Source organism: Billgrantia desiderata (assembly GCF_900108215.1).
Classification (GTDB): Bacteria; Pseudomonadota; Gammaproteobacteria; order Pseudomonadales; family Halomonadaceae; genus Halomonas; species Halomonas desiderata.
Window position 1 is genome coordinate 56,615 of record NZ_FNVC01000011.1, and the last position, 53,972, is coordinate 110,586.

General features: G+C 66.1%; 48 protein-coding genes and 1 pseudogene (1 of these 49 cut by a window edge). 37 read left to right on the top strand and 12 right to left on the bottom strand.

Annotated features, from left to right (window positions below):
* The 7 genes from C4S71_RS11665 to C4S71_RS11695 form a co-directional block, all read left to right on the top strand.
* Positions 1 to 202 carry the final stretch of a class II glutamine amidotransferase gene (locus tag C4S71_RS11665; RefSeq protein WP_086508421.1) on the top strand. 629 nt of this gene lie to the left of the window's left edge, so the window shows 202 of its 831 coding nt (coding positions 630–831); its start codon lies beyond the left edge, outside the window; the stop codon is at positions 200 to 202.
* Between the two features lie 217 nt (positions 203 to 419).
* Complete coding sequence (locus C4S71_RS11670; RefSeq protein ID WP_086508420.1) at positions 420 to 2,093, top strand: AMP-binding protein; 1,674 nt, start codon at positions 420 to 422, stop codon at positions 2,091 to 2,093.
* A gap of 95 nt (positions 2,094 to 2,188) precedes the next feature.
* The gene (gene hrpA / locus C4S71_RS11675) at positions 2,189 to 6,235 is read left to right on the top strand and encodes an ATP-dependent RNA helicase HrpA (RefSeq protein WP_200825285.1); all 4,047 of its coding nucleotides are present in this window, start codon (positions 2,189 to 2,191) and stop codon (positions 6,233 to 6,235) included.
* A 78-nt stretch (positions 6,236 to 6,313) separates the two neighbouring features.
* A complete protein-coding gene (locus C4S71_RS11680; RefSeq protein WP_086508419.1) occupies positions 6,314 to 7,435 on the top strand; it encodes a beta-ketoacyl-ACP synthase III in 1,122 nt (373 codons plus the stop codon).
* A 36-nt stretch (positions 7,436 to 7,471) separates the two neighbouring features.
* The gene (locus C4S71_RS11685; RefSeq protein WP_103969224.1) at positions 7,472 to 8,278 is read left to right on the top strand and encodes an MlaA family lipoprotein; all 807 of its coding nucleotides are present in this window, start codon (positions 7,472 to 7,474) and stop codon (positions 8,276 to 8,278) included.
* 11 nt (positions 8,279 to 8,289) lie between these two features.
* Positions 8,290 to 9,495, top strand: a complete 1,206-nt coding sequence (locus tag C4S71_RS11690) for a PP2C family protein-serine/threonine phosphatase (RefSeq protein ID WP_086508417.1) — start codon at positions 8,290 to 8,292, stop codon at positions 9,493 to 9,495.
* Positions 9,482 to 9,994, top strand: a complete 513-nt coding sequence (locus C4S71_RS11695; RefSeq protein ID WP_086508416.1) for an STAS domain-containing protein — start codon at positions 9,482 to 9,484, stop codon at positions 9,992 to 9,994. The genes C4S71_RS11690 and C4S71_RS11695 overlap by 14 nt, the downstream gene beginning before the upstream one ends.
* 108 nt (positions 9,995 to 10,102) lie before the next feature.
* Here C4S71_RS11695 and tal read toward each other — a convergent pair whose 3' ends face one another.
* Together tal and C4S71_RS11705 are read right to left on the bottom strand one after the other, a co-directional pair.
* On the bottom strand, positions 10,103 to 11,041 hold the full coding sequence (gene tal, locus C4S71_RS11700; protein WP_103969225.1) for a transaldolase: 939 nt from the start codon (positions 11,039 to 11,041) through the stop codon (positions 10,103 to 10,105).
* Positions 11,042 to 11,073: 32 nt separating this feature from the next.
* A complete protein-coding gene (locus C4S71_RS11705; protein ID WP_235014348.1) occupies positions 11,074 to 12,747 on the bottom strand; it encodes a methyl-accepting chemotaxis protein in 1,674 nt (557 codons plus the stop codon).
* Positions 12,748 to 12,906: 159 nt separating this feature from the next.
* Here C4S71_RS11705 and C4S71_RS11710 point away from each other — a divergent pair, with 159 nt between their 5' ends.
* The 7 genes from C4S71_RS11710 (at position 12,907) to C4S71_RS11740 (ending at position 20,050) form a co-directional block, all read left to right on the top strand.
* A complete protein-coding gene (locus C4S71_RS11710) occupies positions 12,907 to 14,091 on the top strand; it encodes a multidrug effflux MFS transporter (RefSeq protein WP_103969226.1) in 1,185 nt (394 codons plus the stop codon).
* Positions 14,084 to 14,818: a sulfite exporter TauE/SafE family protein gene (locus tag C4S71_RS11715; protein WP_103969227.1), complete on the top strand. Its 735-nt coding sequence runs from the start codon at positions 14,084 to 14,086 to the stop codon at positions 14,816 to 14,818. The genes C4S71_RS11710 and C4S71_RS11715 overlap by 8 nt, the downstream gene beginning before the upstream one ends.
* A 137-nt stretch (positions 14,819 to 14,955) precedes the next feature.
* Positions 14,956 to 15,972 (top strand): substrate-binding domain-containing protein, encoded by a 1,017-nt coding sequence (locus C4S71_RS11720; RefSeq protein WP_086508412.1) that lies wholly within the window; start codon positions 14,956 to 14,958, stop codon positions 15,970 to 15,972.
* A gap of 72 nt (positions 15,973 to 16,044) precedes the next feature.
* On the top strand, positions 16,045 to 17,415 hold the full coding sequence (gene pstC, locus C4S71_RS11725) for a phosphate ABC transporter permease subunit PstC (RefSeq protein ID WP_086508411.1): 1,371 nt from the start codon (positions 16,045 to 16,047) through the stop codon (positions 17,413 to 17,415).
* A 6-nt stretch (positions 17,416 to 17,421) separates the two neighbouring features.
* On the top strand, positions 17,422 to 18,792 hold the full coding sequence (gene pstA, locus C4S71_RS11730; protein WP_086508410.1) for a phosphate ABC transporter permease PstA: 1,371 nt from the start codon (positions 17,422 to 17,424) through the stop codon (positions 18,790 to 18,792).
* Between the two features lie 2 nt (positions 18,793 to 18,794).
* On the top strand, positions 18,795 to 19,607 hold the full coding sequence (gene pstB, locus C4S71_RS11735; protein ID WP_086508409.1) for a phosphate ABC transporter ATP-binding protein PstB: 813 nt from the start codon (positions 18,795 to 18,797) through the stop codon (positions 19,605 to 19,607).
* A gap of 89 nt (positions 19,608 to 19,696) precedes the next feature.
* Complete coding sequence (locus tag C4S71_RS11740) at positions 19,697 to 20,050, top strand: metalloregulator ArsR/SmtB family transcription factor (protein WP_103969228.1); 354 nt, start codon at positions 19,697 to 19,699, stop codon at positions 20,048 to 20,050.
* 7 nt (positions 20,051 to 20,057) lie between these two features.
* On the opposite strand, the gene C4S71_RS11745 is transcribed toward C4S71_RS11740, so the two are convergent.
* Both C4S71_RS11745 and arsB read right to left on the bottom strand, forming a co-directional pair.
* Positions 20,058 to 21,260, bottom strand: coding sequence for an MFS transporter (locus C4S71_RS11745; RefSeq protein ID WP_103969229.1), 1,203 nt, complete (start codon positions 21,258 to 21,260; stop codon positions 20,058 to 20,060).
* A gap of 52 nt (positions 21,261 to 21,312) precedes the next feature.
* Positions 21,313 to 22,383, bottom strand: coding sequence for an ACR3 family arsenite efflux transporter (gene arsB, locus C4S71_RS11750; protein WP_103969230.1), 1,071 nt, complete (start codon positions 22,381 to 22,383; stop codon positions 21,313 to 21,315).
* A 131-nt stretch (positions 22,384 to 22,514) separates the two neighbouring features.
* On the opposite strand from arsB, the gene C4S71_RS11755 reads away from it, so the two are divergent.
* Both C4S71_RS11755 and C4S71_RS11760 read left to right on the top strand, forming a co-directional pair.
* Positions 22,515 to 23,135 (top strand): ABC transporter ATP-binding protein, encoded by a 621-nt coding sequence (locus C4S71_RS11755; protein ID WP_103969231.1) that lies wholly within the window; start codon positions 22,515 to 22,517, stop codon positions 23,133 to 23,135.
* Complete coding sequence (locus C4S71_RS11760; RefSeq protein WP_103969232.1) at positions 23,126 to 23,929, top strand: ABC transporter permease; 804 nt, start codon at positions 23,126 to 23,128, stop codon at positions 23,927 to 23,929. The genes C4S71_RS11755 and C4S71_RS11760 overlap by 10 nt, the downstream gene beginning before the upstream one ends.
* 91 nt (positions 23,930 to 24,020) lie before the next feature.
* Here C4S71_RS11760 and C4S71_RS11765 read toward each other — a convergent pair whose 3' ends face one another.
* Entirely contained in the window at positions 24,021 to 25,208 is a 1,188-nt protein-coding gene (locus tag C4S71_RS11765; RefSeq protein ID WP_103969233.1) for an acetyl-CoA C-acyltransferase, read from the bottom strand.
* 182 nt (positions 25,209 to 25,390) lie between these two features.
* Between C4S71_RS11765 and C4S71_RS11770 the strand changes: the two genes are divergently transcribed.
* The 5 genes from C4S71_RS11770 to C4S71_RS11790 all read left to right on the top strand — a co-directional run bounded on the left by C4S71_RS11770 (position 25,391) and on the right by C4S71_RS11790 (position 31,391).
* Positions 25,391 to 25,996, top strand: coding sequence for a TetR/AcrR family transcriptional regulator (locus C4S71_RS11770; protein ID WP_103969234.1), 606 nt, complete (start codon positions 25,391 to 25,393; stop codon positions 25,994 to 25,996).
* A 202-nt stretch (positions 25,997 to 26,198) separates the two neighbouring features.
* Positions 26,199 to 27,869, top strand: a complete 1,671-nt coding sequence (locus tag C4S71_RS11775; RefSeq protein WP_103969235.1) for an AMP-binding protein — start codon at positions 26,199 to 26,201, stop codon at positions 27,867 to 27,869.
* Positions 27,870 to 27,884: 15 nt separating this feature from the next.
* Entirely contained in the window at positions 27,885 to 28,652 is a 768-nt protein-coding gene (locus C4S71_RS11780; RefSeq protein WP_103969236.1) for an SDR family NAD(P)-dependent oxidoreductase, read from the top strand.
* Between the two features lie 82 nt (positions 28,653 to 28,734).
* Complete coding sequence (locus C4S71_RS11785; protein ID WP_103969237.1) at positions 28,735 to 29,187, top strand: MarR family winged helix-turn-helix transcriptional regulator; 453 nt, start codon at positions 28,735 to 28,737, stop codon at positions 29,185 to 29,187.
* A gap of 392 nt (positions 29,188 to 29,579) precedes the next feature.
* Complete coding sequence (locus C4S71_RS11790; RefSeq protein ID WP_103969238.1) at positions 29,580 to 31,391, top strand: acyl-CoA dehydrogenase C-terminal domain-containing protein; 1,812 nt, start codon at positions 29,580 to 29,582, stop codon at positions 31,389 to 31,391.
* 94 nt (positions 31,392 to 31,485) lie between these two features.
* On the opposite strand, the gene C4S71_RS11795 is transcribed toward C4S71_RS11790, so the two are convergent.
* Together C4S71_RS11795 and C4S71_RS11800 are read right to left on the bottom strand one after the other, a co-directional pair.
* Complete coding sequence (locus C4S71_RS11795) at positions 31,486 to 32,496, bottom strand: alpha/beta hydrolase (protein ID WP_235014350.1); 1,011 nt, start codon at positions 32,494 to 32,496, stop codon at positions 31,486 to 31,488.
* Between the two features lie 6 nt (positions 32,497 to 32,502).
* Entirely contained in the window at positions 32,503 to 32,811 is a 309-nt protein-coding gene (locus tag C4S71_RS11800) for a winged helix-turn-helix domain-containing protein (RefSeq protein WP_103969239.1), read from the bottom strand.
* A gap of 169 nt (positions 32,812 to 32,980) precedes the next feature.
* Here C4S71_RS11800 and C4S71_RS11805 point away from each other — a divergent pair, with 169 nt between their 5' ends.
* Complete coding sequence (locus C4S71_RS11805; protein ID WP_103969240.1) at positions 32,981 to 33,241, top strand: hypothetical protein; 261 nt, start codon at positions 32,981 to 32,983, stop codon at positions 33,239 to 33,241.
* A 24-nt stretch (positions 33,242 to 33,265) separates the two neighbouring features.
* Here the strand turns inward: C4S71_RS11805 and C4S71_RS11810 are convergent, their stop codons facing one another.
* Positions 33,266 to 33,736 carry a DUF721 domain-containing protein gene (locus C4S71_RS11810; protein WP_191223859.1) on the bottom strand — a complete coding sequence of 157 codons (471 nt, stop codon included), beginning with the start codon at positions 33,734 to 33,736 and terminating at the stop codon, positions 33,266 to 33,268.
* 60 nt (positions 33,737 to 33,796) lie between these two features.
* Here C4S71_RS11810 and C4S71_RS11815 point away from each other — a divergent pair, with 60 nt between their 5' ends.
* From C4S71_RS11815 to C4S71_RS11830, 4 genes are all read left to right on the top strand, one after another.
* Positions 33,797 to 34,192: a hypothetical protein gene (locus tag C4S71_RS11815; protein ID WP_086508390.1), complete on the top strand. Its 396-nt coding sequence runs from the start codon at positions 33,797 to 33,799 to the stop codon at positions 34,190 to 34,192.
* A 61-nt stretch (positions 34,193 to 34,253) separates the two neighbouring features.
* On the top strand, positions 34,254 to 36,992 hold the full coding sequence (gene secA, locus C4S71_RS11820) for a preprotein translocase subunit SecA (protein ID WP_086508389.1): 2,739 nt from the start codon (positions 34,254 to 34,256) through the stop codon (positions 36,990 to 36,992).
* 64 nt (positions 36,993 to 37,056) lie between these two features.
* Positions 37,057 to 38,286, top strand: coding sequence for a bifunctional glutamate N-acetyltransferase/amino-acid acetyltransferase ArgJ (argJ, locus tag C4S71_RS11825; protein ID WP_103969242.1), 1,230 nt, complete (start codon positions 37,057 to 37,059; stop codon positions 38,284 to 38,286).
* A gap of 79 nt (positions 38,287 to 38,365) precedes the next feature.
* Positions 38,366 to 39,325: a Nudix family hydrolase gene (locus C4S71_RS11830; protein ID WP_103969243.1), complete on the top strand. Its 960-nt coding sequence runs from the start codon at positions 38,366 to 38,368 to the stop codon at positions 39,323 to 39,325.
* A 218-nt stretch (positions 39,326 to 39,543) separates the two neighbouring features.
* Here C4S71_RS11830 and C4S71_RS11835 read toward each other — a convergent pair whose 3' ends face one another.
* Positions 39,544 to 40,446 (bottom strand): carbon-nitrogen hydrolase, encoded by a 903-nt coding sequence (locus tag C4S71_RS11835; protein ID WP_086508386.1) that lies wholly within the window; start codon positions 40,444 to 40,446, stop codon positions 39,544 to 39,546.
* Positions 40,443 to 41,504: an agmatine deiminase family protein gene (locus tag C4S71_RS11840; protein ID WP_103969244.1), complete on the bottom strand. Its 1,062-nt coding sequence runs from the start codon at positions 41,502 to 41,504 to the stop codon at positions 40,443 to 40,445. The genes C4S71_RS11835 and C4S71_RS11840 overlap by 4 nt, the downstream gene beginning before the upstream one ends.
* A gap of 389 nt (positions 41,505 to 41,893) precedes the next feature.
* Between C4S71_RS11840 and C4S71_RS11845 the strand changes: the two genes are divergently transcribed.
* Both C4S71_RS11845 and C4S71_RS11850 read left to right on the top strand, forming a co-directional pair.
* On the top strand, positions 41,894 to 43,135 hold the full coding sequence (locus C4S71_RS11845) for a lipoprotein-releasing ABC transporter permease subunit (protein ID WP_086508384.1): 1,242 nt from the start codon (positions 41,894 to 41,896) through the stop codon (positions 43,133 to 43,135).
* Positions 43,128 to 43,862 (top strand): ABC transporter ATP-binding protein, encoded by a 735-nt coding sequence (locus tag C4S71_RS11850; RefSeq protein ID WP_103969245.1) that lies wholly within the window; start codon positions 43,128 to 43,130, stop codon positions 43,860 to 43,862. Before C4S71_RS11845 ends, C4S71_RS11850 begins: the two co-directional genes overlap by 8 nt.
* Positions 43,863 to 43,912: 50 nt before the next feature.
* Here the strand turns inward: C4S71_RS11850 and C4S71_RS11855 are convergent, their stop codons facing one another.
* The gene (locus tag C4S71_RS11855; RefSeq protein ID WP_010627938.1) at positions 43,913 to 44,452 is read right to left on the bottom strand and encodes a DUF2062 domain-containing protein; all 540 of its coding nucleotides are present in this window, start codon (positions 44,450 to 44,452) and stop codon (positions 43,913 to 43,915) included.
* A 129-nt stretch (positions 44,453 to 44,581) separates the two neighbouring features.
* On the opposite strand from C4S71_RS11855, the gene C4S71_RS11860 reads away from it, so the two are divergent.
* From C4S71_RS11860 to murB, 9 genes are read left to right on the top strand one after another with little or no spacing between them, the layout of a single operon-like run.
* Positions 44,582 to 46,873: a DNA internalization-related competence protein ComEC/Rec2 gene (locus C4S71_RS11860; protein WP_307718943.1), complete on the top strand. Its 2,292-nt coding sequence runs from the start codon at positions 44,582 to 44,584 to the stop codon at positions 46,871 to 46,873.
* Between the two features lie 33 nt (positions 46,874 to 46,906).
* Complete coding sequence (locus C4S71_RS11865) at positions 46,907 to 47,575, top strand: MotA/TolQ/ExbB proton channel family protein (protein ID WP_200825286.1); 669 nt, start codon at positions 46,907 to 46,909, stop codon at positions 47,573 to 47,575.
* Entirely contained in the window at positions 47,572 to 48,000 is a 429-nt protein-coding gene (locus tag C4S71_RS11870) for an ExbD/TolR family protein (protein ID WP_103969247.1), read from the top strand. Before C4S71_RS11865 ends, C4S71_RS11870 begins: the two co-directional genes overlap by 4 nt.
* On the top strand, positions 47,997 to 49,754 hold the full coding sequence (gene msbA, locus C4S71_RS11875; protein ID WP_086508379.1) for a lipid A export permease/ATP-binding protein MsbA: 1,758 nt from the start codon (positions 47,997 to 47,999) through the stop codon (positions 49,752 to 49,754). The genes C4S71_RS11870 and msbA overlap by 4 nt, the downstream gene beginning before the upstream one ends.
* The gene (lpxK, locus tag C4S71_RS11880) at positions 49,751 to 50,755 is read left to right on the top strand and encodes a tetraacyldisaccharide 4'-kinase (protein ID WP_103969248.1); all 1,005 of its coding nucleotides are present in this window, start codon (positions 49,751 to 49,753) and stop codon (positions 50,753 to 50,755) included. The genes msbA and lpxK overlap by 4 nt, the downstream gene beginning before the upstream one ends.
* 53 nt (positions 50,756 to 50,808) lie before the next feature.
* Positions 50,809 to 51,018: a Trm112 family protein gene (locus C4S71_RS11885; RefSeq protein WP_086508377.1), complete on the top strand. Its 210-nt coding sequence runs from the start codon at positions 50,809 to 50,811 to the stop codon at positions 51,016 to 51,018.
* Positions 51,015 to 51,791 carry a 3-deoxy-manno-octulosonate cytidylyltransferase gene (gene kdsB, locus C4S71_RS11890; RefSeq protein WP_103969249.1) on the top strand — a complete coding sequence of 259 codons (777 nt, stop codon included), beginning with the start codon at positions 51,015 to 51,017 and terminating at the stop codon, positions 51,789 to 51,791. The genes C4S71_RS11885 and kdsB overlap by 4 nt, the downstream gene beginning before the upstream one ends.
* Before the next feature lie 9 nt (positions 51,792 to 51,800).
* Complete coding sequence (locus tag C4S71_RS11895; protein ID WP_103969250.1) at positions 51,801 to 52,280, top strand: low molecular weight protein-tyrosine-phosphatase; 480 nt, start codon at positions 51,801 to 51,803, stop codon at positions 52,278 to 52,280.
* Entirely contained in the window at positions 52,277 to 53,284 is a 1,008-nt protein-coding gene (gene murB, locus C4S71_RS11900) for a UDP-N-acetylmuramate dehydrogenase (RefSeq protein WP_103969251.1), read from the top strand. Before C4S71_RS11895 ends, murB begins: the two co-directional genes overlap by 4 nt.
* Before the next feature lie 70 nt (positions 53,285 to 53,354).
* Here murB and C4S71_RS11905 read toward each other — a convergent pair.
* Positions 53,355 to 53,972: pseudogene (locus tag C4S71_RS11905) on the bottom strand (hypothetical protein); the annotation flags it as partial.

Genomic DNA, 53,972 nt, shown 5'->3' on the forward strand with positions numbered 1-53,972 from the left:
CAGCGCCGAGCTCTCGGATGCCGAGCTGACGGTCAACTTTGCCGAGCATACGACCCCCGACGACATCGTCTCGGTGATTGCGACGGAGCCGCTGACCAGTAACGAGGCATGGGTTCGCATGGTGCCGGGTGAGCTACTGGTGTGGCGGCATGGGCGGATCGTGGCCCGCTTCGTGGCCGAGGCACCGACTGAACGAGACTGAGCCCTTTGCCCGCGCCGGCTTGCCTTTCTGGCCGATTTTGCCCAGCTTGGTAGACAAAGGAGCACCCTGAAACCGCGTATTCTTGTGTGAACGATCGTTTGAATCGTGCGTTTTACAGACGAGCGATGCCTGGTATATCGTACGGGCTTTGTCACAACAAGAACCGTCGGGGTCGAGGGTGAGTGACCGTGTCGACGAAGCTGTGGAGATAGCGCCTATGAATGAACAAGCCAACGCCGGTATTCTCAATGGACCTGAGCTGGAAGGCATGGATCGGTACCGGTCGCTGATGGACGTCTTCCATGAGGCAGTGAAACGTTTTGCCGACAATCCGGCATTCACCTGCATGGGTCAGACACTCACCTTTGCCGAACTCGACCGTCTCTCTGCCGATTTCGCCGCCTGGCTGCAGCACGAGACCGGGCTGCAGCCAGGCGATCGCATTGCGATTCAACTGCCCAACGTACTGCAGTTCCCTATCGCGGTGTTTGGCGCCTTGCGCGCCGGCCTGGTGGTGGTCAATACCAACCCGCTCTACACCGAGCGCGAGATGGCGCATCAGTTCAAGGACTCCGGTGCCCGGGCGATCCTGATTCTGGCCAACATGGCCAGCAAGCTCGAGAAGGTGCTCGATCGTACCGACATCGAGCACGTGCTGGTCACCGAGCTTGGCGACATGCACGGTTTCCCCAAGCGTTTTCTCATCAACGCCGTGGTCAAGTACGTCAAGAAGATGGTGCCCTCCTACTCGCTGCCGATGGCGATACCGTTCCGCAAGGCGCTGAAGGACGGTGCTTCGCGTCAGCATCGCGAAGTCGAGCGGGGGCTCGACGACATCGCCGCGTTGCAGTACACCGGCGGCACCACCGGCCTGCCCAAGGGCACCATGCTCACCCACTGCAACCTGGTGGCCAACATGCTGCAGGCTGACGCCGCCATTGGCCCGGGCCTGGATGAGGGCAAGGAGGTGGTGATCGCGCCGCTGCCGGTCTATCACATCTATACCTTCACCGTGAACTGCCTGTTCCTGATGAAGACCGGCAACCACTCGATCCTGATTCCCAACCCCCGGGACCTGGACAACTTCGTCAAGGAACTGCAGAAGATCAAGTTCACCGCCTTCATCGGTTTGAACACGCTGTTCAATGCGCTGTGCAACCGTGAGGATTTCCGCAAGCTCGACTTCTCGCAACTGCACCTGACCATCTCCGGCGGCATGGCGCTGACCAAGGCCTCGGCGGAACGCTGGAAGGAGGTCACGGGATGCGACATCGCCGAGGGCTACGGGCTCACCGAAACCGCGCCGGTGGTCAGCTTCAACCCCATCGACGCCATTCAGCTCGGCACCATCGGCAAGCCGGTGGCGGGCACCGCGGTCAAAGTGGTGGATAGCGACGGCAATACTCTGCCGCTGGGCGAGCCGGGCGAGCTGTGCGTGAAGGGTCCACAGGTGATGAAGGGCTACTGGAACCTGGATGAAGAGACCGCCAAGGTACTGAGTGACGATGGCTGGTTCTCCACTGGCGACATCGCCGTGCTGCAGGAGGACGGCTACATCAAGATCGTCGACCGCAAGAAGGACATGATCCTGGTGTCGGGCTTCAACGTCTATCCCAACGAGATCGAGGACGTGGTGGCCGGTCATCCGGGCGTGGTCGAGTCGGCGGCTGTCGGGGTGAAGGACGAGGACAGCGGCGAGGCGGTGAAGCTGTTCGTGGTCAAGCGCGACGAGAGCCTGGACGAGAAGACGCTGCGCGAGTGGTGCAAGAAGGAGCTGGCCGGCTACAAGGTGCCCAAGTTCGTCGAGTTCCGTGACGAGTTGCCCAAGACCAACGTCGGCAAGGTGCTGCGCCGTCAGTTGCGCGACGAGGAAGGCGACAGCAAGGAGTAGCACGGCCGCGATTGGCCGAACTCCGCTTCCCGGCGTTACAATGATCTGCCCGCTCCGGTGGCCTGGAGCGGGCAGGTTTTTTCCATGGCAAGAGGATGGCTGTGAGCACCGCAACCCCTACTGGTTCTGCCAATGCCGCCGACAGGGCTGCGCTGGAGCGTCTGGAGCGCGCTTTGGATGAGGTCATGCTGCGTGATCGCGAGCCGCTCACGCGCAGGCTCAAGGGCCTCGAGCGACGCCTGCGGGAGGGTAAGCCGGTGGATCGCGGCCTGGCCGAGGTGGTGCGCGGCATCGAGCGTTCCGCGGCGCTGGTGGCCAGGCGCCGCGCACAGACGGTAACGCTCGACTATCCCGCCGAGCTGCCGGTAGCGGAACGGCGAGACGAGATTCTCGCCGCGCTGTGCGAGCATCAGGTGGTGGTGGTGGCCGGGGAGACCGGCTCGGGCAAGACCACCCAGCTGCCCAAGCTGTGCCTGGAGCTGGGCCTGGGACGGCGCGGTTTGATCGGCCACACCCAGCCGCGGCGGCTGGCGGCGCGCTCGGTGGCCACGCGTTTGGCCGAGGAGCTCCAGGTCCCGCTGGGCGAGCAGGTGGGCTATCAGGTGCGCTTCACCGACCAGAGTAGCGACGACACCCTGGTCAAGCTGATGACCGACGGCATCCTGCTGGCCGAGACCCGCCACGACCCGGATCTGACCCGCTACGAAGCGATCGTCATCGACGAGGCCCACGAGCGCAGTCTCAACATCGATTTCCTGCTCGGCTACCTCAAGCGGCTGCTGCCGCGGCGGCCGGAACTCAAGGTGATCATCACCTCGGCCACCATCGACGTGGCGCGCTTCGCCGAGCACTTCGCGCTGCCCGGGAAGGATGGCGTGCCCCGACCGGCGCCAGTGGTAGAGGTGTCGGGACGTACCTACCCGGTTGAGGTACGCTACCGGCCGCTGGTGCGCGAGGAGGAGGACGAGGCCGACCGCACCCTGCAGGAGGGCATTCTCCACGCGGTGGAGGAGATCGAGCAGATCGAGCGGGAAAAGCGCTGGTTCCACGGCCCGCGGGACATCCTGGTGTTCCTGCCCGGCGAGCGCGAGATTCGCGAGACTGCCGATACGCTGCGCCGCGCCGACCTCAAGGCCACCGAGATCCTGCCGCTCTACGCGCGGCTCTCCAACGCCGAGCAGAACCGCGTCTTCGCCCCCCACGCCGGACGGCGCATCGTGCTGGCCACCAACGTCGCCGAGACTTCGCTCACGGTGCCGGGCATTCGCTACGTGATCGACCCGGGGCTGGTGCGCATCAGCCGCTACAGCTATCGCTCCAAGATCCAGCGGCTGCCGGTGGAGCCGGTCAGCCAGGCCAGCGCCGACCAGCGCAAGGGGCGCTGCGGGCGCGTGGCGGAAGGGCTTTGCATCCGCCTCTACGATGAGGAGGATTTCCTCTCCCGTCCCGAATTCACCGATCCCGAGATCCGGCGCACCAACCTGGCCTCGGTGATCCTGTCGATGCTGTCGCTCAAGCTCGGCGACATCGAACGGTTCCCCTTCGTCGACCCGCCCGACTCGCGCTTCATCACCGACGGCTTCCGCCTGCTGTTCGAACTGGGTGCGGTGGACGAGAGCAATCGTCTGACGGCGATAGGGCGCAAGCTCGCCCGGCTGCCCATCGACCCGCGCCTGGCGCGCATGGTGCTGGCCGGCGCCGAGCAGGGCAGCCTGCGCGACGTGCTGGTGGTGGTCTCGGCGTTGGCGGTGCAGGACCCGCGCGACCGCCCGGCGGAGAAGCGCGAGGCCGCCGATCAGGCCCACCGCCGCTGGCACGACCCGGACTCCGACTTCGTCGCCCTGCTCAACCTGTGGCAGGGCTTCGAGGCGGCCCGTGAGGAACTCTCGGGCAACCGCCTGCGACGCTGGTGCAAGGAGCGCTACCTCAACTACCTGCGTCTGCGCGAATGGCACGACACCTTCCGCCAGCTGCGTCAGCTGCTGCGCGAGATGGAGATCGAGGTGCCGCCGCCCACGCCGCCGCCCGAGCCCGCCGGTGAAGGGGAGACCCTAGACCAGGCCCGACAGCAGGCCCGCCGGCAGAACGCCGTGCAGCTGCACAAGGCGCTGCTGCCGGGGCTGCTCTCGCATCTGGGCATGCTCACCGAAAACCGCGAATACCTGGGCGCACGTAACCGCAAGTTCGTCATCCACCCCGGCTCCGGGCTGGCCAAGAAAGCGCCCAAGTGGCTGATGGCCTTCGAGCTGGTGGAGACCACCCGGCTGTTCGCGCGAACGGTGGCCAGGATCGAGCCGCAGTGGATCGAACCCGTGGCCGGGCATCTGGTCAAGCGCAGCCATAGCGAACCCCACTGGGAGATGAAGCGTGCCCAGGTGGTGGCCAAGGAGCAGGTCACCCTGTTCGGTCTGCCCATCGTCAGCGGGCGCAGCGTGCACTATGGGCCGATTGCGCCGCAGGAGTCGCGCGAACTGTTCATCCGCCGCGCGCTGGTGGAGGGGAATTTCCGCACCAAGGGTGAGTTCTTCGACTACAATCGCGCTCTGGTGGAGGAGGTCGAGGAGCTGGAGGATCGCGCCCGCAAGCGCGACATTCTGGTCGACGAGGAGACGCTGTTCGCCTTCTACGACGAGCGCATCCCCGAGGATATCGTCAACGGCAAGGGCTTCGAGGCGTGGCGCAGCAAGGCCGAGGCCAAGGATCCCGCCATCCTCAAGTTCGACCGCGCCGCGCTGCTGGCCCGGGAGGCCGCGGAGGTCACCCAGGCTCAGTACCCCGATGAGCTGGTGCTCGGTGGAGTGCGTTATCCGCTTGCCTACCGCTTCGAACCCGGCGCGCCGGACGACGGCGTGACGCTGACGGTGCCGGCGGCAATGCTGCCGCAGCTGCCGCGGGCACGGCTCGAGTGGCTGGTGCCGGGGCTGCTGCGCGAGAAGTGCATCGCCCTGCTCAAGTCGCTGCCCAAGTCGATCCGCCGCCAGGTGGTGCCGATTCCCGACTGGGTCGACGCGGCGCTGGAGACTCTCACGCCCGACGACGTGCCGCTCAGCGAGGCGCTGGGGGAGTTTCTGCGCCGCCGCACCGGGGTGCGCGTGCACCCCGACGATTGGCGCTACGACCAGCTCGAGCCCCACCTGATCATGAACGTGCGTGTCGTGAATCATGAAGGCAAGGAGCTTGGCCAGGGGCGTGACGTGCGCGAGCTGGAGCGACGCTTCGAGGCGGCAGCGGGCGAGGGTGCCCGGGCGCTGGCGGCCGAAGTCAGCGACGCACCGGACGTCGCCGGGCTACCCGACACCCCGCTGCCCGCGTCGCGGGTGACCACTCAGGTGGGTATCCGGGTCGAAGCGTATCCGGCGCTGGTGCCGGAAGGAGACGCCTTCCGCATCGAGCTGTTCGATCACCCCGGCAAGGCCGAGCAGGCCCATCGCCGCGGCGTGGTGCGGCTGGCCATGACCCGCCTGCCCGAGCAGGTACGTGTCATCCAGCAGCTCAAGGGGCTTGACGCTTGCGCCCTGCTGTTCACCAAGGTGGGCAGCAAGCGGGTCCTGGTCGACGACGTGGTCGAAGCAGTCTTCGCCCGTAGCATGGGCATGGCACCGTTGCCGCGCAGCAACGCCGAGCTCGACGCTCGCCTCGCTGCGACCCGCGGCGAACTGGTGCCCACTGCCGAAGCGCTGGTTGCCACGCTCAAGCGAGCGTTGGAAGGCCACCTGGCCGTGACCAAGGCGCTGAAGGGCAACCTGAACCTGGCGCTGGCCTTGGTATACAGTGATTTGAAGGCGCAGATGCAGCGGTTGGTGCACCCCGGCTTCGTGAGCGAAGCCGGGGAATGGCTTGAGGAATACCCGCGTTACATGGAGGCGGCCCTGATTCGCCTGGAGAAAGCCCCGCGCGAGCGCATGCGCGATCAGATGCACATGCAGGAGGTGCAGGACTTCGAGGCGCGCCTGGCCGCGCGCCGTGAGAGTCAGCGCCGCGGTGGCCACGAGGATCCCGAGCTGGTGGAATTCGGCTGGTGGATCGAGGAACTGCGGGTGTCGCTGTTCGCCCAGCAGTTGGGCACCCGCATGCCGGTTTCCGTCAAGCGCCTCGAGCGACGCTGGACGGAACTGACAGGACACGGTCAAGGTGGGGCCTGACCCGCCGATAAACGAGACATGAGGCATCGGTTCGCCGATGCCAGCCAGCGGTCAGCAGGCCGCATGAGGGAGAAACTGATGACAGACGTCGTGATTACCGGTACGGGACTCTTCACGCCGGAGCACGCCATCGACAACGATGCGCTGGTCGCCTCGTTCAACGCCTGGGTGGATATCGAGAACGAACGCCATGCCGCCGCCATCGCGGCCGGCGAGCGCGAACCGCTGGCATATTCGAGCAGCGAGTTCATCGTCAAGGCATCGGGGATCCACAGTCGCTACGTGCTGGATGCCGAGGGCATTCTCGACCCCGAGCGCATGCGTCCGCGTCTGCCCCAGCGCAGCAACGACGAACCCTCCATCCAGTGTGAGATGGGGCTTGCGGCCGCGACCCAGGCCCTCGCGGCCGCCGGTGTCGAGGCCGGTGACATCGACATGGTGATCGTCGCCTGTTCCAACCTGGAGCGCCCCTATCCGGCGGTAGCGGTGGAACTGCAGGCGGCGCTGGGCACCACCGGGCATGCGTTCGACATGAACGTGGCCTGCAGTTCGGCGACCTTCGCCATCGACCTGGCGGCAGGCGCCATTCGCGGCGGCAACGTCAAGCGCGCGCTGGTGGTCAATCCCGAGATCTGCTCGGCCCACCTCAACTTCCGCGACCGCGACAGCCATTTCATCTTCGGCGATGCCTGCACCGCGATCGTGCTGGAGAGTGCCGAGCTGGCCACCGCCGAGAGTCGCTTCGAGATCCTCGGGACGCGCCTGGCCACTCGCTTCTCCAATGCCATTCGCAACAATGCCGGCTTCCTCAATCGTGTCACCGACAGCGACCCGCTGGCCAGCGACAAGCTGTTCGTGCAAGAGGGGCGGCGGGTGTTCAAGGAGGTCTGTCCCATGGTGGCGGCCATGATCAGCGATCATCTGGCCAGCCTCGACCTGTCCGGCGACGACCTTGCGCGCCTGTGGCTGCACCAGGCCAACCACCATATGAACGACCTGATCGCCCGGCGGGTACTGGGCCACGATCCCGAACCCGGACAGGCACCGATCATCCTCGATCGCTATGCCAACACCAGCTCCGCGGGTTCGATCATTGCCTTCCATCTGCACCGTGACGACCTGACCTCGGGCGACATAGGGGTGGTCTGCTCGTTCGGCGCCGGGTACAGTGCCGGCTGCGTGGTGGTGCGCCGGCTGTGACGCACCCCCTATGAGAATCTTCAGGAGACGTAGCCGATGGTCGTGAAGCAGACCGGCTTTTTCACACGGGCCCTGGTCGCCATGTCGCTGTTGGCCATGCTGGCGGGCTGTGCCGGACGGGTGGCGGTGGAGGATCGCCATCCCGACGACCCCTGGGAGGGTTTCAATCGCCGGGTGTTCGCCTTCAACGAGGCGGTCGACCGGGCCGTACTGCGGCCGGTAGCGCGCGGCTACCGCACCGTCACGCCACAGCCGGTGCAGACCGGGGTCGGCAACTTCTTCTCCAACCTCGGCGAGATCCGCACCGCGCTCAACAGCCTGCTGCAGGGCAAGCCGGCCAACGCCGGTCTCGCGACCTCGCGCTTCGTGATCAACTCCACGGTGGGTATTGCCGGTCTGTGGGACTTCGCCACCCATATGGGCATCACCGTACAGGACGAGGATTTCGGCCAGACCCTGGGCGTCTGGGGGGTATCGGAGGGGCCTTACCTGGTGTTGCCGTTCCTGGGCCCCAGCACGGTAAGGGACACCGCCGGCCTGCCGCTGGATACGGTGACCTATCCGCTCTACTACGTGGAAGACGACAAGGTGCGCTATGGCCTGACCGCGCTGCGTGTCGTCGACGTGCGCGCAGGCTTCCTCGATCAGGAGGAGTTGATCCGGGGGGACCGCTATGTCTTCATACGCGATGCTTACCTGCAGCGTAGACGCTTCGAAGTCAGCGACGGCGAGCTGGGCGACGACCCGTTCGCCAGCGATGAGTTCGACTTCGATTTCGATGACGCCGACTTCGACGATGCCTTCGAAGAACCCGAGAGCGACGATGCCGATATCGCCGATTGAGGTCTGAGCCGATGGATCTACCCAAGCCGTTGATTGGCGTTCTCGACGAGCCCGGTGCCTACCGGGACGCCCTGGCGGAGACCATCGCCCGGGACGGCCTGGCGGTGTTCGCCGCCGAGCGCCTCGAGGATCTGCCCAAGGAGACGGTCTTGGTGGTGGCCCATGCTCAGGCGATTCCCAGTCTGGCCTGGTCGAGCCTGACCGAGCGCTTGCCCACCGTGGTGGTGAGCGACTCGCGGCTCGATGCCGATCTGCTGACCGCCGTCGACGTGGGCCTGGTGGATTACGTGGTCGAGCCGATGCGTCATGGGCAGCTGTTGCGACGCATGATCCGCAAGGCCATCGAGCTACGGCGGTTGGAAGATCAGCGCAAGCACGACCGCGAGCGACTCGCCCAGCTCAACGCGCACCTGGAAGAGTTGAACGAGAGCCTGGAGACGCACCTGGCGCTGCTGCGACTCGACCAGCAGGCCGGTGGGCAGATTCAGCGCAAGCTGCTGCCGCCTCACCCGCAGACCATCGAAGGGGTGACCTGCGATTACTGGCTGATTCCCTCGCTCTACCTGTCGGGAGATTTCCTCGATTTCCAGCGTCTGGACGATCGTCACATTCTTTTCTATTTTGCCGACGTGTCCGGTCACGGCGCCTCTTCCGCGTTCGTCACCGTGCTGCTCAAGTATCTGTTCAACCGCTGGTTGGCGGCCTGGGAGGCGGGCCAGCCGGCAGAGATGCCGGCGCGTTGGCTGGCGTCGCTCAACCGGGAATTGTTGGACACCGGGATCGGCAAGCACGCCACCCTGTTCGTTGGTGTCATTGACCGGCAGACCCGCGAGCTTCACTATTCGCTTGGCGCCCAACTGCCGAAGCCGCTGTTGGTAGCCGACGGGACGGTGAGCGAGCTGCCCGGTGAGGGTATGCCGGTGGGTCTGTTTCCGGACGTGGAGTATCCACGTTTGACGTATACGCTACCGTCGAACTTCCGGTTATGGTTGTGTTCGGATGGAATACTGGAGTGCCTGCCGGGCGAAACGCTCGACACGCGGCTCAGGGAACTCGAGCAACGTGTTTTGAACTGTGCGACGTTGGAGCGGCTTCGCGACAGCCTGATGCTGGACACTCCCCGCGACATCGATGCCGAAGGGGATGGCGGCGGACAGGAACTGCCCGATGACCTGACGATCATGATGTTGAGCGGATTTGGCAATGATCACGAATGAAGGCCGCGTCAAGGCGGCGTTCGACTCTGGTGTCTTCGTGCTCAAGCTGTGCGGTGACGTACGCTTGACGCTCTGCGCGACCCTCGACAGTCAGGCTCAGCAGCTGGCCCGAACGCCGGGGCTGCAGTCGCTGATAATCGACCTGCGCGAGGCCACCAACGTGGACTCCACCGCTCTGGGCTTCCTGGCCAAGGTCGCCATGGCGGTCAAGGACCACATCCTCTACAAGCCCACCATCGTGGTGGATAACCCCGATGTGCAGCGCATGCTCGAAGTGATGGGCTTCGCTCAGTTCTTCGCCATGGTGAAAGCGCCGCTGACTGAAACCTGTGAGCTGTGCGAGCTACCTGAAATTCCCGCCGACATGGAAGAGATGCGCAAGCGCATCCTGGAAGCGCACCGCATCCTGATGCGCATGAACGAGCACAACCGGGAAGAGTTTCAACCGCTGGTGGAAATGCTCGAGGCGCAGGAGACCTCACACTCCCACAAGGATTGAGCTTCCCAGGGGCTGCCCAGACAGGACCAAGCCCCCAGGATAGACCCGCCTGCGGCCGGCATGGCGTCGCTGCCATGCCAACCGCACCCATCGTCGTCAAGCCGCTGCTCAGCCTTGACGCAGCTCGCCCAGCAGTTTCTCCAGCTTGCGCTGATCGTCGGCGAACTTGCGGATCCCCTCGGCCAGCTTCTCCGTGGCCATGGCGTCTTCGTTCATCGCCCAGCGGAACTCGGCTTCGTCCTGAGGCTCGGGCGGCGACGTCTCGGCGTCGACCGGCGACAGGCGGCGCTCGAGCCGGTCTTGGCGCTCTGCCAGCTCGCTGAGCAGGGCAGGCGAGATGGTCAGGCGGTCGCAGCCGGCCAGGGCCAGGATCTCACCGGTGTTGCGGAAGCTGGCGCCCATCACGATGGTCTTGTAGCCGTGCCCCTTGTAGTGCTCGTAGATGCGCTTGACCGACTTCACGCCGGGGTCGTTGTCGCCGCTGAAGTCGGCATCCGGCCATTTCTCGCGATTCCAGTCGAGGATGCGGCCGACGAAAGGCGAGACCAGGGTCACCCCGGCATCGGCGCAGGCCTGGGCCTGGGCGAAGCTGAACAGCAGGGTCAAGTTGCAGTGGATACCCTCGCGCTCGAGCTGGCGGGCGGCGCGAATGCCCTCCCAGGTCGAGGCGATCTTGATCAGGATGCGCTCGGCCCCGATGCCGTGGCGCTCGTAACGTTCGATCAGTGAGCGGGCGCGGGCCAGGGTCGCCTCGGTATCGAAGGAGAGCCGGGCGCTGACCTCGGTGGAGACGTAGCCGGGCACGAGACCGCTGATCTCGCTGCCGATCTCCACCGCCACGGCGTCCAGCGCATCGTCGATGTCGGTGGCCTGCCGGGCGATCTCTGCCAGCCGCTCGCGTCGGCCCTCATGCTGGGCTGCCTGCAGAATCAAGGTGGGATTGGTGGTCGCATCGGTGGGGGCAAAACGACGAATGGCATCGATGTCGCCGGTGTCGGCCACGACGGTACTCATCGTCTTGAGTTGGGTAAGCAGATCCTCGGCCATGGGACTCCCTTCGTCGGCGTGATGGTGTCATGTCACTTTAACAAGGCGGCGCTGCTTTCTGTACCCCGCAGGTGGGGTGGAGCATTGATGACGCGAGGCTGCCAGACATCGGCATGAAGGACAGGCTCGGACTCTGGAAGACTTTCCTGGGCTGCAGTGATGCGGAAGCGGCCGGCGTGGGCCTGCATGTGCTCGGCCTTCTCGCGCAGTGCGTGGGCACTTTGGGTAGAGAGAATCACCAACTGCTGGTTGTCCAGGGTTACCCTGGTCATGTCGTCCATGGCCTGGTTGAGCTGCGCGATGCCGTCATGCTGCTGATGTGACGCGCGTTCGATGTCCTCCATCAGTCGGTTGACTTCGTCGATTGCCTGCACGATCTCCGTCATGCCCTGATTGGCGTGGCTCGAGAGTTCGTTACCACGCCGAGTGCTGTTGCGGGAGGCGCCGAGAAGGTCGCGAATGCGGTGGGCGGCCTCGGCACTGCGAGAGGCCAGCGAGCGCACCTCGCCGGCAACGACGCCGAAGCCACGGCCCTGGTCGCCGGCCCGGGCGGCCTCCACCGATGCATTGAGCGCCAGGATGTTGGTCTGGAAAGCGATCGAGTCGATCAGGTCTACGATTGAGTTGACCTGGGTCGCGTGCTCGTGGATCTCTTCCATCGTCCTGATGAAGCGCTGCATCACGACTTCTCCCTGCTGCGCCTTGTCGAGAGCCGTATTGGTCAGTGTTCTGACCTGGTTGGCGCTTTCGGCATTGTCCGCCACGTTGTCGGTCAGCTCACGCAGGTGCGAGGCGGTCTTTTCGAGGGCTGCGCCCTGCTGGCGAGTGCGTACGGCAAGCGACTGGTTGCTCTGCGCCAATCGCTCGGCGCTGTCGAAGACGTGATGGCTGGTGTCGTGCAGATGGCTAACCGTCTCTACCAGCGATTGCTGCATGCCCGAAAGTTCGTGGAAGAGCTGTCTGATCTCCTTGAAGCCGCTGGCCACGACAGGCTCGGTCAGGTTGCCCTTGGCGATGGTGCGGAAATGGACTACGACGTTCTGCAGCGGGGTAAGAACGCAGCGCTGACCCAGCCAGGCCATGAGAACCAGGACGACGAGGGTCAGAGCGAGACCGGAGGTCAGCAGCCAGGTGAACAGCTGGGCCTGACCTTCCGCATGGTGCAGCAGCGCCACACCCTGTTGGTCGGCCAAGGCATAGAAGTGCCGCGCGCTCTCGGTCAGGGCTTGGCTGTTATCCACGGCTTCCAGGGTCAACTGCCGGTAGGCGCTGCGATCGCCTGCTCGTATGGCCATGAGCTGTTGCTGCATCGTTTCGATCAGCCTCGTGGCGTCAGCGTCGAGGGTATCGCGCAAGGCGCCATGCGGCGTAGAGCGTGTAGCTTCGAGGAAGGAAGTAAGGCTAGTCGTCATTTCTTCGAGTTCGGCTTCTATCGCTTGCAGAGCCGCCAACGGGTCACCCAAGGAGGGGCGCAGCTGTCGCTCCAGGGCGCGGTCCATGCGATTGAGCCCCTCGAGGCTGGCGATATGCATGCGGTTGAGCGTCGAAGCCTGCTCTACGTTGATCCGTTCGAGCGCGGCAAGGTCGAGCCGGCTCTGCTGCATCACTTTCCAGGTCAGCGAAGCGAAAGCCAGCAGCAGCAGGGTTACCAGGCTCAGCATGGCAAGGCTGGTTTGACGGATGGAGAGGTTCTGAAGGCGCGTCACATGGTGCTCCCTGAAGACGTCTGATCGAATTCAGGGAAAGGGTAAAGCGCTAATATTACATTTCATGACAAAGGCGGCTTCGCTTCGAGGCGATCTTCCCCAAGCATGCTAGTATCATTAGCGACCTATCTTTCTGCCATTCGAGCATAGGGAGTTGCCTTGACCCTGACGCCTGGAAGAGTCTCTCTGCTGGTTGCTATCAATACCGCGCTGGCTCCCTTTGCCATCGATGCCTATTTGCCGGCCATGGGCGTGCTGGCGGCCAGCATCGGGGCCAGCATTCACCATACCGAGCTCTCGATCAGCGTGTTCATGGCCGGCTTCGCCATCGGCCAGCTGCTGTTCGGCCCGGTGTCAGACCGCCTGGGGCGCAAGCCGGTGCTGCTGTCGGGGCTGGTGGTGTTCCTGCTGGCCAGCCTGATGCTGGCCACGGTCGGCACCCTGACGGAGCTGCTGGCATGGCGTTTCGTGCAGGCTCTGGGCGGTGGGGCCTGCGTGGTCAATTCGGCAGCCATCGTGCGCGACTGTTTCAGCGGCAAGCAGGCGGCGAGCGTCATCTCCACCATGGCGATGATCATGATGCTGGCGCCGTTGGTGGCGCCGCTGTTCGGTAGTGCCTTGTTATATTTGTCCGGCTGGCGCGTGATCTTCGTCTTCCTGGCGGGCTACGCGGCGTTTCTGCTGTGGCTGATGTCCACCCAACTGCCCGAGACGCGCGATCCGAATCAGCCTGTGGCATCCTTTCCTCAGGTATTGCGCAACTACGTCAGCGTGGTGCGCCATCGAGAGGGGTTGGGCTACATCTTCGCGGTGTCGGCCTCGTTTGGCGGCCTGTTCGCCTTCGTCACCGCGTCGCCCTTCGTCTACATGGAGCACTTCGGCCTGTCGCCGGCCGTCTATCCCTTCGTGCTGGGGGCCAACGTGATCTTCATCGCGCTTTCCAATCGGCTCAACATCCACCTGTTGAAGTCGCGTACGCCGCTGCAGAATCTCTACCTGGGACTCGCCATCCAACTGGTGGCGGCGGGTAGCCTGGTGACGACCGTACTGACCGGGATGGCCTCGCTGCCGATGGTAGTGGCCCTGGTGATGCTCTATTCAGGCATGATCGGGCTGATCTCGCCCAATGCCATGGCGCTGCTGCTGGATCACTTCGGCCACATGAGCGCCACGGCCACGGCGCTGATGGGGGCGGCCAAGTTCAGCTCCGCGGCGCTGGCGGGGGTGATGGTAGGCGCCTTCGAGATCGAGAGCCTGTGGCCCATGGTACTGACCATGCTGGTGGCCTCGCTGTTCGGCAACGTCATGCTGTCGCGGCTGGCCGGGCGCCCCGTGCATGCCTGACGCCTTCCTTCTGTGGCTCGACATGGCGCCGATCACCTGGCTCGGCTGTGCCCTGGTATTGGCCCTGGGCGCCTTCGTGCAGCGCGCCACCGGCTTCGGTCTGGCGGTGGTCGGTGCACCCTTGCTGCTGATGCTCGAGCCGCGCCTGGTGCCGGTGATCCTGGTGCTGTTCGGTTTCACCGTGTCGTTGATGACGGTGCGTCACTACCGTCACGAGGTGCGGATCGGCGAGATCGGCATGGCGTTGATTGGGCGTCTTCCCGGCAATGCCCTGGGCCTGTGGCTGCTGCTTGCCGCCCCGATGGTGCTGCTGGAAAAGCTGATCGCCTTCAGCGTGCTGTTCGCCGTGGCGGTGACGCTGTTTCGCCTGCGCCTGCCGGTCAACCGCGCAAGCCTGTTCGGCGCCGGCGTGGTCTCGGGCATCTTCGGCACCGTGGCCGCCATCGGTGGGCCGCCCATGGTGCTGCTGATGCACGGCCTGTCGCCGGATCGGCTGCGCGGCAATCTGTCGGCGTTCTTCATCATCACCGCCAGCCTGACGCTGGTGACCCTGGTGTTGGCCGGTCAGGTACGCCTGTGGCACCTGGGGCTGGCGCTCACCTTCCTGCCGGCGGTACTGGCCGGCAACGCCCTGGCCGATCGTATCGCCCACAAGCTAGACCGGCGCCGCCTGCAGGGCGCTTCACTCGCCTTGTGTACGCTGGCGGCACTGGGCCTTCTGCTGTAATTCGTTACGATCCGTTCACGTGTCATCTTTCTGCAATCAATCGTCTCCAGAATCACTTCTGCGAATGGCCCTCGGGCCAAGACGACACTGCCAGGCCGTGGGGTCTGTCGGATCAAAACGCAGAGAGGATCGTGAAGATGAGCTTCAAGAAGAGCACGCTGAGCATGGCGATCGCCGCTTCCCTCGCCGTCGGTCTGTCGACCGCCGCCCAGGCCCGCGACACCATCCAGATCGCCGGTTCCTCCACCGTGCTGCCGTTTGCCAGCATCGTTGCCGAGGAGTTCGGTGCTTCCTTCCCGCAGTTCAACACCCCGGTGGTGGGTTCCGGTGGCTCCGGTGGCGGCCTGCGCCAGTTCTGTCAGGGCGTCGGCGAGAACACCATCGACATCGCCAATTCCTCACGCGCCATTCGTTCCGGCGAGCTCGAGAACTGCGCTGCCAACGGCGTCAACGAGGTGCTCGAGGTCATGTTCGGCTATGACGGCATCGTCTTCGCCTCGCGCGCCGACCGCGGTGAGTTCGCTCTGACCCCGCAGCACGTCTTCGCCGCTGCCGCCGCCCAGATCCCCCAGGACGGCCAGCTGGTCGCCAACCCCTATACCCGCTGGTCCGAGATCGACGCCGATCTGCCCGACCAGGAGATCGTGCTGGTCATCCCGGCCTCCAACCACGGCACGCGTGAGGTCTTCGAGGAGAAGGTGCTGCACGCCGGCTGCGACAGTTACGCCGAGATCGAGGGCGATGCCTGCAACAACCTGCGCGGCGACGGTCGCATCATCGAGATCGCCGGCGACTACACCGAGACCCTGGCGCGACTGGATGCCCAGGCCGATGCGGTGGGCGTCTTCGGTCTGAGCTTCTATGACCAGAACCGTGACCGTCTGCAGGTGGCCACCGTCGACGGCGTGACGCCGAGCCTGGAGACCATCGGCTCCGGCGAGTATCCGGTATCGCGTCCGCTGTTCTTCTACGTCAAGGGGGAGCACCTCGACGTGATTCCCGGCCTGGCCGAGTACACCGAGTTCTTCCTCAGCGATGCCATCTCCGGCTTCGGCAGCCCGCTGGAGGATGCCGGTCTGATTCCGATGGACGACGACGAACGTGCCCAGGCGCTGGAGCAGTTCCAGGCGCGCACCGTGGTTTCCGCCGAGTAACACGGGAGCCGTAACGGGGAGCGGCAGCCGCCGCTCCCCGACTCGGACGCAAGAGCGCAAGCTGGAGAGACGATGAATCTTGTCTTGATCGCTACCGTGTTGATCGTGATGGCCATGGCCTATCAGGTCGGGCTGTCTCGCAGCAGGGCGGTGGCAAGCGGTGGGGTGCGCCTGCACTCTCGCCCCGGATATTACGGTGTGCTGGTCGCCCTCTGGTGTGGGCTGCCGGCACTGCTGCTTTTTGGCGTCTGGCTGCTGCTGCAGGACGCCATCGTCGAAGTGCTGGTCATCCAGCAACTGCCGGCCGAGCTGGCCGGGTTGAGTGAGCGCGAGACCCAGGTGCTGATGCGCCGCATCGGGGCGCTGGCCTCGGGGCAGGGCGTGAGCGGAGAGGTGCAGGCCTTCGAAGTGGCCGCCGCCCAGCAGATGGCTCGCCTCGAGAGCATGGGGCGGCTGGCCATGATCGCGGCCATGGCCGTACTGGCCGTCGTCGGCCTGGTCGCGGCGCAACGGCGCATTGCGCCGCAGCTGCGTGCGCGCAACCATGTCGAGCGGTTGATCACGGCGCTGCTGGCGTTGAGTTCCGGCGTCGCCATTCTGACCACGGTGGGGATCGTGCTGTCGCTGGTGGGCGAGGCGCTCCATTTCTTCCGCTACATCAGCCCCGCGGAGTTCTTCTTCGGCACCGTCTGGAACCCGCGCTTCAGCACCTCCGGTACCGGTCAGCAGGGCGAGTTCGGGCTGTTACCGCTGCTGTGGGGCACGCTCATGGTCAGCGCCATCGCGCTGCTGGTGGCGATTCCGCTGGGGTTGATGACGGCCATCTACATGGCCGAGTATGCGCCGCCGTGGCTGCGCAACGTGGCCAAGCCGATCATCGAGGTGCTGGCAGGCATCCCGACCATCGTGTACGGCTTCTTCGCCCTGATCGTGATCGGCCCCTTCCTGTCCGGGCTGGGCGACATGCTGGGAATTGGCATACGTGCCACCAGCGCGCTGACGGCGGGGCTGGTGATGGGAATCATGATCATCCCCTTCGTCTCTTCGCTCTCCGACGACATCATCACCCAGGTGCCGAAGTCGCTGCGCGATGGCGCCCTGGGGCTCGGCGCCACCAAGTCGGAGATGATCCGCCAGGTCGTGCTGCCCGCCGCTCTGCCGGGCATCGTCGGTGCCTTCCTGCTGGCTGCCAGTCGGGCCATCGGCGAGACCATGATCGTGGTGCTGGCGGCCGGCAACAATCCGGTGCTGCATGCCAATCCCTTCGAGGCGATCTCCACCATCACCGTGACCATCGTCAACCAGTTGACCGGCGACATGGACTTCTCCAGCCCGCAGTCGCTGGTGGCGTTCGCGCTCGGCCTTACGCTGTTCGTCATCACCCTGGGACTCAATGTGATCGCCCTGGTGGTGGTGCGCAAATACCGTCAGCAATATGAGTGACGCCCCGTGACCGCTACCAATTTCGACATTGCCGATACCAGACGCCGTGAGCGCCTCGATACCATCCAGCGCTCGCTGAACGCCCGCCATGCCCGCGAGCGTCGCTTCAGGTTCATGGGCTTGGCCGCCGTCGTCACCGGTCTGGTGCTGGTGGCGATCCTGTTCACCAGCATCCTGGCCCGCGGGCTGCCGGCCTTCTGGCAGGCCACCCTCTATCTCGACGTCTACCTCGACCCCGAGATCATCCAGGTGGACGAGCGACCGGTGCGCCAGGCAGGGGAGAGCCCGGCCCAGTTTCGGGAGCGCGAACTCGCCTGGCTGAATCAGCTTGGCCTGGTCAACTGGAACGCCCTGATCGACGAGGCGCTTAAGGCACATCTGCCGGGGGAGATCGAGTCGCGCCAGGCCCGCGACCTGCGCGCGCTGGTGGCCAGCGGTGAGCGCTTCGCCCTGCGCGACCGTGTCATCGAGAATCCCGAGCTGATCGGACAGACCATCACCGTCAAGATGCTGGCCAGTGCCAACGTGGACGTCTGGCTGAAGGGCAACATCGACCGCAACCTTCCGGACCACCGCCAGCAGCTGAGTGCCCAGACCCGAGAATGGGCGGATCATCTCGAGGCTCAGGGAGTGATTCGCAACGCCTTCAGCACCTCACTGTTCCTCAATACGGATTCGCGCAGCTCGCCGGCCTCGGCGGGTCTGGCCGGTGCCTTCATGGGCTCGCTGTTCATGATGCTGATCGTCATCCTGCTGTCGGTGCCGCTGGGGGTGGCCAGCGCCATCTACCTGGAAGAGTTCGCGCCCCGGAACCGCCTGACCGATCTCATCGAGATCAACATCAACAACCTGGCGGCGGTGCCTTCGATCATCTTCGGCTTGCTGGGAGCGGCGATCTTCATCGGCTATCTGCGCCTGCCGCTTTCCGCGCCGCTGGTGGGCGGCCTGGTGCTCACTCTGATGACGCTGCCCACCATCATCATCGCCACGCGTTCGGCGCTGCGCGCGATTCCGCCATCGATTCGCCAGGCGGCGCTGGGCATCGGTGCGTCGCGGGTGCAGACGGTGTTCCATCACGTGCTGCCGCTGGCGCTGCCCGGCATCCTGACCGGCTCGATCCTGGGGGTGGCCCAGGCGCTGGGGGAGACGGCACCGCTGCTGCTGATCGGCATGAACGCCTTCGTCGCCAACGTGCCCAGCTCGCCCATGGACCAGGCCACGGCGCTGCCGGTGCAGATCTACCTGTGGCAAGGCAACGAACTACGCAACTTCTTCGAGGCACGCACCTCGGCGGCCATCATCGTGCTGCTGGGGCTGATGCTGAGCCTCAATGCGACGGCCATCTGGCTGCGCAAGAAATTCGAGACGAGGTGGTAACCATGACTGTATCCGTCACCGTGCCAACGGCCATGAACAAGCGCGCGGCGCAAGCGGCGAGCGTCAAGATGAGCGCCCGCGGCGTCAAGGTCTTCTACGGCGAGAACGAGGCGCTGCACGGCATCGATCTCGATATCATGGAGCATGAGGTGATCGCTTTCATCGGTCCGTCGGGCTGCGGCAAGTCGACCTTCCTGCGCTGCCTGAACCGCATGAACGACACCATTGCGGGGAGTCGCGTCGAGGGCCAGGTGACTCTCGACGGCAACGACATCTACGACCCCTCGCTCGACGTGGTGCTGCTGCGTGCCCAGGTCGGCATCGTGTTCCAGAAGCCCAATCCCTTCCCCAAGTCGATCTACGAGAACATCGCCTACGGCCCGCGCCTGCACGGTCTGGCCCGGCGGCGTGCCGAACTCGACGACATCGTCGAGAGCAGCCTGCGGCGTGCCGGGCTGTGGGACGAGGTGAAGGATCGCCTCAACGAGCCCGGTACCAGCCTCTCCGGCGGTCAGCAGCAGCGCCTGTGCATTGCGCGCACCATTGCGGTGAGCCCCGAGGTGATCCTGATGGACGAGCCCTGCTCGGCCCTCGATCCCATCGCCACTGGCAAGATCGAGCAGCTCATCGACGAGCTGAGCGAGAGCTACACCATCGTCATGGTGACCCACAACATGCAGCAGGCGGCGCGGGTGGCGCACAAGACGGCCTTCTTCCACCTCGGCGACCTGGTCGAAGTGGGCGATACCGACGACATCTTCACCAACCCGCGCGAACAGCGCACCCACGACTACATTACCGGTCGCTTCGGCTAGGCTGGGGTGCAGGCTCGAGGCGAGCGCTGACGCCCGGGACGCCACTTCGCTAGAATGGGGGCTCCTAATCGCGCCGTTGGAGACGTCTCGTGCCCGAGCTCGATCCCGTTCGCCTCTTCAAATGCCTTGCCGACGAGACCCGCCTGACGCTGACTCTGCTGATTCGTGAGGAAGGGGAGCTGTGCGTCTGCGAGATGACTCACGCCCTGCAAGAGTCGCAGCCCAAGGTCTCGCGGCACCTGGCGCAGCTGCGCGCCTGCGGGTTGCTCAGCGACCGCCGCGAGGGGCAGTGGGTCTACTACCGCATCTCCGATGCGCTGCCGGGCTGGGTGAGCGAGGTGCTGGCGGCGGCAGAGACAGGTCTGCAAAGCCGCCTGGTCGAGTTCCAGCAGCGCCTGCAGGGCATGGGCAATCGGCCCGAGCGGAGAGCCGCTCTCTGCTGATTCGGCTTCATGCCTGCCGTGCCGGCGCGGGCTCTGCCGAACCGCTCACGCCACGCAGCGCCCACAGGCCGAGGATCGGTCCCGGCAGCAGCCACCACAGCACCCAGAGCTCCTGCAGCGACCACAACGTGGTGGTCAGCGAGATGGCGGGAATGGTGAGCGCGAAGCCGATGGCGTTCATCACCGCCAGGGTGGAGCCGACCCGCTCGCGGGGAGCCGTCGCGGCGGCCAGGGCGGAGAACTGCGGCGAGTCGGCGATCACCGTGAGTCCCCACAGGAACAGCAGTGCCAACAGCAGGCCCGGCGGAGCCCAGGCCAGCAGCGGGTAGATCAGACAGAGCACGCCGGAGGCCGTCAGTGCCCAGCGCGCCACCCACAGGCTGCCCAGCCGCCGGCTCAGCGCACCGCCCCCCACGCAGCCCGCCAGCCCCAGTGCAATGATGCCGAAGGAAAGCCACGCCACTAGATCGGTGGAAGCCATGAGCCGTTCGACTTCGCGCATGACCAGGAAGGGCGTCAGCATCCAGAAGGCGTAGAGTTCCCAGCAGTGACCGAAGTAACCGCCAGCCACGGCGCGAAAGCGTTTTGCGCCCAAGGCGGCGAGGCCTTCGGAAAGCCGCGCCTTGCCTGCGGAAGGCGGCAGGTGCGGGCCGTCGCCGAGCCGCAGCACCATGGCGCCGCCCAGCAGGGCCAGCAGCGAGGCGCCCAGCAGCGGCCACTCCCACGGCATGCCCAGGGTTCCACCGCGCAGCAGATGCGGCATGGCGGTACCGAGAGTCAGCATGCCCACCAGCCAGGAGAGTGCCGCTCCGGTGTGCTTGGGCGTCCAGCCGATCACCAGCTTCATGCCCAGCGGGTAGATGCCGGCCAGGCACAGCCCGGTGACGAAGCGCAGCAGCACCGCCAGCGGAAACTGGGTAGCCGCCAGTACGAAGGCGCCATTGACCAGCGCGCCGGCCAGGCAGGAGGCGGCGAAGATGCGGCTGGCGCGAAAGCGGTCGGCAAGCCCGGTGGTGGCGATGAACAGGGTGCCGCAGATGAAGCCCGCCTGTACGGCGAGCGTCAGCCGGCCCAGGTCGACCTCGGAGAAGCCGAGATCCCGCGACAGCGAGAGTCCTACGCCGTTGACGGAGAACCACAGCGAGGTGCCGCACAGCTGGGCGAAGACGATGACGGTGAGCGCATGGCGCTGCAATGAGTTGGCGTTCATGCTTGCATCTTCATTGCGCCCCTTCGGCGAGGCAAGCCGCCATTCGTCGGTCTCAGGCCGGGGAGAAGCGATGGCGGGTGCGGTTGGCGATGCGCACCAGGGCCAGCATCAGCGGTACCTCCACCAGCACGCCGACCACGGTGGCCAGCGCCGCGCCGGACTGCAGGCCGAACAGCGCGATGGCCACCGCCACCGCCAGCTCGAAGAAGTTGCTGGCGCCGATCATGGCCCCGGGGGCGGCCACGTTGTGCGGTACCTTCCAGGCCTTGGCCCAGCCATAGGCGATGTAGAAGATCAGGAAGGTCTGCACGATCAGCGGAATGGCGATCAGCACGATGTGCAGCGGGTTGGCGAGAATCACGTCGCCCTGGAAGGCGAACAGCAGCACCAGGGTGACGATCAGGCCGATGGGAGTGATCGGCCCGATCCGCTTCATGAAGACATTGTCGTACCACGCGTTGCCGCGCCGGGCGATCAGGGTGCGGCGCGTCAGGTAGCCGGCCGTGAGCGGGATGACGATGTAGAGAAACACCGACAGCGCCACGGTATCCCATGGTACCTGGATGTTGGAAACGCCAAGCAGCAGCACCACGATGGGAGCGAAGGCGAACAGCATGATCAGGTCGTTGAGCGAGACCTGTACCAGGGTGTAGGCGGCGTCGCCGCGGGTCAGGGTGCTCCAGACGAAGACCATGGCGGTACAGGGCGCGGCGCCGAGCAGGATCGCTCCGGCCAGGTATTGCTGGGCCAGCGGCTCGGGGATCCACGGCCGGAACAGCACCATCAGGAAGAACCAGGCGATGGCGAACATGGTGAAGGGCTTGATCAGCCAATTCACCGTGGTGGTGATGACGAGTCCCTTGGGCTGGCGGCGAACGCCGAGTACCGCGGCAAAATCGATCTGCGCCATCATCGGGAAGATCATGGCCCAGATCAGAATGGCCACCGGAATCGATACCTGGGCGACCTCGAATCGTGCCAACGTCTCGGGTATGGCCGGGGCGAACTGGCCAAGCAGTACGCCCGCGACGATGGCCAATGCCACCCACACGGAGAGAAAGCGTTCGAAGCGTCCCATGCCTTCGGCAGAGGAAGGCGCCTGGGGGAGGGTGTCCTCGGACATGTGTCGCTCCTGCGCGAGATGGGCTTGGCGAAAGATATATGGTTTTCCATATATGAGCAACGCCAGCCGGCGTGTCGAACCCGGTGCCTGCGCTGTTATGATTCGGCCAGTACCGATGATGGGGAAGCGATTTGGGCTCAACCGAACCTCTGCGGCTTGCTGGCGTCGGCATCGGCGCGCTGAGCGATATCGATCTCGGGATAGCGCCCGGCGAGATCGGCTGCATCTCCGGCGCCAGCGGCTCGGGCAAGAGCCGGTTGCTGCGCGCCGTGGCCGATCTGGAACCTCACGCCGGCGAGGTGTGGCTGGGTGAGCAGGCCCAGTCGCAAACGCCGGGGCATGTCTGGCGCCGCCAGGTGATGCTGGTGCCGGCCGAGAGTCACTGGTGGGAGGAGAGGGTGGGGGAGCACTTCGCCAAGCGTCCCGCAGAGAGCGAGCTCGAGGCGCTGGGCTTCACGCCCGATACCCTGGAATGGCAGGTGAGCCGACTCTCCACCGGCGAGAAGCAGCGCCTTGGGCTGCTGCGGGCGGTGAGCCTCGAGCCGCGGGCGCTGCTGCTCGACGAGCCGACCGCCAATCTGGATGACGCCACCAGCGAGCGGGTGGAAGCCTGGCTGGTCGCGCGTATCCGCTCCCGCGGCTGGCCCACCCTGTGGGTGGCCCACGACCGCGACCAGATCGCCCGCGTGGGGAGCAGCCATTGGCGTATCGAGCAGGGATGGCTGACGCAGGAGAGTCTGGCATGGATGTGATCGAGCTCTCCTGGTGGCAGCTGGCCCTGGCGGCACTGATGGTGGTGGCACTTGCCGCATGCACCGCCGCCATGCGCCTGGGCATGAGCCGCAGCCTGCTGGTTGCGGCACTGCGCACCGTCATTCAGCTGGCACTGGTGGGCCTGGTACTGGAGGCGCTGTTCGCCGCCGAGCGGCTGGTGTGGGTGGTGCTGATGGCGCTGGCGATGCTGCTGATCGCCGGACGCGAGGTGATGGCGCGCCAGAAGCGCCGGCTGCTGGGCGGCTGGGCCTTCGGCATCGGCACGCTGTCGATGTTTCTCTCCTCGTTCACCGTTGCCGTGCTGACGCTGACCGTGATCATCGGCCCCGAGCCCTGGTACCGGCCGCAGTACGCCATACCGCTGCTGGGCATGCTGCTCGGCAATACCATGACCGGCGTCGCCCTGGCGCTGGATCGGCTGACCGATACCGCCTGGCGTCAGCGCGGCGTGATCGAGAACCGGCTGATGCTCGGCCAGCCTTGGCAGGAGGCGATCGGCGACATTCGTCGCGAGGCGATGCGCAGTGGCTTGATGCCGATGATCAACGCCATGGCCGCGGCGGGCGTGGTCAGCCTGCCGGGCATGATGACCGGCCAGATTCTCGCCGGCACCGCGCCGGGCCTGGCGGTGAAGTACCAGATCCTGATCATGTTCGCGATCACGCTGGGCACCGGCTTCGGCACCCTGGCGGCGGTCTCGGCGGGCAGCCGCCGGCTGTTCGATTCCCGCGAGCGGCTGCGGCTGGACCGGCTTTCGAGCCCACGATCCTAGCCCAATGGCGGCTCAACACCTGCACATGAAAACGCCCGCCCCTGTCGAGGAGGCGGGCGTCGTCGGTGGCGCTCGATCAACCGATCAGTTTCTAATCCACGAGTTCGACGGCCACCGCGGTGGCTTCGCCGCCGCCGATGCACAGGCTGGCGATACCGCGCTTGCCGCCCTTGGTGCGCAGGGCGTGGATCAGGGTTGCGATGATGCGCGACCCGGTGGAGCCGATGGGGTGGCCCTGGGCGCAGGCACCGCCGAAGACGTTGACCTTGTCGTGCGGAATGTCGAGCCCGTCCATGGCCAGCAGCGTGACCACGGCGAAGGCCTCGTTGATCTCGAACAGGTCGACGTCGGCCACGCCCCAGCCCAGCTTCTTCATCAGCTTGTCGATGGCGCCCACCGGGGCGATTGTGAACTCGCTGGGGTGCTGGGAGTGGGTGCTGTGACCCAGCATACGGGCCAGCGGCTTGCTGCCGAGCCGGTCGGCCGCGGCCTGACTGGCCAGGATCAGCGCCGAGGCACCGTCGGAGATGGAGCTGGAGTTGGCCGCGGTGATGGTCCCGTCCTTGGCAAAGGCGGGGCGCAGCTGGCGGATCTTGTCGAGCTTGGCCTGGAACGGCTGCTCGTCGTGCTCGACCACGCTTTCGCCCTGACGGCCGGTGACGGTGACCGGGGCCATCTCGGCCATGAGATGACCGGCATTGGTGGCCGCCATGGCCCGCTCCAGCGAGGCGATGGCGAAGTCGTCTAGACGCTCGCGGGAGTAGTCGCGCTGGCTGGCGATCTCCTGAGCGAACACGCCCATCAGCTTGCCGGTTTCGGCGTCTTCCAGGCCGTCGAGGAACATGTGATCCTTCAGCTCACCATGGCCCAGACGGTAGCCGGTGCGCGCCTTGGTCAGCACGTGCGGCGCGTTGGACATCGACTCCATGCCGCCGGCCAGGATCACCTCGCCGCTGCCGGCGCGGATCAGGTCGTGGGCCAGCATGGCGGCCTTCATGCCCGAGCCGCACAGCTTGTTGATGGTGGTGGCGCCGATGCCGTCGGGAATGCCGGCCTGACGCATGGCCTGGCGAGCCGGCCCCTGCTTGACCCCAGCCGGCAGCACGCAGCCCATGATGCCTTCATCGATGCTGTCGGCCTCGATACCGGCTCGCTCGATGGCGGCACGAATCGCCGTGGCGGCGAGCTCGGGTGCCGTGAGACTGGCCAGGCTGCCGAGCATGCCGCCCATGGGCGTGCGGGTGGCGGAAAGAAAGACGATATCGTTGGGGCTGCTCATGGTGGCGGTCTCCTGGTATTGCTGGGATGGTTTGTCGTTGTCGCGAGCCGGTCTAGCGCCAAGGCCGTCTCTGGCATGTATTCTCACGTTTTCGCAGCGCCGTCTCGACGCTAGTCGCGTTGACCTCTTTGCGCCGCTGTGTTCTTCTCAAGATCAACCAAGCAAGCGCTAGTGTAAACCCGATGAATGTCGTTAACGAGTCCCCACGCCGCAAGGAATTGACCCGTCTGGCCGCGCAATTGTTCGTTCAGGAGGGGTTCGACCGCACCACCGTGCGCATGCTGGCCCAGGAGATGGGCATCAAGTCCGGCAGCCTGTTCCATCACTTCCGCGACAAGCAGGAGATCCTCGCGGCGGTGATCGAGGAGGGCACCCAGAACGCTCTGGCACTGGCGCGTCAGGCGCTCGAAGAGTGCGGCGACTCGGCCGACGAAAGGCTGCATGCCATGGCCAGAGCGCATCTGCAGACGCTGTTGACCGACCGCAATGCGCACGTCGTCGCGCTCTACGAGTGGCGGCGGCTGGATGCTGCATCGCGGGATCATCTCAGCCACCTGCGCGATGCCTACGAAGAGCTGTGGGAGCAGGTCATCGACGAGGCCCTGGCGGCCGGTCTGATACACGGCGACCGTTTCCTCGTCTCGCGCTTCGTCATGGGGGCGCTCAACTGGACGGTGCGCTGGTACGACCCCGAAGGCGCACGCAAACCCGAAGACCTGGCCCATGAGCTGGTCGCGATGATCACCACGTCAGCCCACACCCCGCCTGGGCAGTCGACCAAGGTCTAGCCCTTACCCCTCGCTAGAGGGGTTGCCCCGCCCCGAGTTTGCTTCTAGCTTGTACCTAGCGCTTGCTAGGTTGACGCTTACGTCAACTGCATCTAAGCAGAAGAGATCCAAACGGAATGGAACGGCGAACCGGCCTCGACACTGACGAAGCGTCGAGGCGGCGCATCAACAACAAGCACAACTCGGCACAAGAGGGCAGTCAATGAGCACGCAATCGCTTCCTGAGTATTCCGCCTTTATGGAGCGCTTCTCCATCGACGAGGTCATCGCGCGTCTCGACGATCACGCCGATGGCAAGTTCAACGCTTTCGAATCCTGCTGTGGCCGCCACCTGCGCGCCGGCCGTGGCGAGGTAGTGGCGCTGGTGCATGAGGATACTCAGGGCAACGTCAATCGGCGTACCTATGCCGAGCTGGAAGCCGAGAGTGCCCGGCTCGCCGGCTGGTTCGCCGAGCGCGGTCTGGGGGTTGGCGACCGCATCGCCTGCATGCTGCCGCGCTCCCCCGAGCTGCTGGTGGCGGTGCTGGCCACCTGGCGCATCGGGGCAGTCTATCAACCGCTGTTCACCGCCTTCGGCCCCGATGCCGTCGACTACCGCCTGGGCCGGGCCGATACCAGGCTGGTGATCACCGATCACGCCAACCGCTTCAAGTTCGACGGTCTCTCCCAGTGTCCACCGGTGCTGGCCGTGGGCGGGCCGAGCGAAGGGCACGGCGACGATCTCGACTGGGACGAGGCGCTGTCCCATTCGCCGATCCAGGCCAACCCGCCGCGGCTCTCGCCGGAGGCGCCGTTCCTGCAGATGTTTACCTCGGGCACCGTGGGCAAGCCCAAGGGGGTGGCCGTGCCGCTCTACGGCATGCCGGCCTTCGCCCTCTACATGGAGCTGGCCATCGACCTGCGCGAGAGCGACCGCTTCTGGAACATGGCCGACCCGGGCTGGGCCTACGGACTCTACTACGCCATTGCCGGGCCGCTGCTGCTGGGGGTGACCACGCACTTCTGCGAGGCGGGCTTCAGCGCCGAAGGGGCGCTGGCCTTCATGCAGCGTCACCGCATCACCAACTTCGCCGCGGCCCCCACCGCCTATCGCCTGATGAAGGCCTCGGGTCTGTTCGACAGCGCCCACGAGAGCCTCGAGCTGCGCGTGGCCAGCTCCGCCGGCGAGCCGCTCAACACCGAGGTGGTGACCTGGGTCGAGCGCTCGCTGGGCTGCCCGGTGATGGATCACTACGGCCAGACCGAAACCGGCATGACCTGCTGCAATCATCATGCGCTCGGGCATCCCAAGCACGTCGGGGCCATGGGCGTGCCCATGCCCGGCTATCGCCTGGCCATTCTCGACGCCGAGTACAACGAGCTGCCGCCGGGCGAGCCGGGTGTGCTGGCAGTGGACATCGAGCGTTCACCGGCGCACTTCTTCCAAGGCTATACCTGGCAGGAGAAGCACCCCTTCGCCAAGGGCTACTACCTCACCGGCGACGTGGTGATCCGCAACGAGGACGGCACCTTCCAGTTCGCCGGCCGCGACGACGACATCATCACCACCGCCGGCTACCGCGTGGGCCCCACCGACGTGGAGAACACCGTGCTCACGCATCCGGCGGTGGCCGAGTCCGCCGCGGTGGGCCAGCCCGACGAGATTCGTGGCGAAATCATCAAGTCCTACGTGGTGCTACGCGAGGGCTTCGAGGCGAGCGACGAACTGGCCGAGGAGATCCGCCAGCGCGTGCGCGAACGGCTCTCCACCCATGCCTTCCCGCGGGTGATCGAGTTCGTCGATACCCTGCCCAAGACACCCAGCGGCAAGATACAGCGCTTCAAGCTGCGCGCCGATGCCGCCGAGAAGGCGGAGGCGGCGGCAGCCAAATGAACCGGGAGACAACCCATGCAAGTGAAGGACCGTACCTTTCTGATCACCGGCGCCGCCTCCGGACTGGGGGCGGCCACCGCCGAGCGCCTGGTGGCCGGCGGCGGGCGGGTGGTGCTGTGCGACCTGAGCGAGGCCGTCGAGGCCCATGCCGAAAAGCTCGGTGAGGCCGCCCGCGCGCTACGCGGCGACGTCACCTCGGCGGCCGACATTCAGGCGGCGGTGGACGCCGCCGTCGCTCTGGGGGGCGAGACGGGCCTGGCCGGGGTGGTGCACTGTGCCGGCGTGGTCAGCGTGGCCAAGCTGGTCGACCGCGAAGGCAACCCTGCCGACCTGGACGCCTATGCGCGCACGGTACAGATCAATCTGGTCGGCACCTTCAACGTCATGCGTCTGGCGGCTGCGGCCATGGCGAAAAACGCACCGAGCGAGGACGGCGAGCGCGGGGTGATCGTCAACACGGCCTCCATCGCCGCCTTCGACGGCCAGGTGGGACAGTGCGCCTACAGCGCCTCCAAGGCCGGGGTGGTGGGCATGAGCCTGCCGGCGGCACGCGAGCTGTCGCGCCACGGCATCCGCGTGATGGCGATTGCTCCCGGGGTGTTCCAGACGCCGATGATGAGCGAGATCCCCGACGAGGCCGCCAAGGCACTGGCCGCCTCGGTGCCGTTTCCCAAACGGTTGGGTCATCCCGACGAGTTTGCCCGCCTGGCCGAGCAGATCATCGCCAATCCCATGCTCAACGGCGAAGTGATCCGCCTCGACGGCGGCATCCGCATGCAGTGAGCGTTGGTAGCGCTGCCTTGGCAGGCTACTTGTCGGCGCGTTAGCGTAGGATGCACGACAAGCCGTAACAGGAACGCCTGCCATGCCCAGCCAGGAGATCGGCACTGACCTCGAACTCGAGAGTCAGCTCTGTTTCACGCTGTACTCCACTTCACTGTTGATGACCAAGTTCTACAAGCCCCTGCTCAAGGGGCTTGGCCTCACCTATCCGCAATATCTCGTTCTCCTCACCCTGTGGCAGCAGGATGGCCAGAGCGCCGGGGCCATCAGCCGGCGCCTGATGACCGACACCGGCTCGCTCACCCCTGTGTTCAAGCGGCTGGAAGCCGAGGGGCTGCTGCGGCGGGTGCGCAACCGGCGCGACGAACGGGTCGTCGAACTGTTTCTCACCGAGCGGGGCAGGGCATTGCAGGTGCAGGCACAGGAAATTCCCGGTTGCGTGGTCATGGCCAGCGGCCAGCCGCAGGAAGAACTTGAAGAGCTGAAGGTGCGACTCGAGGCGCTGCGAGACAGACTTTACGACGCCATGCCCTGAAAGAGAGCCGGGAGCGAGCCCTGCATGCCGGGCTAGAGGGATGCCGCACTGTGGGAGGCTTTCGCGTATATCACTTGTGCACAATAAATTTGTGCATTGCTATATGGTGTAAATGATAATGGCGTGCAAGGAAAAGCGCCGTAGGGCTCGACTTTGCTGCTCTGCCGAACGCCTGGCGCAACCTCACCGGCGCCTCTCGAACCCATACACCCTCGAGCTGCCTGATAGGGTCGCGAGTGCCGGAACGACATGGCAGAAGAAAGATTAAAACGAGCGCTTGACTCGATGCTTCATGCGAGCTAGTTTCAAACACATGTTTGAAAGCGGCCGCCGCTGCTTTCCCTCGCCCGGCTTCAGGCGACCCGTTTCGGCGACCTTTCTGGAGAGTAGAAATGCCCGATTATCAGGCCCCCCTGCGCGACCTTCGTTTCGTGATGGACGAAATGCTGGACTATCCCGCTCACTATGCCCGCTTGCCGGGTGGTGAAGACGCGACGCCTGACGTGGTGGCCGCCATTCTCGAAGAGGGCGCCCGCTTCACCCGCGAGGTGCTGCTGCCGCTCAACCAGAGCGGCGACCAGGAGGGCTGCTTGCTCGAGGGCGGCGAGGTCAAGGCGCCGAAGGGCTTCAAGGAGGCCTACCGGCAGTACGTCGAAGGCGGCTGGCCGAGCCTGGCGGCAGACCCCGCCCATGGCGGCCAGGGGCTGCCGCACTCGCTGGCCATGGTGCTTTCCGAGATGATCTGCGCCACCAACCTGGCGTGGGGCATGTACCCCGGCCTGTCGCACGGTGCTGCCGACGCGCTGCGTCATCATGGCACCGAGGAGCAGCAGGCCACCTACCTCACCAAGCTGGTCGAGGGTGTGTGGACCGGCACCATGTGCCTTACCGAGCCGCACTGCGGTACCGATCTGGGCCTGATCAAGACCCGCGCCGTTCCCACTGCCGACGGCGCCTACGAGATCACCGGCACCAAGATCTTCATCTCCGCCGGCGAGCATGATCTGGCCGAGAACATCGTGCATCTGGTGCTGGCCAAGCTGCCCGATGCCCCGGAAGGCTCCAAGGGCATCTCACTGTTCGTGGTGCCCAAGTTCCTGCCGGATGCCGAGGGCAACCCCGGCGAGCGCAACGGCGTGGCCTGCGGCTCGCTGGAGCACAAGATGGGCATCCACGGCAACGCCACCTGCGTGATGAACTTCGACGCCGCCCGCGGCTTCCTCGTCGGTCCGCCCAACAAAGGGCTGGCCTGCATGTTCACCATGATGAACGCCGCGCGCCTGGGTGTGGGCATCCAGGGCCTGGGCCTGACCGAAGCGAGCTTCCAGAACGCGCTGGCCTATGCCCGCGACCGCCTGCAGATGCGTGCGCTCTCCGGTCCGCAGGCACCCGAGAAGCCCGCCGATCCGATCATCGTGCACCCGGACGTGCGGCGCATGCTGCTGACCCAGAAGGCTTTCGCCGAGGGCGGCCGGATGCTGGTGCTCTACACCGCGCAGATGCTCGATATCGTCGAGCACGGCCAGGACGCCGCCGAGCGTGAGCGCGCCGAGACCCTGCTCAGCCTGCTGACGCCGATCGTCAAGGCGTTCCTCACCGAGGTGGGCTTCGAGGCCACCAATGAGGGCGTGCAGGTCTTCGGCGGTCACGGCTTCATCCAGGAGTGGGGCATGGAGCAACTGGTGCGCGACTCCCGCATCACGCGCCTCTATGAAGGCACCACCGGCATCCAGGCCCTCGACCTGCTGGGTCGCAAGGTGTTGATGAGCCAGGGCGAGAATCTCAAGGTCTTCACCAAGGAGATTCACAAGTTCTGCAAGGCGGAAGAGGGCAACGCCGACATGGCAGAGTTCGTCGCGCCGCTGGCCAAGCTCAACGCCGAGTGGGGCGAGCTGACCATGGGCATCGGCATGAAGGCCATGAACGATCGTGAGGAAGTGGGGGCGGCCAGCGTCGACTACCTGATGTACTCCGGCTACGTGACGCTGGCCTACCTTTTTGCCCGCGCCGCCAAGCAGGCCCAGCAAGCCATGGCGGGAGGCAGCGACGAAGCGGCTTTCTACCAGGCCAAGGTCAAGACCGCGCGCTTCTACTTCCAGCGCCTGCTGCCGCGCACCCGCGCCCACGCTCAGTGCATTCAGGCCGGTGCCGAGCCGCTGATGGCGCTGTCGGCGGAGGAGTTCGGTCTCGGCTTCGAGATCTGATCGATACCAGGCATCTCTCTCGGTCAGTGCGACTGATCGGTGTTTCGCGGCGGGCCTTGCCCGCCGCTTTTTTTATTGCCGGCCCGTCAACCTATCAACTGCACAGCGTGGCCAGCGGTATCTCGCGTGCCACCTCGAGCCCCGAGGGCAGTTCGGCAGTGGGATCATGCAGCCAGGCAACGAGGTCCTGCTCGGTGCGCTCTCGCTGGCTGTAACGGGTGAGCATGTGGTAACCGCCGGGATAGAACGCCAGGCGTATCGCGTCATCCTGCGGCAGTCGTTCGAGCAGGGCGCAGTAGGCTGCCGTGGGAATGACCTGGTCTTCGTCGCCGTAGAGGATCAGGGCGGGTGAGGGCAGCCTGTTCGACGCTTGCAGGGCCAGCCCCATGGTATTGGTCAGGGCTGCCAGGGTGTCGATCCGTGCGCTACGCAGGATCAGGGGGTCGTCGGCGAGCTGGCGCTTGATTTCCTCGTCGTCGGTGGGCTCGATGCCCAGGCGACGGGTAGTGCGGATCGAGAAGGTGGTCTGGGGCATCAGGCGCACGCCGAGCCACAGCCCGGCACGCTGGTACCAGGGCATGGTTTCCGTCCCCCACACCGCGGGTGCGATCAGTACGCTGCCGTCCACCGGGGGCGGTGTGTCGGCGGTCATGGCGAGCAGTACGATCGCAGCCCCCATGCTCTTGCCGATCACATAGAGCGGCGTATCGGGATGGCGTTCGCGCAGCAGCTTGGTCAGCATGATCACATCGTCGCTCAGGCGCGAGTGGCCAGCCCAGATACGGCGCTGGTCGGTGGTGCCGAAGCCGCGCTGATCGTGGGCATAGACCTCGATGCCGTGCGGAGTCAGGGCCTGGGCCATGACGTCGAAGCTGCCGGCATGGTCGTTGAAACCGTGCACCGCCAGCACAACTATCTCGGTTTCGTCTGCGGCCGGCCAATGGCGCAGCGGCAGGCGGTAGCCGTCGTCGGCGATCACCTGGTAGGCGGTCAATTGGGGCACGCTGGCGGCCGGCCCCGGCGTTTGCAGTACCGGCCCGGCACAGCCTGTCAGCAGAGCGACCAGGACCAGCACGCCTGCGATGTTCCAGGTATGCCTGCTCATGTCGGCTCAGGCCCGTGACATTGCGGGATAGCTCAGAGCGGTACGCAGCCGCTCGGCGTGCTCCCTCACCCAGGCGGGGTCGATAGGGCCCCAGTCGACGATGGCGTAGCTCCCGCTATTGTGACGTTCTCCCGGCGTCGGCCGGAATTCGCAGCGTATGTCCAGCTCCTCCAAGGCCTTGAGGGTGTCCTGGGCAGTGCGGCGCGGCATGCCGGTGGCGTTGACGATGGCCGGTACGCTGCTGATCCCGCACTCGATCAGGTGGGCCAGGTACAGGCGGCGATAGAAGCTGGACTGGGTCTTGCTGAGGGTCATGGTTACCTGCGGGTAATGCGATAGGGTGATCCGTTCCCTAGCATAGCGCCGGGTCACGGGATTCCACCAGTGGGCAGCGGGGTGTCATCCTCGACGCCATCTCCTACATTGAAAGGCACGAAATGCTCTCGCCGCAGCTTGGAGCGGCATATCGACAGGGAGGATCGTCATGACAGTCAAACAGGTAAGCGAGGCGGAGCTGCTGGCCCAGGTGGGGCGTTGCATGTTCGGCGAGCGCGTGGTGATCGAGCGCGAGGGAAAACGCTTTTCCGCGCGCATTCAGCATGTGGGCGCCACCGGGGTCAAGGTGGTGCCGGAAACGACGCTGCTGGAGCACGACGGTGCGCCCGGCGACATTAACGGCGTCACCGTCGCCTATGCCGATATCCAGGAGGTCGAGGTCGACGGTATCACCTATCGGTTGGCCTGAAGGGCGTGGTCTGACGGGTTGTCGCTACGACGATTCGTCACCGCGCTGGGCATGTGAGGCGAGGCGCTCAAGAGCCCGTTTGAGACGCGGGTCGTCGACATCGGCGGCGCAGGCGGAGATCTCGTCGGCCGCCGGGGCGGGCAGTTGCCTGATCTGGCGCGGTGGCACCTTGAGCGGCCGTACGGGACGTACCTTGAGGCTGAAGCCCGTGACGGCGGCGAATTCCGGCAAGCGGTGCAGCAGCTCGAGCAGGCGCGCCTGTTCGTAGCGCAGCCAGGTCAGCCACACGGCGCGGTCGGTCAGCAGCGTGAGCTTGCCATCGCGATAACCGCCGACGAAGACGTGCTCGCGCACCTCTTCCGGCAGCTGCTCGCGCAGGTGCTGCTGTGCCTTGCCGATCAGGCGTGCCGTGCGCATCAGCGGTGCCAGCTCGCCGTTGCCGCCGAGCAGGCGCGACATGGGCTGTGCTCGTGAGCGCTTAACCTTTATACTCATGTGCTTGTTTCTCATCTTCCCAACACGGCAAGCCTAGCACGCTCGGAGATCAGCGACAGCATGACCGCCGCCCAGCCACAGGATCGTAGCGTCGCCAGCCTATCGGCTGCGACGACACGCTGTCGACAGCGTTCGCGCTGGTGGCTCGCCGGGCTGTTGGTCAGCTGTCTGTTGCCGGCTGGCCTGACCCAGGCGGAAACCCTGCGTCTGGCCGAGCGTGTCGTACAGACCTGCATTCTCGCGCCGACGCTGATGCGCGCCCGATGCCGCTACGTGGCGCGCCGGCGTGCGCTGCCGCACTGGCCGCGGCGCCGGCCGGTGGCGCAGGCCAGGACGTCCTGCGTGCCACCGAGAATGCTGCCGCAGCGCCGCTGGGCGGCCGCCCATGACGTGCTCACGCGGCGTGGCCCACCTCTTGCGTATCGCCTTCACCAAGCCATCTCCTCCTGCCGCTGACCGCAGCCCTCGATGGGCGCCCGGGTCATCGGCTGAACGCGACACGCAGATTGGACGTTCCATGATCAATACTCTTTTACGCAAGGTCGTCGGTTCCAAGAACGACCGTGAAGTCAAGCGCATGCAGCGCCAGGTCCAGCAGATCAACGCCCTGGAGCCGCAGTATGAAGCCCTCGACGATGCCGCGCTCCAGGCACGTACCGAGGAGTTCCGCGCCCGCCTGGCCAACGGCGAGAGCCTCGACGCCCTGCTGCCCGAGGCCTTCGCCACCGTGCGCGAGGCCAGTAAGCGGGTCATGAGCATGCGTCACTTCGACGTGCAGATGGTCGGCGGCATGACCCTGCACCGGGGCCGCATCGCCGAGATGAAGACCGGCGAGGGCAAGACGCTCGTGGCCACGCTGGCGGTCTATCTCAACGCCCTGCCCGGCGAAGGCGTGCACGTGGTGACCGTCAACGACTACCTGGCGCGGCGCGACGCCGAGTGGATGCGTCCGCTGTACGAATTCCTCGGCCTCTCGGTGGGCATCATCTTCGCCGGGCAGACCGCCGAGGAGAAGCGCGCCGCCTACGCCTGCGACATCACCTACGGCACCAACAACGAGTACGGCTTCGATTACCTGCGCGACAACATGGCCTTCTCGCTGGAAGACAAGGTCCAGCGCGGGCTGAGCTTCGCCATCATCGACGAGGTCGACTCCATCCTCATCGACGAGGCGCGTACGCCGCTGATCATCTCCGGTGCCGTGGACGAGAACACCGAACTCTACAAGGTGGTCGACCGCCTGGCGGCTCAACTGGAGCGGGGCGAGATCTCCGAGGATGCCGACGCCCCCGTGACCGGCGACTTCGTGCTCGAGGAGAAGCAGAAGCAGGTCGAGATCACCGAGGCAGGTCACAACAAGGTGGAGGAGCTGATGCGCGCCGAGGGGCTGCTCGGCGAGGACGACTCGCTCTACGCCGCCCAGAACCTCAACCTGCTGCATCACATGCATTCGGCGCTGCGTGCGCGGCATCTCTACCACCGTGACGTCGACTACATCGTCGCCAACAACCAGGTGGTGATCGTCGACGAGCACACCGGTCGTACCATGCCGGGCCGCCGTTGGTCCGAGGGTCTGCACCAGGCGGTGGAGGCCAAGGAAGGGGTGCCGGTGCAGCGCGAGAGCCAGACCCTGGCTTCGACCACTTTCCAGAACTACTTCCGCCTCTACGACAAGCTGGCCGGCATGACCGGCACCGCCGATACCGAGGCCTTCGAGTTCCGCCAGATCTACGGCCTGGACGTCATCGTGATCCCGACCAACCGTCCGCTGGTGCGTCGCGATCTCAACGATCTCGTCTACCTCACCGCGGAGGAGAAGTACGAGGCGATCATCAACGACGTCAAGGCCGAGACCGAGGCCGGGCGCCCGGTGCTGGTGGGTACCGCCTCCATCGAGACCTCCGAATACCTTGCCGGTCTGATGAAGCAGGCCGGGCTCAGTTTCAACGTGCTCAACGCCAAGCAGCACCAGAGCGAAGCCGAGATCATCGCCCAGGCCGGGCGTCCCGGCGCCATCACCATCGCCACCAACATGGCCGGTCGCGGTACCGATATCGTGCTGGGCGGCAACTGGGAGGCCGAGGCGGCCAAGCTCGAGAACCCCAGCGAGGAGCAGATCGCGCAGCTGCGCGAAGAGTGGCGGTTGCGTCACGAGGCGGTGCTGGAGGCCGGTGGCCTGCATGTGATCGGCTCCGAGCGCCACGAGTCGCGGCGTATCGACAATCAGCTGCGCGGCCGTGCCGGGCGTCAGGGCGACCCGGGTTCCACGCGCTTCTTCCTCTCCATGGAAGACAGCCTGATGCGGCTGTTCGGCTCCGACCGGGTACAGCGCATGATGAAGGCGCTGGGCCTGGAGCGCGGCGAGGCCATCGAGCACAAGATGGTCACCAACGCCGTGGAGCGGGCGCAGAAGAAGGTCGAGAGCCGCAACTTCGACATCCGCAAGCAGCTGCTCGAGTACGATGACGTGGCCAACGATCAGCGCCGCGTCATCTACGAACAGCGCAACGAGATCCTGGCCGCCGAAGACGTCTCGCAGAACGTGCTTGGCATTCGCGACGAAGTGCTCGACCTTGCCGTCAGCGAGTTCGTGCCGCCCCAGAGCCTGCCGGAGCAGTGGGACCTGGCCGGCTTGCAGGAGCATCTCAAGACCGAGTTCAATCTCGAGGCACCGGTGGTGGAGTGGTCCGAGGCCGACGAGCGCTTCCACGAGGAGCAGTTGCGCGAGCGTCTGCACGAGATGCACCGCAAGGCCTATCAGGAGAAGGTCGACATCGCCGGCGAGGAGCTTATCCGTCGCTTCGAGAAGCAGATCATGCTGCAGGTGCTCGACACGCGCTGGAAGGAGCATCTGCAGTCGATGGACCACCTGCGTCGCGGTATCCATCTGCGCGGCTATGCTCAGAAGAATCCCAAGCAGGAGTACAAGCGCGAGTCGTTCGAGCTGTTCCAGACCCTGCTGACCAACATCAAGGCCGACATCACTCGTATCACCAGCCATGTGCAGGTGCGCCGGCCCGAGGAGGTCGACGAGCTCGAGCGTCAGCGGCGTGAGGCGCTGGAGCGCGAAAAGGCTGCCGCCGCCAGCCGCCACGATGCCCCCGAGCTCGACGGCGAGGAGCAGGCGGGAGCGGCGACCGCCCCGGCCGGCGATGGGCGCCCGGTGCGTCGCGAAGGGCCAAAGGTGGGGCGTAACGACCCCTGCCCCTGTGGCTCGGGCAAGAAGTACAAGCAGTGCTGCGGCCAGCTGAGCTGATTCCAGAGCCCACGCGCGCAGCGTATGCCGTAAATGCTCCAACCAACTGAGGAGTCACCATTTCATGGCAGTGGGTGAGACACGTTTTCCGGCCATGCCGGTCATCGAAGGGCTGCGCCTGGGCAGCGCCATGGCAGGCATCAAGAAGCCGGGACGGCGCGACCTGGTGGTGATCGAGATCCCCGCAGGCGCCAGGGTGGCGGGCAGTTTCACCCTCAATGCCTTCTGTGCCGCCCCGGTGACGGTGGCCAAGCAGCACCTGGCCGAATGTCATGGGCGCGGCGAGGGGGCTCGTCTGTTGGTGATCAATACCGGCAATGCCAATGCCGGTACCGGCGAGACCGGCTTGCGCGATGCTCGGGCGACCTGCGCCGAGCTTGCCCGGCTCGCCGGCGTGCCGGCCGACAGCGTGCTGCCGTTCTCCACCGGGGTGATCGGCGAGCCGCTGCCCATGGAGCGTCTGCTGGCCGGCTTGCCTCAGGCGCTGGAGACCCTGAGCGGGGACAGCGCCGCGTGGCAGCAGGCCGGCGAGGGTATCCTGACCACCGATACGCGGCCCAAGGGGGCCAGCGTGACCCTGGAAATGGGCGAGCATACGGTCACCATCAACGGCATCAGCAAGGGCTCGGGCATGATCAAGCCCAACATGGCGACCATGCTGGCCTTCGTGGCGACCGATGCGAACATCGAGCAGGCGCTGCTCGATGCGCTGCTGCGCGAGACGGTGGACCGCTCGTTCAACTGCATCAGCGTGGATGGCGATACCTCCACCAACGATGCCTGCATGCTGATCGCCACCGGTCGCGGTGCCACGGTGGCCAGCGACGAACAGGTGGCGATCTTCCGCAACGGCCTGCAGCGGGTCATGACCGAGCTGGCTCAGGCCATCGTGCGTGACGGCGAGGGCGCGACCAAGTTCGTCACCCTGCAGGTGCAGGAGGCGGCCACGCGCGAAGAGGCGCTGGACGTGGCCTTCACCGTGGCGCATTCGCCGCTGGTGAAGACGGCGCTGTTCGCTTCGGACGCCAACTGGGGGCGCATCCTGGCGGCGGTGGGGCGGGCGCCGCTGCACGATTTCGACGTCGGCCGCGTGACCATCGACCTTGGCGACGTGCGCCTGGTGGAGCAGGGCGGGCGTGCCGCCAGCTACACCGAGGAGGACGGCAGCCGGGTGATGCGCGAAGAGGAAATCGTGATTCGCATTGCGTTGGGGCGGGGCGAGGAGGGTGCCACCGTGTGGACCACCGACCTGTCTCACGACTACGTCAGTATCAACGCCGACTATCGCAGCTAGACCAGTCTGTGGCGAGGCAAGAACGATACCCGCGCCGAGCGTTCGGTGCGGGACAAGCGGGTAGGAGTCAATGAACGTAATGGTGAAGAGAAGGGTGCACGTGGCGGCTGCCGCCATCATCAGCAGCGATGGTGAGAAGGCGCTCATCGCTCGTCGCCCCTCCAACGTCGATCACGGCGGGTTGTGGGAATTCCCCGGGGGCAAGCTGGCGCCTTACGAGACCGGCCTGGAGGGGCTCAAGCGCGAGCTCCACGAGGAGCTCGGGGTGGAGATCAAGCGTGCCCAGCCGCTGATTCGCATCCATCACGAGTATGCGGACAAGCACATCCTGCTCGATGTCTGGCAGGTACACGAGTTCAGCGGTGAGCCGTTCGGTCGCGAGGGCCAGGCGATACGCTGGGTGCCGCTCGACGAGCTGGTCAACTATCCGTTCCCGGCGGCCAACCTGCCGATTCTGCAGGCGGTGATGTTGCCCACCGAGTATCTCATCACCGCCGAGGAGGCCGACGAGGCGATCTTCGATGCCTGCCTCGAGCGTGCCTTGGTTGAGGATGGCGTACGGCTGGTGCAACTGCGCGCCAAGACGCTGGACGAAGCCGCCTACCTGGCTCGCGCCGAGCGCGCTCTGGCGCTGTGTCGTCGCCACGGCGCCCGCTTGCTGCTCAATGCCGATCCGGCTCTGCTGGACAGGGTGGAAGCCGATGGCGTGCATCTCACCAGCGAGCGGCTGATGAGTCTCGAGCGTCGTCCCATCGCCGAGGACAAGTGGCTGGCGGCCTCCACCCACGACCGCAAGCAGCTTGGCCAGGCGGCCCGTATCGGCTGCGACTTCGTCACGCTTTCGCCGTTGCGTACCACGCCGTCGCACCCTGAGGTGGCGCCGATGGGCTGGCACGACTTCCAGCAGATGGTGGAGCGTGCCGCCATGCCGGTGTTCGCGCTGGGCGGGATGACCCGTTTCGATGCCAACCACGCCCGCGCCGTGGGTGCCCAGGGCATCGCCTCGATCCGCGATTTCTGGAAAGCGCCGGACGCCTGAGCCTGGTGCTAAACGAAAAACCCACCGCATGCTTTGGCAGCGGTGGGTTTTTCTTTACTAGTCCGACCAATTCCAGCCTGAGCTCTCCCGAGGCTCCGGGGATAGGCCGGAGAGGAGGTTTTTTGCCATGGATGGCAAAAATAGCGCCCAGGGATGGGTTTACAGCGCCTCCTCGAAGGCCTGTCGCCGGAGCCGCTTGCGCTCCAGGCCCAAGGATGTCAATCCCGGTAGCGCCGGGTCAGATCGCCATAGGCGTCGATGCGGCGGTCGCGCAGGTAGGGCCAGATGCGCCGCACGTCCTCGCCGCGGCTCATGTCGAGCGTGACCAGCATACGCTCGGCCTCGGTGCCGGCGTGGGCCAGCAGCTCGCCCTGAGGGCCGGCGACGAAGCTGCCGCCCCAGAAGTCGATGCCTTCGCCCACGCCGGAGTGGTCCGGTTCGTGGCCGACGCGGTTGGCGACCACCACCGGCAGTCCGTTGGCCACCGCATGGCTGCGCTGGATCAGCGTCCAGGCCTCCTTCTGGCGCGCCTTCTCGCCGTCGTCGTCGGAGGGGCTCCAGCCGATGGCGGTGGGGTAGAGCAGCACTTCCGCGCCGGCCAGTGCCATCAGGCGCGCAGCCTCCGGATACCATTGGTCCCAACATACCAGCAAGCCCAGGCGGCCCACCGAGGTGTCGATGGGCTGGAAGCCCTGCTTGCGGCTGTCGTCCTGATCGCCCGGGGCGAAGTAGAACTTCTCGTAGAAGCCCGGATCGTCGGGGATGTGCATCTTGCGGTACACGCCGACCCGGCCCCGGTCGCCGTCGTAGACCACGGCGGTGTTGTGGTAGAGGCCCGGAGCGCGGCGCTCGAACAGCGAGCCCACCAGCACGATGCCGAGCTCCGCGGCGAGTGCCGCCAGGCGCTGGCCGGTGGGGCCGTCCAGCGGTTCTGCCAGGTCGAACAGTTCGGTGTCTTCGTACTGGCAGAAGTAGTGCGTGGCATGCAGCTCCTGCAGCAGCACCAGCTCGGCACCTGCGGCGGCCAGCTCGCGCACGCCGGCCTCGCTCTCGGCCAGGCTCTTGGTCTTGTCGGGCCAGGCGGGTTGCTGGACCAGGCCCACCTTGAGGGTGCGGGTCATGATGTCTCTCCTTGCTGAGTTGCGGCGTTCAGGCTGCCCCGGGGTAGCTGCATGGTCAGGCAGTGCAGGCTGCCGTGCTGGCGGATCACGCTCAGGCAGTCGATCGGCACGATGTCGCGGTCGGGGAAGGCGGCGGCCAGGGCGGCGAGTGCCCGGCTGTCGGCGGCGTCACCATAGACAGGTACCAGCACCGCGGAGTTCACGATCAGGAAGTTGGCGTAGGTGGCCGGCAGCCGGTGGCCGTCCACCGGATCGAAGCAGGGGCGTGGCCACGGCAGCGGCACCAGGCGATAGGGTTCGCCATCGCTGCGGCGCAGCGCCTGGAGCTCGGTTTCCATGGCGGCCAGGGCCGGGTAGTGCGGATCGGACTCGTCGTCGCAGCGTACGTAGGCGATGGTGGCCGGGTCGCAGAAACGCGCCAGGGTGTCCACGTGGCTGTCGGTGTCGTCGCCTTCCAGATGGCCATGGGCCAGCCACAGTACCCGTTCGACGCCGAAGTCGGCCTTGAGCAGGGCTTCCACCGCCTCGCGGTCGAGCTGCGGATTGCGGTTGGGGTTGAGCAGGCAGGCCTCGGTGGTGAGCAGGGTGCCTTCGCCGTCGGTTTCGATGGCACCGCCTTCGAGCACCACGTCACGACTCTCCACCGGACAGGCGTAAGCGCCGAGTTCGGCCAGCTTCCGCGTCAGCTCGTTATCGCGCCCGGCCTCGAACTTGCCGCCCCAGCCGGTGAAGACGTAGTCGAGCAGAACGGGGCTGCCGTCGCGCTCGATGGCGATGGGGCCGTGGTCCCGCGCCCAGGTGTCGTTGGCGTCGGCCACCGCGAGGTGCAGGCGCGAGGCCTCGACGCCTAGACGGGCGAAGCGCTGGGCAAGATGCACGCGGGTGGCGGCATCGGGCACCGCGATCAGCACGTGCTGATAGCGCGTGATGGCGACCACCATGGCTTCCATGGTGGCCTCGATGCGCTCGAGCAGGGGCGCCCAGTCGCTGGTCGGAGTGGGCCAGGTGAGCTGAACGGCATCCTGGGGGTGCCATTCGGGAAGCAGGCGATTGGCCATGAACGAAGCCTCTTGAGTCGCGTCTTAGGGAAGCGCTGCACAAATGCCTACGCGAGCGAATCACTGCGTTGCGCGGTGCCGAAGCGTCGGACCGGCGGATCCTCACATATACCCCATATGCTCCGGTTGACTCGCAGCCTTCGGCTACTCGCCCCTTCGGGGCCAGCCTACGGCTGTTTGTCGCTTCGCTCGGTACTGTGCTCCGTGCGCCTTGTGCTTCATCTCGCTCGTCGATTTGTTCAGTGCTTCCTTGGAACGGGGCCGGATAGCGAGTCGGCGCAATGTAGGCCCGCGAGAGTGATGATGCAAGCTTCGTGAAACGATTACGCAGCCGATGCAGCGCGGCGCAAAAAACCGTACCATGGCCACCTCTGACAAGGAACGCGATGATGCTCGACCGCCTGCCACTGCTGATCGGGTTGCGATATGTGCGCGCCAAGCGCCGCAACCACTTCATTTCCTTCATTTCCCTTACCTCCATGCTGGGCCTGATGCTGGGCGTGGCGGTATTGATCCTGGTGCTCTCGGTGATGAACGGCTTCGATCACGAGCTGCGCACCCGTATTCTCGGCATGGTGCCGCACACCAAGATCGAGTCGCGCAGCGGCCTGGTCGAGTGGGAAGCCATGGCCGAACGGCTGATGCAGCGCGAGCGGGTGATCGGTGCCGCGCCCTACGTGCAGCAGCAGGGCATGTTCTCCGTGGGCGGGCGCAACGAGGGGGCGATGGTCAACGGTATCCATCCAGAGTGGGAGGATCGCGTCTCGATCATCGGCCGCCACATGCAACGCGGCAGCCTCGACGACCTGCAGCCGGGTGAGTGGAACATCGTGCTCGGCTCGCTGCTGGCGCGACACCTCGGTGTCGGCGTGGGCGACAGGGTCACCCTGCTGGTGCCGGAGGCCTCGATCACCCCGGCCGGGGTCTTCCCCCGTCTCAAACGCTTCACCGTGAGCGGTATCTTCAGCGTGGGTGCCGATCTCGATGCCAATCTGGCCTATGCCAACATCGAGGACATGCAGACCCTGGCGCGTCTCGGCGACGCCGTGGGCGGGTTGCGTCTGGAGTTGGACGACCTGTTCGTCGCCGCCAGCGAGACCCGCGCCATCATCAACGAGCTGGGCACTGGCTACCGCGGCATCGACTGGACCTTCTCCCACGGCAACCTGTTCCAGGCCATCCAGATGGAGAAGCGCATGATCGCGCTGCTGCTGACGGTGATCATCGCCGTGGCCGCCTTCAACATCGTCTCGACGCTGGTCATGGTGGTGACCGACAAGCATGCCGACATCGCCATCCTGCGTACCATCGGCGCCACGCCACGCTCGATCATGGGCATCTTCGTGGTGCAGGGCATGGCCATCGGCGTGATCGGCATCGCCATCGGCGTGGCGCTCGGGATCCTGCTGGCATTGACCATCAGCGACCTGATCGGCTGGGTGGAGTCGGCGCTCGGCATCCAGTTCCTCGACGCCGGGGTCTACTTCATCAGCGATCTGCCGTCGCGCCTGCACTGGGACGACGTACGTAACATCGTGGCCGCCGCCTTCGGCCTGACCTTCCTGTCCACGCTCTATCCGGCCTGGCGCGCGTCGCGCGTGCAACCCGCGGAGGTACTGCGCTATGAGTGATTCAGCCACCGTGAACAAGGACGAACTGATCCAGCGCACGGCCAGTGGCAAGGTGATGCTGGCCTGCCGCGACCTGACCCGGATCTACCACGAGGGGCCGCAGGACGTCACCGTACTCGACTCTCTGTCGCTGGAAGTGCGCGCCGGGGAGCGTGTCGCCGTGGTGGGTAGCTCCGGCTCGGGCAAGACCACGCTGCTCAACCTGTTGGGTGGGCTCGATCGTCCCACCCGCGGCGAGGTGGCCATTGCCGGTGAGTCGCTGCTGGACCTGGGCGAAGCGGCGCTGGGCAAGTTCCGCAATCGCCACATCGGTTTCGTCTACCAGTTCCACCATCTGCTGGCCGAGTTCACCGCCCTGGAAAACGCCGCGCTGCCGCTGATCGTGCGGGGTATGCGCAAGAAGGCGGCCGAGGCACAGGCGCGTGAGCTGCTGGTCAAGGTGGGCATCGAGCACCGCGCCGATCACAAGCCGGGCGAGCTCTCCGGCGGCGAACGTCAGCGGGTGGCCATCGCCCGGGCGCTGGTCACCGACCCAAGCCTGGTGTTGATGGATGAGCCCACCGGCAACCTGGATCAGACCACAGCGGCCAGCATCCTGGCGCTGATGGACGAGCTGGCGCGGACCACCGAGTGTGCTTTCGTCGTGGTGACCCACGATCCGTCGCTTGCCGCGCATCAGGATCGCGTCATGAAGCTCGATGGCGGGCGTCTGACCGAGCAGCACTGAGCGGCAGCGATTGCGTCGGCAAACCTTTCGAGCCCCCGTTCAACGGGGGCTCAGTCCTCCATTTCCATGCGCCGCAGGCGACGACGCATGGCACGCTGTTTCCAGCTGCGCGAGATGTGCCAGCGCCACACCAGGCGTACCAGCAGGTTGCCCAGGATAGCGAACACGATGGCCGATACCACCGAGCCGAGCGCCAGGGCCGGCAGGATGTCGGCCATGCGTGAGGCGATCCAGTGGGTCGACAGGCGGGCAGGGGCTTCGCGCACGGGGGTATCCATCAGCCAGGCGCCGATACGGTAGTTGCCGTAGAAGATCAGCGGCATGGTCAGGGGATTGGTGATCCATACCAGGCCGACCGAAAGAGGCAGGTTGCAGCGCAGTACCCAGGCGCCGAAGGCAGCCACCACCATCTGGAAGGGAATCGGCAGCATGGCGCTGAACAGCCCGACCGAGAAGGCATTGGCCACGGTACGGCGCGACAGCACCCAAAGCCCGGGGTCGCCGATCATGCGGCTCATGAAGCGCAGCGAGCGCTGGCGCCTGAGCGTATCGGGGTTGGGCATGTAGCGCTGCAGGAATCGGCGCGGCATGTCGGGTTGGCTCGCTGCTTCGGGACCCGGGTATTATCCATGGATGGGGCGTGACCCGCCATGCTGGGCGCAACAATAAGATGACGCCACGAGATGAGCCGGGTCAGGGATCGAGAGGAGACAGGGAGCGTGCGAATTGGCATGGCGATGCCGCTGGCGCTGGCGGCACTGGCGGGGGTCGGTCTGGGACATCTGGCGCCACCCGGGCTGTTCGAGGCCTGGGCGTTGTGTCTGCTGTGGCTGGCGGGCCGTGGGCACTGGCGCGCCGTGATGCTGGGCGGGCTCGTTGCCGTCACCGCCAGTCAGATACTGCTGGCCAGGGGCGCCGTGCTGCCGGATGGGTTGTTGCGCGAAGACTTGCTGGTGGCAGGGCGCATCGAGTCGGTGGAGGACGAAGGTCGGCTCAGCCGCTTGATGGTGCGTGTCGACGCCTGCCGCCCGCTGGACTCCGCCCGGCTGCCTTGCGATGCGCTGAGGCGGATACGACTCAGCTTCTATGGGGCACCCGAGATACATGCCGGAGAGCGCTGGGAGCTGACGGTGCGCCTGAGGCCGCCGGCCGGTTTCGCCAACCCCGGCACCTTCGATTACGGCGCCTGGCTGTGGCGTGAGGGCATCCAGGCGACCGGCTACGTACGCAGCGAGCCAGCTGCCCGGCGTCTGGCATCGGCGCCGGCCTCGCTGCGCGAGCGCGCGCTCGACCATCTCGACGCCCAGGATCTGACGCCTCAGGCGCGCCGCTGGCTGGCCGCGCTGACGCTGGGAGCCGGGGAGCGGCTCGAGCGTGACGACTGGGATCTGCTCAACGCCAGCGGCACGACTCACCTGGTGGTCATCTCCGGTCTGCATGTGGGCCTGGTGGCAGCCTTCGTGCTGCTGGTCGGACGCGGCGTGGCGCGAGTGGCGACGCCCCGCCATTGGCGCATGGCGGTATGGCCGTGGTGGTTGGCCGGGGCGGCGGCGGTCGGCTATGCCTGGCTGGCGGGGCTGCAGCCGCCCGCCATGCGCGCCATGATCATGACCCTGCTCGGACTGTGGGTGGTCAGCGGGCGCCATGCACCGGGTCCCTGGCAGGCCTGGTGGCTGGCATTGGGTGTGATCGTCATGCTGGACCCTCTGTCGGTGTGGCGACCGGGGCTGTGGCTCTCCTTCGTTGCCGTGGCGCTGTTGGTCCTGATCTGGCAGGGCCGCCCGCGACTGCGCGGCATTCGCGGCTGGAGCTGGGGGCTGGTACGCACGCAACTGCTCTTGGCGCCGCTGATGGCGGCCGCCGTGCTGATGGCCTTCGCACGGCTGGCGCCGGCGGCGCCGCTGGTCAATCTGGTGGCGGTGCCACTGGTCAGTACGGTGCTGGTACCGCTGGGGTTGCTGGGCTGGCTGTTCGCTCCGGTGCCGCTGCTCGGCACGCTGTGCTGGCGCCTCTTCGAACTCACCACGCAAGTGCTGGTGCATGTACTCGAACTGTCGGTCGCTCTGCTGCCGCTGTGGTGGCCACTGGCGGAGCTGGTCTGGCCGCTGGCGCTGATGCTTGGAGCGGTGGCACTGCTGTGGGCGCTGCCGGGACTCGCTGGCACGCTGCGTCTGGGGGCGACGCTGCTGCTGGTGCCGGCCATGCTGGGGCTCGAGGCGTCCGGGCCGGAGCCCGGCACGCTACGGGTGAGGGTGCAGGACGTCGGCCAGGGCCAACTGATCGAGCTGCGCAGTGCCAGTTACCGCCTGCTGTATGACGCCGGGCCGCGCTTCGCCTCGGGCTTCGCGCCGCTGAGCTCGCTGTGGCCGGCGGGGCAGCGATTCGACGAGGTGATGGTCAGTCATGACGATCTCGATCACGCCGGCGGCGTTGCCGTACTGGCCGAGCGTCACACGGTGGGACGGTATCTGGCGCCTTCCGGCGAGTCGATCGGCGTGCCTTTCGACAGCTGCCTGCGGGGCCAGACCTGGCAGCGAGATGGCGTCGCCTATCGCGTGCTGTGGCCACCCGAGGAGACGGCCGAGCTGTCGAGCAACGACCGCTCCTGTGTGCTCGAGGTGACGGCCGGTAGTGACCGCCTGTTGATCACCGGCGACGTGGGGCGTGACATCGAGCGTATGTTCCTGCTCGACGTGCAGCTCCCCGTCACGCTGCTGGTGGCGGGGCATCACGGCAGTCGCACCAGTTCGGGGCCGCAACTGGTGCAGATGCTCGAGCCCGATCACGTCATCTACAGTGCCGGTCGGCACAATGCCTTCGGTCACCCCCATGATGGGGTGGTGCGCCGTTTTCGTCGCGCCGGCAGCTGTCAGTGGAGCACGGCGCTGGACGGCGCCGTGACCTTTTGGCTGGGCCACGGGGAGGCGGTGTCGCCAAGCGCCGCTCGTCCAGCAGCCTGGCGCCGTGGCGGTGTCGAAGGCAGGTGCCATGCGGTAGAATCGCGCCAATGATCGCGACGCAGGTTGCGTGACGAGGGGATAACCATGGACATGATGGATGCGCTCATCGCCGGCGGGTGGCTGATGATTCCCCTGCTGGGGTGCTCGCTGCTGGCGACGGTGATCATCATCGAGCGGCTGTGGACACTGCGGGCCAAGCGCATCGCGCCCTATGGTCTGGGTCAGGAGGTCTGTTCGCTGGTGGCACGCGGGCAGGTCAACCTGTACTGGCTGGAGGGGCACTCGCCGCTGGGGGGCGTGCTGGCCGCCGGGCTGCGCAATGCCCGGCTGGGTCACGAGCAGGTCAGGGCGCGGCTGCAGGAAGCGGCCACGGCCGTGATTCACGACATGGAGCGCTTTCTCAGCCCGCTGGGTACCATTGCCGCCATCACGCCGCTGATCGGCCTGCTGGGCACCGTGGTGGGCATGATCGAGGTCTTTGCCGTGATCGTCTCTGCCGACGGCGCGGGGCGTACCGCAGAGCTCGCCGGCGGCATCTCGCGGGCCCTGGTGACCACCGCCGCCGGGCTCACCGTGGCGATCCCGGCGCTGATGTTCCACCGCTACTTCCAGCGTCGGGTCGAGGAGATCACCGTACGCATGGAGGAGCAGGCCAGCCAGGTGGTCGAGTTTCTTGCTCACTATCGCGGCGAGATCGGCTTCAACGAGCAGCGTGAAGGCGAGCGCCCTGGTGCGGAGGCTCGGCCCTCGTGAAGTTCGCTCGCAGGCGCCATGATCCGGTGGAGGTCAACCTCACGCCGCTCATCGACGTGGTCTTCCTGCTGCTGATCTTCTTCATGGTATCGACCACCTTCGAGACGCGTCAGGCCCTCGAACTCACCCTACCGGAGAGCGTCTCCGGGGTGAATCTCGAGGTATCGCCGGTCACCCTGGTGGTGACCGAACAGGGGCGCTATCGTCTGGGCGAGCGAGAGCTCGGCGCCACTGAGCTGAGCCAGGCGCTGGCCGATGAGGCCGAGCAGGCCCGGCAGCATGGGCTGGTGGTCGAAGCCGACGCCAGAGCGGTACATGCCGACGTGGTGCGGGCCCTGGACCAGGCCGGTGTGCTCGGCATTCGCCAGGTGCGCATCGCCACGCGCGAAACACAGGCAACATCCACGCAAGCGGAGACACCGTGAATCAAGACCGGACCCAACACTCGGGCTGGGCCCTCTACAAGCAGCTGCTGGCTTATGTGAAGCCTCACTGGATCTCCTTCTCCCTGGCGATCGTCGGCTATGCCATCTATGCGGCCTCCAGCACGGCCCTGGCCGAGATGATGAAGCGCCTGATCGACGGCATCCAGAACCCGGACGCCGCCTTCCGCCTGCTGCTGCCGCTGTTCGTGGTAATCATGTTCGCCGCCAGGGGGCTGGGCACCTTCCTCGGCACTTACTTCATGAGCAACGTGGCACGTAACGTGGTTCATGCGCTGCGCTGCAACGTGTTCAACCACATGCTGCATCTGCCCGGGCGCTTCTTCGATTCGCACTCCAGCGGTCACCTGATCTCGCGGGTCACCTACCACGTCGAGCAGGTCACCGGGGCGGCGACCAATGCCATCACGATTCTGCTGCGTGAGGGGTTGTTCGTGGTGGGCCTGCTGTCCTACCTGCTATGGACCAACTGGATGCTGACCCTGCTGTTCGTGGCGGTGACCCCACTGATCGGCGGCGTGGTGAGCTACGCCAGCAAGCGCTTTCGGCGTATCTCCCAGCGCATCCAGGACTCCATGGGCGACGTGACCCATGTCGCCTCGGAGGCGCTGACGGGATACCGCGTGGTACGCACCCATGGCGCCGAAGCGTACGAGAAGGCGCGCTTTGCGCGGGCCAGCGACTACAACCGCCAGCAGAAGATGAAGGAAGCCCTGACCAAGGCGATCAGCACGCCGGTGATCCAGCTGCTGATCGCCGTGTCGCTGGCCGTGCTGGTATGGCTGGCCATGTCACCGGCGTTGCTGGCCGACATGACCCCCGGCGAGTTCGTCGCCTTCATCACCGCCGCCTCGCTGATGGCCAAGCCGGTACGTCAGCTCACCGAGATCAACAGCGAGATCCAGAAGGGCATTGCCGCCGCCGGGGAGCTGTTCGGCCTGATGCAGGTGCCGCTCGAGCCCGATGAGGGCACTCGCGAGCCCGAGCGCCTTCGCGGTCGCGTCGAACTGCGCGGGGTGTACTTCCGCTATGGCGACGATCAGCCCGACGTGCTCAAGGGCATCGATGTCGTCGTCGAGCCGGGTGAGATGGTCGCCATCGTCGGCCGCTCGGGAAGCGGCAAGTCGACGCTGGCCGGGCTGCTGCCGCGCTTCTACCGGCCCACCGCCGGGGAGGTACTGATCGACGACGTACCCCTCGACGAATACCGCCTGGCACCGCTGCGCCGGCAGATCGCCCTGGTATCGCAGCAGGTCACGCTGTTCAACGCCAGCGTGGCCGACAACATCGCCTACGGCATGCCGGAAGCCGAGCGAGGCGCCATCGAGAGCGCCGCGAAGGCGGCCTATGCCCATGAGTTCATCGAGCGCCTGCCCGATGGTTACGACACCATCGTCGGCGACAACGGGGTGATGCTCTCCGGCGGCCAGCGCCAGCGGCTGGCCATCGCCCGGGCGATCTTCAAGGACTCTCCGCTGCTGGTGCTCGACGAAGCGACCTCGGCGCTGGACACCGAGTCGGAGCGATACATCCAGCAGGCGCTGGAGGTGGTGTGTCGCGGCCGTACCACGCTGGTCATCGCCCACCGGCTCTCCACCATCGAGCGGGCCGACCGCATCCTGGTGATGGAGCAGGGGCGTATCGTCGAACAGGGCAGTCACGCCGAACTCATCGGCCGCGATGGCGCATATGCCGCGCTGCACCGTCTGCAGTTCCAGGAAGCCCCGGTGTCATGAGCCTGGGAGAGCGCTGGCTGCAGGCCGCCTATGGCGGCAGTGCCTGGCTCAGGCTGCTGGGACCGCTCGAGGCGCTGTATCGTCGGGTGGTGGCGCGGCGTACCGCCGCCTATCGTGACGGCCGGCGCGCGGTGTGGCGAGCCGACGTGCCGGTAATCGTGGTCGGCAATGTGACCCTGGGGGGAACCGGCAAGTCTCCATTGGTGGCCTGGCTGGCGCGCCATCTGAGCGAACGGGGCTGGCGGCCGGGAATCGTCTCGCGGGGCTACGGCGGCAAGCTGGAGCAGGGCGCCGGCTATCCGCTGCATGTCACGACCGACACGCCCATCGTCCACAGCGGCGATGAGCCGCGCATGCTGGCGCGCCAGACGGGAGTGCCGGTGGTGGTGGATCCCGACCGCCCGCGTGGGGCCAGAGCCCTGTGTGAGCTGGGCTGCGATATCCTGCTCAGTGACGACGGTCTGCAGCACCTGGCGCTGGGACGCGACATGGAACTGGTGGTCGTCGACGGTCGCCGGGGCTTCGGCAACGGCCGCTGCCTGCCGGCCGGCCCGCTGCGCGAGCCATTGTCCCGCCTGCACGAGGTGGATGCGGTGCTGATCAACGGCGATGCGACGTTTGCCCCTCCAACCGAGGCCTGGACCTTTCGTCTGGCCCCGGTGCGCTGGCGCTCGCTCGCGGATGGTCGGGAATGGCCGCTCGAGCCGCTGCCTTTTCAGGGGCCGGCTCATGGTGTGGCGGGTATCGGCAATCCCCAGCGCTTCTTCGCCACCCTCGAGACGCTGGGGATCGCGGTCACGCCTCATGCCTTTCCCGATCATCACCGCTTCACGTCGCGGGAGCTGAACTTCGGCGACACGCTGCCGGTGGTAATGACGGCCAAGGATGCCGAGAAATGCGACTCTCTCGCGCTCGAGAATGCCTGGGTACTGGAAGTCGAGGCCAGCCCGCCGCCGGACTTCGTGGCCTGGCTGGACAGACGCCTGTCGAGGCTGCGATAACCGAATGACAAGTGGGCGTGAGCACAATACTCGTGGACGATAGAGGTGAAACGATGGACAAGGAACTGCTGGCGATGCTGGTCTGCCCGCTGTGCAAGGGCAAGCTCAAGTACGATCGTGAGGCCCAGGAGCTGCGCTGCCATTACGATGGCCTGGCCTATCCAATTCGCGATGGCATTCCGGTGATGCTGCCCGAAGAGGCGCGTCAGATGGATGTAGACGAGAAGCTGCCGGCTTCGCCCGGACGCACCGGGGAAGCATGATGGCGCAGGACCGACCTTTCATTGCGGTGGTTCCGGCACGCTTCGGCTCATCGCGCCTGCCGGGCAAGCCGTTGCTCGATATCGCCGGCGAACCCATGGTGGCCCATGTATGGCGGCGGGCCACGGCGAGTTCGGCCAGCCGCGTGGTCGTTGCCACCGATGACGATCGCATCCGTGATGCCCTGACCCCGCTGGGTGCCGAAGTGGTCATGACCCGCGCCGACCATCCGTCCGGTACCGACCGGCTGGCCGAGGTTGCCGAGCTGCTGGCGCTGGATGACGACGCGGTGCTGGTCAACGTACAGGGAGACGAACCGCTGATTCCGCCGCGACTGATCGATCAGGTCGCCATGCGGCTGCACGACGATGCCGAGGCATCCATCGCCACCCTCGCAGAACCCATCGCCGACGTCGAGTCGCTGTTCAATCCCAACGTGGTCAAGGTAGTACGCTCGCTTTCCGGACGGGCGCTCTATTTTTCCCGCGCCCCCATTCCCTGGGACCGCGAGGCCTTTGCCGCACGCCCCGAATGGCTCGAAACCGATGCCTGGCTGCGCCATATCGGCATTTATGCCTATCGCGCCGGCTTCCTCGCGGCCTATCGCGACTGGCCCCCTTCGGCGCTCGAGCGGCTGGAACAACTGGAGCAGCTTCGCGCGCTGCACTACGGACATGCCATCCAGGTGGCGCTGGCCGCCGAGCCCAATCCGCCCGGCGTCGACACACCCGAGGATCTGGAGCGCGTCAGGGCACTGCTGAGCGAGAACCGATAAGGAGAGACCATGCGCGTGCTTTTCGTCTGTCTTGGCAACATCTGCCGTTCACCCACCGCCGAGGGCGTGTTCCGGCGCGAGCTGGAGAAGGCGGGGTTGGCCCACCGGGCGGAAGTCGACTCCTGCGGCACAGAACGCTGGCACGTGGGCAAGGGGCCCGACCCGCGAGCCACGGCCGCCGCGCGTCGGCGTGACGTCGACCTGAGCGAGCTGCGTGCGCGCCAGCTCGCGGCCGAGGACTTCTCCCGCTTCGATTACCTGCTGGCGATGGACCACGGCAACCTGGCCACCATTCGCGAGCGGTGCCCCGAGGGATGCGGCGCCCATATCGGTCTGTTCCTCGACTTCGCCGGTCACGTCGACCGCCCGGTGCCCGATCCCTACTACGGCGGTGAGCAGGGCTTCGAAGAGGTGCTGGACCTGGTCGAAGCCGCCTCTCGCGGTCTGGTCGAGGAGATCGCCCGTCGGCTCGAAGGGCATCGGGTTTGAACGACAGCGTCCGTCACGATCACGATCTGACGCGGAGCAACACGCTGGGCTTGCCCTGCCGGGCCGAGCGTTTTGCCGCCCCGGGTACGGTTGGTCAGCTGCGCCGACTGCTGCAACGGGCTGCCGCACAGGGCTGGCCCGTGACCCTGCTGGGCGGTGGCAGCAACCTGATCCTGCCGCAGCGCCTGAGTGGCCTGGTGATCCAGCCGGCGCTGAAGCATTGGTGGCTGGAGCGGCAGGGCAGCGCCGTAAGGCTGCACGTCGGGGCGGGCGTCGAGTGGCATCCGCTGGTCATGGCGTTGGCGGCGCGTGGCCTGTGGGGCACCGAAAATCTGGCCTTGATACCCGGCCACTGCGGGGCCGCGCCGATCCAGAACATCGGTGCCTACGGGGTCGAGCTTTGCGAGCTGGTCGAGGCGGTTCATGTCGTGTTCGTGGAGGATGGGCGCAGTGCCTTGCTGACGGTCGAGGAGTGCGCCTTCGGCTATCGTGACAGCATCTTCAAGGGCGAGCTCGAGGGCAGGGTGGTCATTACCGGCCTGACGCTTCGGCTTGGCCGTGATGCCGCGCCTCGTCTCTCCTATGGCGATCTGGCACAGCGGGTAGGTCCTGGGCCGACTCCGCTCGAGGTGGCCGAGGCGGTATGCGCCATTCGCCGCGAGAAGCTTCCCGATCCGGCGGAGCTGGGCAATGCCGGCAGCTTCTTCAAGAATCCCATCGTGGAGCGGGAGGTGGCCGAGCGCTTGCTGGCGGTGTGGCCCGACATGCCTCGCTTCGAGCTGGCCGATGGGCAGGTGAAGCTGGCTGCCGGCTGGCTGATCGATCGCTGCGGCCTCAAGGGGTGGCGCAGCGGGCACTTCGGCGTGCACGAGTGTCAGGCCCTGGTACTGGTGCACTTCGGCAACGGCAATGCCGAAGAGCTGCTGGCCTTCGCCGACGCGGTGGCCGAGCGGGTTCGAGAACGCTTTGGCGTGGTGCTGGAGCGGGAGCCCCGGCTGGCCTGATTCCTGCCTCCTGTCGACCAACGAAAATGGCCCGCGCACTGCGCGGGCCATTTCATGCGGGGCGGGCCGTTCAGCCTTGGCTGCCTTTCTGCCCCTCTTGCTCGCGCTTACGGATCTCACGCGGGTCGTTGTGGGCGCGCCGACGGCGGCGCTGAGCGGCCTGAGGCTGCTCGCTTTCGGCCTGCTGAGGAGCGTCTGCCTTTGGCTCCTCGGCCTTGGCCTGCTCCGGCTTGGCTTCCGGCTTCGGCTCCTGGGCTGCCGGTGCTTTGGCTTCAGGTGCTGGGGCCTTCACCGGCTCGGTGGGCTTTTCCACCGGCTGGTCGATCGGCTTGGCAGCATCGGCCTTGGGTGCTTCTGCCTTGGGCGCCTGGGCTTTCTGCTCCTCGGCCTTCACCGGCTCGGCGGGTTTCTCCACCGGCTTGGGTGTCTCGACCTTGGCCTGCTCAGGCTTGCTTTCCGGCTTCGGCTCCTCGGCCTTCACCGCCTCTACGGGCGTCTCCACCGGCTTGTCGCTCGGCTTGGGAGCATCCGCCTTGGGTGCTTCTGTCTTGGGTGCCTGGGTTTCAGGTGCCTGGGTCTTCACCGGCTCGGCGGGCTTCTCTGTCGGCTTGTCGGTCGGCTTGGGAGCATCTGCCTTGGGCGCCTGGACTTTCTGCTCCTGGGCTTTCTGCTCCTGGGCTTCAGGTGC

Excerpts from the sequence above, each read along its gene's own strand:
- C4S71_RS11670 (WP_086508420.1), top strand. The coding sequence starts at position 420 with ATGAATGAACAAGCCAACGCCGGTATTCTCAATGGACCTGAGCTGGAA.
- C4S71_RS11840 (WP_103969244.1), bottom strand. The coding sequence starts at position 41,504 with ATGGCCAATCGCCTGCTTCCCGAATGGCACCCCCAGGATGCCGTTCAG.
- C4S71_RS11765 (WP_103969233.1), bottom strand. The coding sequence starts at position 25,208 with ATGAGCAGCCCCAACGATATCGTCTTTCTTTCCGCCACCCGCACGCCC.
- tal (WP_103969225.1), bottom strand. The coding sequence starts at position 11,041 with ATGGCCGAGGATCTGCTTACCCAACTCAAGACGATGAGTACCGTCGTG.
- hrpA (WP_200825285.1), top strand. The coding sequence starts at position 2,189 with ATGGCTGTGAGCACCGCAACCCCTACTGGTTCTGCCAATGCCGCCGAC.
- C4S71_RS11690 (WP_086508417.1), top strand. The coding sequence starts at position 8,290 with ATGGATCTACCCAAGCCGTTGATTGGCGTTCTCGACGAGCCCGGTGCC.
- C4S71_RS11775 (WP_103969235.1), top strand. The coding sequence starts at position 26,199 with ATGAGCACGCAATCGCTTCCTGAGTATTCCGCCTTTATGGAGCGCTTC.
- C4S71_RS11790 (WP_103969238.1), top strand. The coding sequence starts at position 29,580 with ATGCCCGATTATCAGGCCCCCCTGCGCGACCTTCGTTTCGTGATGGAC.
- C4S71_RS11810 (WP_191223859.1), bottom strand. The coding sequence starts at position 33,736 with ATGAGTATAAAGGTTAAGCGCTCACGAGCACAGCCCATGTCGCGCCTG.
- C4S71_RS11805 (WP_103969240.1), top strand. The coding sequence starts at position 32,981 with ATGACAGTCAAACAGGTAAGCGAGGCGGAGCTGCTGGCCCAGGTGGGG.
- C4S71_RS11685 (WP_103969224.1), top strand. The coding sequence starts at position 7,472 with ATGGTCGTGAAGCAGACCGGCTTTTTCACACGGGCCCTGGTCGCCATG.
- argJ (WP_103969242.1), top strand. The coding sequence starts at position 37,057 with ATGGCAGTGGGTGAGACACGTTTTCCGGCCATGCCGGTCATCGAAGGG.
- C4S71_RS11885 (WP_086508377.1), top strand. The coding sequence starts at position 50,809 with ATGGACAAGGAACTGCTGGCGATGCTGGTCTGCCCGCTGTGCAAGGGC.
- C4S71_RS11845 (WP_086508384.1), top strand. The coding sequence starts at position 41,894 with ATGCTCGACCGCCTGCCACTGCTGATCGGGTTGCGATATGTGCGCGCC.
- C4S71_RS11895 (WP_103969250.1), top strand. The coding sequence starts at position 51,801 with ATGCGCGTGCTTTTCGTCTGTCTTGGCAACATCTGCCGTTCACCCACC.
- C4S71_RS11785 (WP_103969237.1), top strand. The coding sequence starts at position 28,735 with ATGCCCAGCCAGGAGATCGGCACTGACCTCGAACTCGAGAGTCAGCTC.
- C4S71_RS11800 (WP_103969239.1), bottom strand. The coding sequence starts at position 32,811 with ATGACCCTCAGCAAGACCCAGTCCAGCTTCTATCGCCGCCTGTACCTG.
- C4S71_RS11715 (WP_103969227.1), top strand. The coding sequence starts at position 14,084 with ATGCCTGACGCCTTCCTTCTGTGGCTCGACATGGCGCCGATCACCTGG.
- pstC (WP_086508411.1), top strand. The coding sequence starts at position 16,045 with ATGAATCTTGTCTTGATCGCTACCGTGTTGATCGTGATGGCCATGGCC.
- kdsB (WP_103969249.1), top strand. The coding sequence starts at position 51,015 with ATGATGGCGCAGGACCGACCTTTCATTGCGGTGGTTCCGGCACGCTTC.
- C4S71_RS11850 (WP_103969245.1), top strand. The coding sequence starts at position 43,128 with ATGAGTGATTCAGCCACCGTGAACAAGGACGAACTGATCCAGCGCACG.
- C4S71_RS11695 (WP_086508416.1), top strand. The coding sequence starts at position 9,482 with ATGATCACGAATGAAGGCCGCGTCAAGGCGGCGTTCGACTCTGGTGTC.
- C4S71_RS11855 (WP_010627938.1), bottom strand. The coding sequence starts at position 44,452 with ATGCCGCGCCGATTCCTGCAGCGCTACATGCCCAACCCCGATACGCTC.
- C4S71_RS11865 (WP_200825286.1), top strand. The coding sequence starts at position 46,907 with ATGGACATGATGGATGCGCTCATCGCCGGCGGGTGGCTGATGATTCCC.
- C4S71_RS11830 (WP_103969243.1), top strand. The coding sequence starts at position 38,366 with ATGGTGAAGAGAAGGGTGCACGTGGCGGCTGCCGCCATCATCAGCAGC.
- arsB (WP_103969230.1), bottom strand. The coding sequence starts at position 22,383 with ATGTCCGAGGACACCCTCCCCCAGGCGCCTTCCTCTGCCGAAGGCATG.
- C4S71_RS11770 (WP_103969234.1), top strand. The coding sequence starts at position 25,391 with ATGAATGTCGTTAACGAGTCCCCACGCCGCAAGGAATTGACCCGTCTG.
- C4S71_RS11720 (WP_086508412.1), top strand. The coding sequence starts at position 14,956 with ATGAGCTTCAAGAAGAGCACGCTGAGCATGGCGATCGCCGCTTCCCTC.
- lpxK (WP_103969248.1), top strand. The coding sequence starts at position 49,751 with ATGAGCCTGGGAGAGCGCTGGCTGCAGGCCGCCTATGGCGGCAGTGCC.
- C4S71_RS11760 (WP_103969232.1), top strand. The coding sequence starts at position 23,126 with ATGGATGTGATCGAGCTCTCCTGGTGGCAGCTGGCCCTGGCGGCACTG.
- C4S71_RS11680 (WP_086508419.1), top strand. The coding sequence starts at position 6,314 with ATGACAGACGTCGTGATTACCGGTACGGGACTCTTCACGCCGGAGCAC.
- pstB (WP_086508409.1), top strand. The coding sequence starts at position 18,795 with ATGACTGTATCCGTCACCGTGCCAACGGCCATGAACAAGCGCGCGGCG.
- C4S71_RS11815 (WP_086508390.1), top strand. The coding sequence starts at position 33,797 with ATGACCGCCGCCCAGCCACAGGATCGTAGCGTCGCCAGCCTATCGGCT.
- C4S71_RS11780 (WP_103969236.1), top strand. The coding sequence starts at position 27,885 with ATGCAAGTGAAGGACCGTACCTTTCTGATCACCGGCGCCGCCTCCGGA.
- C4S71_RS11835 (WP_086508386.1), bottom strand. The coding sequence starts at position 40,446 with ATGACCCGCACCCTCAAGGTGGGCCTGGTCCAGCAACCCGCCTGGCCC.
- secA (WP_086508389.1), top strand. The coding sequence starts at position 34,254 with ATGATCAATACTCTTTTACGCAAGGTCGTCGGTTCCAAGAACGACCGT.
- C4S71_RS11745 (WP_103969229.1), bottom strand. The coding sequence starts at position 21,260 with ATGAACGCCAACTCATTGCAGCGCCATGCGCTCACCGTCATCGTCTTC.
- C4S71_RS11795 (WP_235014350.1), bottom strand. The coding sequence starts at position 32,496 with ATGAGCAGGCATACCTGGAACATCGCAGGCGTGCTGGTCCTGGTCGCT.